Here is a 57,671-nt window from a genome sequence, read left to right as displayed (position 1 = left end):
TGGGCCTGCTACTGTCGCTTCTATTAAGAAAAATAAAGCTGTTTACCTGATGGCTGTCGGTGGCGCTGCCTATTTAGTGTCGAAAGCGATTAAAACTTCCCGTGTTGTCGCTTTTGCCGATTTAGGTATGGAAGCTATTTATGAGTTTGATGTAAAGGATATGCCGGTCACTGTCGCAGTTGATTCAGATGGTGTGAATGCCCATGAGACGGGTCCAGCTATCTGGAAAGTTAAACTGAACTAATTTACAAAGCTGCAAGATAAACTTGGCTTAGGCACCTTGCCTAAGCCTTGCTATTTGGATAATGTGCTTCTTGATTATCAAAAGTACGATTAGTTATTACAGACCAAAACTGAGGATTGTTAGGGAAATCGATAAGCTTTTTAGCGGGTTATTTTTCCGATTTTCTTTATAAGCAAGAAGTGACTTAGTGTGACTAAGTCGCTTATAAATTAAACTCAAATCAACAAAGACGATAATAATAATGAAAAAATCTGCACTCATACTTGCGCTAGCAGGCGCAGGGGTAGTAAGTACTGTACAAGCTTCTAAAACTGAGGACTTTACGGTTCAACACTTAGTCAAAATCAATAAGCTTCACTCTGCAACACTCTCCAATGATGGTAATAAATTAGCTTATGCTGTCAAAAAATTTGATAGTGAAGGAGAGGCCAGCTCTGATCTCTATATTCAAGATCTGACCAACCCAGACAGTAAAGCCAAACAGCTTACTTCAGCGGCAGGCACTGAGCACAATCTCGCTTTCTCGGCTGATGATAAAACCCTCTATTTTTTAGCGGGTCGTGATGGCTCAAGCCAGCTTTACTCTCTATCACTCTCTGGTGGCGAAGCTATTCAGATCTCTGATCTTCCACTGGATATTGAAGGCTTTAAACTCTCGCAGGACAGTAAGCAAGTTGTACTAAACATGCGTGTCTTCCCTGAGTGCAAGGATCTTACATGCTCAAAAGATAAGTTTGAGGCCGAAGCGGAGCGTAAATCAACGGGACGTGAATATAAGCAGTTAATGGTCAGACATTGGGACACCTGGAGCGATCACTCTCGCAGTCATCTGTTTGTTGCCAACCTTAATGGTGAGAAGATCTCGACCGCTGTTGATGTCACCGCAGGCTTAGACACCGAAACACCACCAAAGCCATTTTCAGGTATGGAGGAGGTGACCTTTACGCCAGATGGTAAGCATGTGGTTTACAGCGCAAAAGCGCCGAGTAAAGATCAAGCGTGGATCACTAATTATGATCTATGGCAGGTACCTGTGACTGGCGGTAAGACGGTTAATTTAACTGAGGCGAATAAGGCGTGGGATTCACACCCAACTTACTCAGCCGATGGACGCTACTTAGCCTACTTGGCAATGACAAAACCAGGTTTTGAAGCCGACCGTTACCGCATCATGTTACGTGACACTGTGACAGGTCAGGAGAAAGAGGTTGCTCCACTGTGGGACAGAAGCCCTAGCTCACTCTCTTTTGGCAAAGATAATCGTACCTTGTACGTGACTGCACAAGATGTCGGTCAAGTCAGCATTTTTGAGGTGAATACGCAGTTTGGTGACGTAAAAACAGTCTTTAATGATGGCAGCAACAGCATCGTTGGCATCAATAATGACAAGATCATCTTCAATCATAAAAGTTTGGTTCAGCCTGGAGACCTCCACTCTATCAGTTTTGATGGGCAGGGCCTTAAACGTCTTACCGATATCAATAAAGAGAACCTAGCTAAGATAAAGTTTGGTGAGTTCGAACAGTTTAGCTTTAAGGGCTGGAATAACGAAGAGGTTCACGGTTACTGGATTAAGCCGACCGATTATAAAGCGGGCAAGAAATACCCGATAGCGTTTCTCGTTCACGGTGGACCCCAAGGCTCGTTTGGTAACTCATTTAGCAGCCGCTGGAATGCACAGCTATGGGCTGGCGCTGGTTATGGCGTGGTGATGATCGATTTTCATGGTTCTACCGGATATGGCCAAGCGTTTACTGATTCAATCTCAAAAGATTGGGGAGGAAAGCCACTTGAAGATCTTCAAAAAGGCTTAGCGGCAGTCACTAAACAGCAGAAATGGTTAGACGGTGATCGCGCTTGTGCCTTAGGCGGTTCCTATGGTGGCTATATGATGAACTGGTTCCAGGGTAACTGGAGTGATGGTTTTAACTGTCTAGTTAATCACGCAGGCCTATTTGATATGCGCTCTATGTACTATGTGACTGAGGAGCTATGGTTCCCTGAGTACGAGTTTGGTGGCACCTACGAAGATAACAAAGCGCTATATGAAAAGTTCAACCCAGTTAACTACGTAGAGAACTGGAAAACGCCTATGCTAGTTATCCATGGTGAGAAAGATTTCCGTGTTCCTTACGGGCAAGGCTTGGCGGCGTTTAGCTTTATGCAGCGCAAAGGCATTCCGTCTGAGCTACTTATCTATCCAGAGGAGAACCATTGGATCTTAAACCCTGATAATCTTGAGCAGTGGTATGCTAATGTTCTGGGCTGGATGGATCGCTGGACTGAAAACAAATAAGCATAATTAGCTTTAAGCTAAAGGTCAGCTAAATGCTGGCCTTTTTTGTGGGTAAATGTCATCTTTCTAGATTAACTGCGCGTAACGCATGCAATACAAGGAATAAACAATGAGGCTTATACACCTCTTTAAAAAGGAACTTGCCCACGAGGCCCGCGATTGGGTCCGTGATGAGTTGGTATCGGATGCTCAGGCGAGTGCCATTTTAGCCCGCTATGGTGAATCATTAGATGAAGATCCCAATAAAAACTCCTTCGGTTACTACCTGTTAATGTCACTTGGTGCACTGTTTCTAGGCTTGGCACTGATCTTAATCGTATCCCATAACTGGGAGGAGATCCCAAGAGTCATACGCACCTCTGGGTTACTGTTATTGACTCTGAGCTGTGGTGGTATTGGCAGTAAACTTTTTCTGTCAGGACGAGAGCAGGCTGGTAAAATTTGGCTGTTTTTTGGCGGGCTCAGTTACGGCACCAGTATCATGTTAATCGCTCAAATATACCACTTAGGCGAACACTTTCCTGATGGTATTTTCTGGTGGGCTGCGGGTATTTTACCCTTAGTCATTTTCACTCAGAGTCGACTATTAGCCTTGCTCTCTTTCACATTAGCCACTACTTGGGCTATGGTGGAAACAGGGGAGGATTTTTTCCCCGCACTCTATCCTATATTTGCAGTGGTGACTCTCTGGTTAACCCTGTTCAAAAAAACATCTCGGTTATTGTTTGTTGGGAGCATTGCCGCTCTGGTTACTTGGGTTAATTTAGCATTAGCTTGGGCGATGGGAGGAGCTGGTTACTTTGAACCTTTTAAGGAGCAACTGCCTCTCTCCATTGCGATAGGTATATTGCTTAACGGGCTGGCCTGGTGGCTAATGAGAGCTAAAGAGCATGATTGGCAGGAGTATGGGCTAGTGACTCATATCTGGCTGCTAAGAGGCTCCATTATCACACTGCTAGTTCTGAGCTTTGAGGGAGTATGGCAAGATTACCCGATGGGATTTGACTGGCTCTCTCTGTCAGGTATTGCCACTCTACTTCTTTTTGGTTGTCTATCTTGGGGATTATCGAGAAAAAGTGGTTTATATGCCTCAACACCAGCCATCTTAATGACGCTCTATTTTGTCTTCTGTTTCTCCTTAGTTGGAGCGTTCGATAATATGGAGATTATCACCGCAATCGCAACAAACTTAATGTTAGTGGTTATGGGGATCCTATTGATCCGTAGAGGGATAGATCAAACACAAACCCACTATTTTTATACTGGTGTGGTTACTCTCTTGTTGACGGCTTTTTTCCGTTATTTCGATCTTATCGGTGACTATATAGGTGGGGCGATTCTCTTTATGGTTGCAGCAGCTATCTTAATGGCTGCAGCTAAGTATTGGAAGTATCACCTAAAGTTAGTCATGCAAGCAGATGAAACACAAGCTAAGGAGGGTGAGTAATGGAAAGTTTAGTGACGCCATTATCAAGAAAAGGCAGCCCAAGTAAAAAGTTTGTCCAGATTGGCTTGTTTTTGACTATTTTCTTTCAACTTTCAGTGCTATGCGTAGAGTATTTAGGTGCAGTTTGGCCAATTTGGACTGGTAAGGCTGTAGTATTAAAAACTCAGCCTGTGGATCCCAGAAGTTTGTTTCGAGGTAACTATGTACGGCTTAATTATGATATCAGCAGGGTTGAGCGTGAAGATGCCGAAGCCTTTAAGTTAGGCAGTGTGGTTTATCTTACTCTTGAGGAGAACTCTGGTTTGTGGCAAGCCAAAGAGGTAACACGTGAGATGCCCAGTGAAGGGGACTTTATTCGCGGTCGCGTTCGGAGTCACTATGGTGAAGTGCTCAGCATCGATTACGGCATTGAAGCCTTCTTTATGCCGAAAGAGAAAGCATTGGCGGTAGAAAAAGAGATGCAAGGTACGGGCACAGCCCAAGTCGAGGTCTATATCTCTTCATCTGGTAAAGCCAGAGCTGTGGGTTTTATATGTATTGCAAAAACATGTGGTGAGTTTGTCGACGATTGAGGAGGTAAAGTGAGGCGAGTGATTATTTTTGGAAATTCAGGCTCAGGGAAATCAACCTTAGCTAAAAAATTATGTGAGAGTGAAGGATTAGCTCATCTGGATCTCGATACCTTGGCTTGGCAACCTATGGGCGATAACCAAGCTCCGCTGCGCATGCCTCTGGATGAATCAAAGCAAGCATTAGACCTGTTTGTTGCCGAGAATGACTCTTGGGTCATCGAAGGCTGTTACATCGATTTGGTCGCCTTAGTCAGTGATAAAGCGACAGAGCTGATATTTATGGACTTAGATGCGGCCAAATGTATCGCTAATGCGAGATCTCGCCCTTGGGAGCCCCATAAATATGAGAGTAAAGATGCGCAAGATGCCAACTTAGCCATGTTACTTGAGTGGATAAGTCAGTATTATCATAGAGAGGATGAGTTTTCTCACCTAAGCCATAACGCTTTTTTTGACCGTTATACCAGCAAGAAAACCCGACTAATAGAAAATGTATAGTCCGGGTTGATTAGCGGTTACGCTAATTATTTTCCAACCAATAAGAAGTACCTTAGATGCAATACCAATGGATTCTATTCGATGCCGATGAAACCCTGTTTCATTTCGATGCATTCGCGGGCCTAAAACTGATGTTTAACCGTTTCGATATCGATTTTACATTAACTGATTTTGAGATCTATCAAAGGGTCAATAAACCACTTTGGGTGGATTATCAAGATGGGGTGATTAGCGCAGCCGAGCTACAGACAAAAAGGTTTATTGAGTGGGGGGAGAAGATAGGCGTGACAGCTCAGCACCTCAACAGTGAATTTCTAAAGGCGATGGCGGAGATATGTGATCTGTTGCCGGGAGCAAAAGCCTTAATTGATGGGTTAGTTGGCAAAGCGAACTTAGGGATTATTACCAACGGTTTTACAGAGCTGCAAACAGTACGTCTAGAGAAAACTGGATTACTACACGCATTCGATCAAGTGGTGATCTCTGAAGAGGTGGGGATTGCGAAACCTGATGTGGCTATCTTCGAGCATGCGCTAACACGGATGAATAATCCAGAGCGAAGCCAAGTACTTATGGTTGGGGATAACCCGCATTCAGACATTCTAGGTGGCCTAAATGCAGGATTAGATACTTGCTGGCTCAATGCAACAGAGCAAGAGAGGCCAGATGGGATCACGCCCCATTATGAAGTTAAATCTCTGACAGAGCTGCATAGGTTACTATTAAGTTAATTAGCCTTCCTAAGAAGGCTGCATAGACTACTGACCCTCTTTAGTTTTACCTGTTTGATAACTCGGTCTATACCTATTTAATAGCTTATCGCCAAATTGATACAAGGTGAGGCCGAGCAACACACAAATTGCGCCTAAGACTAATGCCAAGGTGATGATCTCACCATTAAGTTTAGCCCCTAGCATCATGGCAAAAACTGGCGTGATGAGCGTGACTAAGGCAACGGTACTGGCGCTGAGGTTTTGCAAAATATAGAAATAAGCGATAAACCCTATTAAAGAGCCAAAGACACCAAGATAAAGAATGGCATAGAGAGATCTCTCACTCCAACTGTTAATGTGTAGCGTGCCATCAAACAGTATCCAAGCCAGTGCGAATATAGGTGTTGATATCATCAAGGCTCCCACTGTGCTGGCGATGGGGTGAATATTGATCTTAACGGTCTTGATTAATACTCCGCTTAAGCTAAAGAGAGATACTGCGGTTAACACCAAAGCTAACCCTATCCAGCTATCAGAAGTTAACGATATTTTTGAGGAGCAGACTATCCCTAATCCAATAAAAGCGACTACCAGAGAGATGGAGCGCATAGGACCAAATTTAGGCTCATTGAGGATCTTCTGGGCTAGCAGGCCTGAGAGTAACGGTGAGAGCCCAAAAATTAATGACATGGTGCCTGAAGCTAAGTATTTGGCTGCAAAGTAACTCAATAGCATTCCGCCCACAATACCGATGGATGAGGCGCCATAGAGTTTCAACGCAGCTTTAGACAGAGGTAAACGAATTCTGGCGATAAGAAGAATAAAGCTACCAAGCAGCAAAGCGATGATCATTCGCAGCAACACGGCCATGCTTGGGTGAACAGACTCACTGCTCCAGACTATCCCCAATGGCGTCGTGGACCAAATGATCACAACGGCTAGAAATGCAACGGGCACCATTTTTGACAAGCCAGATGAGGCGATAGTGTTATCTTGCTCTTTTAGTGATGCAGGCTCTGACATGTTGATCTCGCTCCTCGTTATAATGTAGAGATATAGTGCTTGAGGGCGATGCGAGAAGAGGGGATAGACAACCGCATTGCTGACTCATGCGGTTTAAAATGGTGATATTTACAGGGTTATGACTTCCATTTTATCCGCGGCAGGTTTTGCCATACAGTATCGACGAGTAGTCGAACCATATTGGTTTGCAGTGGACAATTTTGAGCAAAAATGGAGTTCATCTGTTGAATATTAGCCGTTTAAAATATGAACTTCATATACTCTAGGTTGAAGTGGTGTGTGTCAATACTATGATTTAATTTATTGAGATATTTAACTTATTGAAAAATAAAAAACCGGAATATTGCTATTCCGGTTTTGTTTTGTCCTTGTGGCAGTTTTTAGCCAAACTGGTTCATTGTGTTGTCTTTACCTGAAGCTTTAAGCGCTTGATCTCCAGAGAAGTACTCCTTGTGATCATCACCCATATCAGAACCTGCCATGTTTTGGTGCTTAACACAGGCGATACCTTGACGGATCTCCTTACGTTGAACATTCGCAACGTAACCTAGCATGCCTTGATCGCCGAAGTACTCTTTAGCTAAGTTATCGGTAGACAGTGCAGCCGTGTGGTATGTCGGCAGTGTGATTAGGTGATGGAAAATACCCGCCTCACGTGCAGCATCGGCTTGGAAAGTACGGATCTTCTCGTCAGCTTGAACAGCCAGCTCAGTATTATCGTAATCGATGCTCATCAAATCATCACGGTTATAGGCTGATACATCTTGGCCTGCTTCACTCATTGCATCGAAGATCTGCTGACGGAAGTTTAGCGTCCAGTTGAACGATGGAGAGTTGTTGTACACAAGCTTAGCATTCGGGATCACTTCACGAATAGCGTTAACCATACCGCCAATTTGAGCGACGTGAGGCTTCTCTGTTTCAATCCAAAGCAGATCCGCACCATTTTGTAAGCTAGTGATGCAATCTAATACACAGCGCTCTTCACCTGTACCCGCTCTGAACTTAAATAGGCCGTTTGGAAGACGTGATGGCTTAACTAACTTGTCACCGCGCTTAAAGACAACATCACCATTGTTAAGGTTATCAGTAGCCACCTCTTCAACTTCAAGGAAAGAGTTGTACTTGTCACCTAAATCACCTGGCTCAGCTGTTACTGCAATCTTTTGCGTAAGACCAGCACCTAATGAGTCGGTACGCGCAACAATAACACCATCATCGATACCAAGCTCAAGGAAGGCGTAACGAACTGCGTTGATTTTAGCTAAAAATTCAACATGTGGAACCGTCACTTTACCATCTTGGTGACCACACTGCTTAACATCAGAAACCTGATTTTCAAGCTGAATACAACATGCGCCAGCCTCAATCATCTGTTTAGCCATTAAATAGGTGGCTTCTTCGTTACCGAAACCCGCATCGATATCGGCAATAATAGGGACTACATGTGTCTCGAAGTTATCTATCTTAGCTTGTACTGCATCTTTCTCTGCGCCTTGAGCTTTATCAAGCTCGCGGAACAGGCCGCCCAGTTCACGGGCGTCAGCTTGGCGTAGGAAGGTATATAGCTCGGCGATTAAACTGGCAACCGATGTCTTCTCATGCATAGATTGATCAGGTAGTGGCCCAAACTCACTACGCAGTGCAGCTACCATCCAACCTGATAGGTAAAGATAACGGCGCTTAGTGGTTAATAGATGCTTCTTAATAGAGATCATCTTCTGCTGGCCGATAAAACCATGCCAGCAACCTAAAGACTGAGTGTATTGCGAGCTATCGGCATCGTAATTTGCCATATCTTCACGCATGATTTTAGCAGTGTACTTAGCTATGTCTAAACCCGTCTTAAACTGGTTCTGAGCTCGCATACGAGCTACTGACTCAGGATTAATTGCATTCCATGCGCTACCTTCTTTCTCTACTAATGTTGTAGCGCTGTCGATATCTGCTCTGTAATTTGACATGGTAAGTCCCTTCCAAACTAAAAATGTTTAACAATGATTGCTTCCGTTAAAAATAATAGTAATACTGGCCATAATTAGTCTAATTTATACTTATTATCTTCGGTATTTGTTTTATGAATATATCTAGAGTCGACCTTAATCTGTTGGTGTATTTTGATGTTTTGCTAAGAGAGCTAAATGTCACGCGAGCAGCAGATCAGTTAGGAATAAGTCAGCCAGCAATGAGTAATGGCCTTAAAAGGCTACGAGTCCTGTTTGATGACCCTCTACTTATTCGTACTAGTAAAGGGATGACACCCACAGAGCGTGCATCTGAACTAAAACCTGTGATCCGTGAGTTATTAGTAGGTTTAGAGAAAGCGGTAGAGCCGAAAGCTAAGTTTAATCCCCGCGAAAGTGAACAGGTGTTTCGTATGATGGCCTCAGATTATGCAGAGGCAACATTAATACCCTTATTAATCGCTAGGTTACGCAATGAAGCCCCTAAAGTGATTTTAGATATTATGACGCCCAGTGATGTTAACTTTCCTGATGTGGAGCAGGGACGGGTGGATATGGTGATTAACCGTTTCGATAGTATCCCACTCTCTTTTCATCAAAAAGTACTCTGGAAAGACAGTTTCAGCTGCTTAATTAATCGTAATCACGATGTATTGAAAAACTTCAACCTAGAAAACTACCTAAATGCTCACCATGTTTGGGTGAGTAAAACGGGTATGGGGATTGGCGTAGGGATGGATCCTGATGATGTTCAACGCCTGGGTTGGGTTGATGAAGCATTAGCTAAAATAGGGGCAAAACGCAGGATCACTGTATTTACTCGCCACTACCAGGCCGCAAGTTCACTGGCAGAGAGACAAGATCTGATCGCAACAGTGCCGAGTAAAATGGCCAGGTTACAACAAGATAACAGTAGAGTGTCGATTATACCTCCGCCTTTTGAGATCCCACCCATTGAGCTCACTATGGCTTGGAGTCCGCTACTACAACATAACCCCGCCCATAAGTGGATGCGTGAGTTAATCACAGAAACAGCCCGTATCATCGACCGTTTTTAAGTTAAGCAGGGGTTATGCTGTTGCAGCACTCTCTATAACAGAAGCCCGCCCATAAGTGGATGCGCGAGTTAATCACAGAAACAGCTCGCATTATCGACCGGTTTTAAGTTAAGTAGGGGTTATGCTGTTGCAGCACTCTCTATAACAGAAGCCCGCCCATAAGTGGATGCGTGAGTTAATCACCGAAACAGCCCGTATCATCGACCGTTTTTAAGTTTTAAGTTAAGCAGGGGTTATGCTGTTGCAGCACTCTCTATAACAGAAGCCCGCTCATAAGTGGATGCGTGAGTTAATCACAGAAACAGCCCGTATCATCGACCGTTTTTAAGTTTTTAAACTATTATTAGTCTTGTGAATGATAATCATAAATACGATAAATTTTAGTAATAGAACTAGGTGGGATAGACTGAGTGTAGAGATTTTATTTTAGCAGTCAGAGACTATATATCAGAAGGGAGTTTGGCTATGACATCACGAGTGCAGGTTGGCAGTTTACAGGTGGCACAAGTGCTATTTGATCTGGTCAATGACAAGATCCTTCCAGGAACGGAGATCACCGCAGAGCGCTTTTGGAGTCAGTTAGAAGCGATAGTGAGTGATCTTACACCTAAAAATAGAGCGCTACTTGAAAAGCGTGATGATCTACAAGCTAAGATAGATGAGTGGCATCTAAAGCAACACTCAAATCAGCAGCAGTTTGATCTTAATAGCTATAAAGAGTTTTTAACTGAAATAGGTTATCTAGTGGAAGTTGGTCCAGACTTTTCCATAGAGACAGAGAATGTTGATACTGAAATAGCAGAACAAGCTGGCCCTCAGTTAGTCGTGCCCGTTAAAAATGCCAGATTTGCCCTTAATGCTGCCAATGCTCGTTGGGGAAGTTTGTATGATGCGCTTTATGGCACTGATGCTATCAGTGAAGAGGGCGGGGCTGAACTAGGTTCAAGTTATAACCCTGTTCGTGGTGATAAAGTGATTGCATTTGCAAAGCAACACTTAGATCAATTAGCGCCACTTTCCATAGGTAGTCATAGTGAAGCCCGTCATTATCAAGTGGCTGGGGGCAAGTTACTTGTGACTTTACTCGATGGCTGCGATACCGGCCTGCAGGAGCCAGAAAAATTTGTCGGCTTCCAAGGTGACAAAATCTGCCCATCGGCTGTTCTGCTGAAAAATAATGGTCTGCATGTGGAGATCCAGATAGATAAAGATCATGTGATTGGCAAGCAAGACTCTGCCAATGTTAAAGATCTGCTGGTGGAAGCGGCAGTAACCACCATTATGGATTGTGAGGACTCAGTCGCTGCGGTCGATGCAGAGGATAAGTGTGAAGTGTATGAAAATTGGCTTGGGCTGATGCAAGGTAACCTTAATGCTGAACTACAAAAAGGGGGTAAAACTATTACCCGTGAGCTGAGTCAAGACAGAGATTACCAAGCACCTTCTGGGGGCAAATTGACCCTGCCAGGACGTAGCTTACTGTTTGTTCGTAATGTGGGTCATCTGATGACAAACAACGCGATACTAGACAAAGACGGCAAAGAGATCCCTGAGGGGATTTTAGATGGCATGGTGACAGTGCTTGCTGCCATACATGATCTTCAAGGACACAATAATGGTCGTTCAAATAGCCGTGCAGGCTCTGTTAATATTGTGAAACCTAAGATGCACGGGCCTGAAGAGGTTGCATTTACTTGTGAGCTGTTTACCCGTATTGAGGATGCACTTAAGTTGTCTCGAGACACCATTAAGCTTGGGATCATGGATGAGGAGCGTCGTACTACCGTGAACCTTAAAGAGTGTATCCGAGTTGCCAAAGATCGTGTGGTATTCATTAATACCGGTTTTCTAGATAGAACTGGCGATGAGATCCACACCTCTATGCTGGCAGGGCCTTTCGTGCCTAAATCTATGATGAAGCAGCAAGCTTGGATCAATGCTTATGAAGATTGGAATGTCGATATTGGCTTAGCGTGTGGCTTGCCTGGACGTGCTCAGATAGGTAAAGGGATGTGGGCCATGCCAGATGAGATGGCTAAAATGCTTGAGCAGAAGTTTGGGCATCCTAATGCCGGCGCTAACACAGCTTGGGTTCCGTCGCCCAATGGCGCTAGTTTGCACTCAATCCATTATCATAGAGTCAATGTGCTTGAGCGACAAAAAGCGCTAGCTCAAAGAGAGCGGGCAAGCTTGGATGATATATTAACGATCCCCTTACTTGAAAACCCAGCTTCGCTCACTCATGAGGAGATTGAGAAGGAGTTAGATAACAATGCTCAAGGCATTTTAGGCTATGTGGTGCGCTGGATAGATCAAGGTGTGGGCTGCTCTAAAGTGCCAGATATTAATAATGTAGGCTTGATGGAAGATAGGGCGACACTGCGGATCTCCTCCCAATATATAACTAACTGGCTTGAGCATAAGATCTGTACAAAGGAGCAAGTGGTTGAATCACTTAAGCGAATGGCTGTCGTGGTTGATGGGCAAAATAGTGCTGATAGTGAATACCAAGCCATGGCACCAAATTTTGATGGCATCGCCTTTAAAGCGGCTTGTGATCTGATTTTTAAAGGTAAAGAGCAGCCATCGGGCTATACAGAGCCTTTGCTGCACGCATACCGAATCGAAGCTAAAGCGGGCTAAGTTAGCGACTGTTGACATTGAGAGCTGTGACGTATGTCATGGCTCTTTTTTTTGTATTACTGTTATTCAATTTTATTGCGATAGAGTGTTTAATGCTCAAAGTAGTAAAAGTGCTGTGTTAAATCGTTAAGGAGCTGGCATGAGATTAAAGTGGGCCATAAAAAGGCATCGTGAGGTGGTTTACACAGGAACGCTTAATTTGATGCAGCTCTTTACTGGTATTACGTGCTGTAAACTTTAAAATTGGCAATACATTTAAGGGATTGAATTATGTTTATAAGTCATGGAGCCTGCCCTTGCACAAGGGTAAAGATAAGGTTAATGCTTCCAGAGCCAATAGAGCAATATAGCCCACGAGCCTGTGATTGTAATTTCTGTATTGCTAGAGAGATCGCTTACCTTTCAGATCCACGCGGTAGTTTAGATATTGATAGCACTGAACCTATAGAGATACAGCGACAGGGCTCAAATCAAGCAGGTTTTCTCACATGTGCAGCTTGCCACACTGTGATTGCTGTCAGCGTTAAGTTAGAAGGTAAGCTGATAGGTGCATTGAACTCAAGTCTACTCTCTAATCATCAGCAACTCCAAAGTGCTACTCAAGTCTCTCCTAAATTATTGTCACCCAAAGATAAGCTCGAGAGGTGGCAGTCAGTCTGGCTTAATATGACGATTAACGAATCTTCGGGTACTCATGGCTAAGCCGCGAGTGGTCGTTTTCTCTCATACTTACTATGGCTGATAATCACATTCAACTGCGTTAATTCCAACCTTCCCCCAAGGCTATCCCTAACACTAGGCCACTCCTAATGTGGCTTTTCTGGTTTAATCTTATCCTCTTTACATTTTTACAACATTAAGTATATTAAATATTGGATACATTATTTGTTGTGTGAGTGAGATATCCATTACTGCTGCAGTGTCATTGAGAATAGATACTGCGCCTAAAACCTGAGTATTACTAAAATAAGAGAGTATGTTGATATGATTAAAAAAATTAGCTTATCAATCAGTTTGGCTTTGATTGCTAGTGCCGCAAACGCAAAGCAGCCAGAGTTTGCTGCAGATCACTGTAAAGCAACTCAAATCAATGCCCAACATTATCAAAACTTTCCCAGTGCATTAGAGGAAGCGAACCTTCGTCATTCGAAAATTAAAATAGTTAAAGAATCTCGAATTCAGAGTAAGCTAAATGGGAAGAGTAGTGAGTCGAACAGCGATTATGTTATGGGGATCTCAGCTACACCAAGTTATATCATTCCTGTCGTTTTCCATGTTTATGGCACAGTCCATAACGGCCGCACAGTGAATGATGCTGTTATCATCGATGCGCTACATAGAACAAATGAAGACTTTCAAGGCCAGAGCGCTGATTTTTCCGATATTGACCCTGAGTTTGAAAATCTTAAAGATAGTTTGAATATCGAGTTCCGCCTAGCAAGCATAGATCCGTCAGGGGCTCCCACTTCGGGTATTGTGTATCACCCTGTCTCCTCTGGTGCGGGTAACTACTCAAGCTCCGATGTTAAAAATGATCATTGGGACAACTACAAATATATGAATGTGTATATTCAAAATGATCTTTATGCCGATGGTGTGACCAATAACTCTGGTGTTGCTTGGTATCCAGACACTGGCATGTCGGACGATGGTTTAGCTCGCGTTGCCTACAATGGGGCGTATTTAGGTAGTAACACAGATGAAAACTTTCGTTCGGTATTAACCCATGAGTTTGGTCATTTTCTCGATCTTATCCATACCTTTGAGGGAGGATGCAAGCGAGGAGCCGCCAAACGTTGTACATCAACTGGTGACAAAAACTGTGATACTCCACAGCAAAATAGCTGGCAGATGAACCCAGGTGATGGAGGCGTACTTAACTGTATGGGAGAAACTATCAATTGGCAGAATTTTATGGCTTACTCAGATCAATATGCTAACTACACTCAAGATCAGGTTACCCGTATGATCAATGGATTAAATAGCTCAGCTAGAAGCACACTATGGTCTGCCTCAAACCTAGTGGCAACTGGCAGTGAGTAGTTATAGCAATAAGTGTAAAAATTTAGATTGCAGTACCCATTAAAATGAAACTGCCGAGCTATTGCTCGGCAGTTTGTTAAATCACTCGCATGTTCATATCATTTATCACTGTATTTGTTGCCGTAGAAACTATCGAGTAGCACCTGTTTTAGCTCAGCAATAAGCGGATACCTTGGGTTAGCCCCAGTACATTGATCATCGAATGCATCTTCGGCTAACTCGTCAAGCTTGGCGAGGAAGTCGGCTTCGTTGACGCCAGCCTCTTGGATTGAAGCCGGAATGCCAATCGTCGCCTTGAGTTGATCAATTGCTTCGAGTAGTGCTTCGACTTTCTCTTCATCTGTATTTCCAGCCAAGTTTAAATGTTCTGCAATGTTAGCGTAACGACATAGTGCTTTAGGGCGATCGTATTGGCTAAAGGCAGCCTGCTTCGTTGGCATGTCAGTGGCATTAAAGCGGATAACATTGCTGATTAATAGCGCATTGGCAAGACCGTGGGCAAGGTGGAACTCGGCGCCGAGTTTATGGGCCATTGAGTGACAGATCCCCAAGAAGGCGTTTGCAAAGGCGATACCCGCTATCGTTGCGCCATTATGTACCTTCTCTCTAGCAACGGGCGCGGCTGCACCTAATGTGTAGGAGTCTGGTAGATACTTAAACAGCAGATCGAGTGCCTGAAGCGCTTGACCATCACTGAACTCGTTGGCCATCACACTCACATAAGCTTCAAGCGCATGGGTAACGGCATCGATTCCCCCGAAGGCTGTAAGAGACTTAGGCATATCCATGACTAAGTTTGGATCGACAATGGCGATATTTGGCGTGAGCTGATAATCGGCAATAGGGTATTTCATGCCTGTTTTCTCATCGGTCACCACCGCAAAAGGCGTGACCTCTGAGCCCGTACCTGAAGTGGTTGGTATCGCTACCATCTGCGCTTTGACGCCCAATTTAGGGAACTTGTAGATACGTTTACGGATATCCATAAAGCGCAGCGCCAGATCGGCAAAGTCCACAGCTGGGTGTTCATAGAGTACCCAGATTATCTTAGCTGCATCCATTGGTGAGCCACCACCTAGAGCGATGATCACATCTGGTTGGAAGCTTTGCGCCACTTTTGCACCTTGTTGAACAATAGCTAACGTGGGATCGGCTTCAACTTCGTAGAAAACTTCCGTTTCGAGGCCTTGAGCCTTAAGAATTTTAAGGGTCTCATCACAGTAGCCGTTATTGAACAGGTATTTATCTGTAACGATAAGGGCACGTTTCTTATCACTTAACTCTTCAAGTGCAATAGGCAGGCTACCGCGACGGAAATAGATAGATGAAGGAAGCTTATGCCACAACATGTTTTCAGCCCTCTTAGCGACCATTTTTTTATTGATAAGGTGGCTCGGTCCTACGTTTTCTGAGATAGAGTTACCACCCCATGAACCACAACCTAAGGTTAGCGATGGCGCGAGTTTGAAGTTATACAGATCGCCAATTCCGCCCTGTGAAGCGGGCGTATTGATCAGAATACGGGCTGTTTTCATCCGAAAACCAAACGCCATCACACGTTCAGTCTGGGTGTCTTGATCTGTATATAACCCAGATGTGTGACCGATACCGCCAAGGGTAACTAAGGCTTCTGCCTTATCTAGGGCATCTTCAAAATCACTGGCGCGATACATGGCAAGCAGTGGAGAGAGCTTTTCATGGGCAAAGGCTTCGGCATCAGAGATTTCTTCAGCTTCACCAATAAGTACTTTAGTCCATTTAGGCACTGTAATATCGGCCATGGCAGCGATGGTTACTGCACTTTGTCCTACTATATCAGCGTTTAGTCCACCATTTTTTAAGATGACATTCTGCATTGCAGCGGTTTCATCTGTGCTTAATATATAGCCGCCGTGGGTCGCAAAACGCTCCTTGACTGATTCATATATCTCATCAACAACAACGACAGCTTGCTCAGATGCACAAACAACACCGTTATCGAAGGTTTTTGACATTAAGATTGAACTGACGGCGCGTTTAATATCGGCGGTTTCATCGATAACTATGGGCGTATTGCCTGCGCCTACACCAATGGCTGGCTTGCCTGAGGAGTATGCGGCCTTAACCATGCCTGGTCCACCCGTTGCTAAGATAAGGTTTATCTTCTCGTGGGTCATTAATTGGTTTGATAGGGCAACACTTGGCTGATCAATCCAACCGATAATGTCTTTTGGAGCACCCGCCTCAATGGCTGCATTGAGTACTATTCGCGCTGCGGTAGTGGTTGACTCTTTGGCGCGCGGATGTGGAGAGAAGATAATACCGTTTCGAGTCTTGAGACTGATTAATGCTTTAAAGATAGCGGTGGAGGTTGGGTTAGTGGTTGGGACGATACCACAGATGATGCCGACAGGCTCGGCGATGGTGATTGTCCCAAAGGTGTGGTCTTCACTTAAGATCCCACAGGTCTTCTCATCTTTATACTTGTTGTAGATATACTCGGAAGCAAAGTGGTTTTTGATCACTTTATCCTCTATCACGCCCATGCCTGTTTCGTTAGCAGCCATCTTAGCGAGCGAGATCCGCGCATCGGCAGCAGCCAGTGCCGCGGCTCTGAATATCTTATCAACCTGTTCTTGACTGAAGCTGGCAAACTCGGCCTGGGCATCAGCGACTCTCTGGACAAGAAGGTCTAACTCTTGTTCGTTTGACACAGTCATAATGAGTATCCTCGAAAAAATTTAGGCAAAGTCATCTGATTAATTATTTTGGCTAAACATTCTCCATGAAGGAAAGTTACACCGAATGGGGCATGTTAACCGTGATCTTAGCCACATTTCCACCTGTAAATGTAATTAAATAACGTTGTTAATGCCTGTTTGCATATTAGATGGGCAGTTGTTGGTTTAAGACCACTTGCGTGGAATTTTAAAGGTTTGTGTGATGGTTTTGTTGCGCTTATTGAGACTGAATAGATAACCTGATACCTGTATTTGTTAACTAGATCCTTATTGGAAACTTTGCTTAAAAGCCATGATATTGCCGTTTACATTTATGCTGTTTTTGACTTAATCGTAGAATTTCTCTCTTTTTTGTTGTTTGTGGTCATCGGATAAATATAAATTATCTGAAAGTGTGAAATAGGCTAAAAAATCTCATTTTTCCACGGGGCATTCATAGGGTAAAGTAGCGCCTTTCGTAGTGTCGATACGATAACTTTTACTATTTAGTATTACTTTGAGGATATGGAATTGGATTTAACACTGTATGTTAAATTTTTTCTGGGATTAGTCGCTATCATAAACCCGGTCGGCTTGTTGCCGGTTTTTGTGAGTTTAACCAGTCACCAAACAGAGGTTGAGCGAAACCAAACGGGTAAAGTGGCCAACTTTGCGGTGGTGGTTATCTTGCTGGTGACTATTTTTGCTGGTCAACATATTCTGAATATGTTCAGTATCTCATTGTCTGCATTTCGCATTGCCGGTGGATCTTTGATTGCGATTATCGCGATGTCGATGCTTCAAGGAAAACTTGGTGAAGTTAAGCGCAATCAGGAGGAGGACAGGGAGGCGTCGGGTATGGAATCCGTTGCTGTTGTGCCATTGGCGCTTCCATTGATGGCAGGCCCTGGTGCGATCAGTTCGGTCATTGTCTCCGCTGCTGAAAACAATACCTTAATGAACCATATTGGCATGTCGGTAACTGTTATTTTATTTGGCTTAACCAGTTTCATCCTGTTTAGAATGGCGCCAGTGATCTTTAAGCTATTAGGTAAAACAGGGATTAACGTCATCACGCGTTTAATGGGTCTACTGATGCTCTCGATTGGTATTGAGGTTATAGCTGCAGGTTTTAAGGGACTGTTTCCAAGTTTAATGGGCTAGGTTCCAAACTTATTTATATTAACCGCACTGCACCACAGTGCGGTTTTGTTTTTTACCTTCACTATCTCAGTTTCCACTATTTCTCATCTGCTTCTATTCCAGCTTCGCTACGACTTTCACCTCAACATCTGCCTTAAAGAATGACAGGACTCCGACTAAAGAAGGAAAGAGGAGGGGGGTCAATCAGAATAAAATAGACCAAGTCATCCTCTATCTGTCAGGGATTGTGAATAAGAGGGCATTAACTGGAGGTCGATGTGAATCAAGCCATTAAAGAATCAGCTATAGCACCTGAGAGTTTGGTATCGGTGAGCTTGAATAGTGAAGAGGTGTGCGAGACACGTTTTGAGCAAAGATCCATACCTGTTTCCCCACTTCGCCAACAGATCTCCTTAGAGCTACATAATAGACCCTCACCCAAAGTGGGCATTCCCACTTGTGTGAGCCATCTTGCCATTCGAGTTAATTTGGAACAGCGTCAGAGAGAGTATCAACATCTAAGCGCTTTTTGTCATCGATACAGTGTCAATCCGCCTTGTATTGACGCTGGCTGTTTTTTTCAGGACTTTGGCGGTTTTGAGCTCAGATGGGAGCGGCATCTTGAGTTTTCTACCTATAGCTTTATTCGCAAAGGTCAAGGTAAGCAGCTGTTCGATGGTTACGGTACACAGAGAGTACCTCAAGATTGGTTTGATGAGCTGGTTGGCGAACTTATCTGCGCGATAAACCTCACTTTTACCAAGGATGAACTCTCCGAACGGGAGATATATCAGGCTTTTGAGGGGCAGCAGGTGATTGGCAGCCTTGTTGCTGACGGTCGTGCCCGAGTCTACTCCTCTTTTAGATTGCACAGTGATGGATTTAGCCGAACCATAATACAGAGCGAGAAACTTAACAGCTATCAGGCGGGAAGACTTATCCAGAGAACATTAGAGATAGAGACTTATCAGATGTTGGCACTGCTTAGTTTACCGATAGCGCGGGAGTTGTCACCAAAAGTGTCACAGATGGAGAGTGAGCTTGTTGCGTTAAATCAACAGATGGCCAATTTGTCACAACACGATGACAGTGAGATGTTAGATAAACTCTCTAACCTCGCTGGACAAACTGAGCAGCTGATTGCAGATATCAGCTATCGATTTAGCGCAACTAATGCCTATTACGCCCTTGTTTGTGCTCGCCTTGAGCAGTTAAAGGAGCAAGATATCACCGGAGTTGAACGTATTAATGAGTTTGTGACTCGAAGGTTGAACCCTGGGATCAGAACCTGCCAAGCCTTAACTCAAAGGTTGGAAGATCTTACTCGCCGTATTGCTAGAGCAAGCAGTTTGCTCAGAACCCGAGTTGATCTAAGTATTGAGCAGCAAAACCAGCAGCTACTACATGCAATAAATCAGAGAGGCAAGATTCAACTTAGATTGCAGCAGATGGTTGAAGGGGTATCAGTAGCCGCCATGGCGTATTATTTGATGGGACTTTTGGAGTATATTCTCAATGCACTCAATGCCAATGGATATCAGTTTAATAAGCTGATGTTAAAGGGAGTTGCAGTGCCTGTATTTCTATTCTTTGCATGGTGGCTACTTAGGTTCGCCATGGGTTATATCAGAAAAGAGCCTGAGCGGCCGCTATAGCCTGTTTGTTGTTTACATCTTCTATCGATAATGACCTTAGCGGGTCATTTTTTATGTAAAATTAATGGGTATTATCTCCTACTAAATGATGGGTCCCTTAGTGCTCATCCTGTTATCTCATTCCTGTTAATTTCTCTTCATGCTTTAGCCTTAGCACTTTCGATTGCTACTAAATAATAACTATTTCAAGCGATTGGGCAATATTAGTTATGGGTTAACTACTCATATCATAGCTGAACTAATAATGAAGAAGGTGTGAGATGATGAATACACAAGCTAAATTGAGTTTACTGAGTGTCGCTATCTGTATGACGACATTTAATGCGAATGCTGCATTAGAGATCTATGAAAATGATGGCATGTCTTTTAGTGCCGATGGCTTAGTCAATGCTTTCTATGCTAACAGCTCTATTGAGAAAACTGACGCAGAGGGGGCGACATCAGATCGTGACCAATCTCGCGTCAGAACGGGTTTCCTACCCAATAACATAGGCTTTAACTTCTCTAATCAACTCTCTGATATGAAGATCGGCATGCGCTCCTCCTTCTGGGTGTCGATAAGTGATGCTGATAACCATCGTGATGCATCTCCAGCAGATCTTGGTACAGGATCTTTAATCGATATTCGTCAGTTCTATGGCACTGTTAGTGGCGATTGGGGAGAGTTATTAGTCGGTAAGGATTTTGGTTTACTTAACCGAGCCAATATTTTAGGTGATGAACTTCTGTTGGGCTTTGGCCAAACTTCTGACTTCTTTGGTCTTGTCGATGGTGGGAATGTCTCATTTGGTAATATCAGCACAGGTTATACTTATCCCTTTCCTAAGTCGCAAATTACCTATCGCTCGCCGGATCTAAACGGGTTTAAAATTGCCGTTGGACTGATGGATCCCAACAAGGTCGCAGCGGACTCCTCTGAAGAGCTACCTCGAGCTGAAGCTGAGCTCATTTATAGCACAGAGATAGATAAGGTTAACTTGAAAGCTTGGGTCAGTGGCGCGACTCAGTCCAGTGAAGTGGATGATGTGAAGCAGAACCAATCGGGCGTGGGTTATGGTGCCAATGTTAAGTTTTCGGGCTTCTCCTTCACGGCATCTGGATTTCAAACTAAAGGGTTAGGGCACATTGCTGGACTCGATCATCTAGTGGGTGATGATTCAATAAAATCTGATGGTTATCTGCTGCAGGCCGCTTATACGCTCGATAGTAACCGATTTGTTTTAACCTATGGTGAGTCAGAAGTTGAGAACACTGACAGTATTCTTGATGCAAAACACTCCAATATCGGTATCGCTTATTTCAGAACCATACGCCCAGGATTGACTGCGGTTGTTGAATATAACCAGACCGAAGCGGATGTGGCTAACTCCTTAGTTGGCGAAGAGAACAATACACTCTCTATCGGCGCAGTGTTCACATTCTAGGCATCTATTTATCTAAAATTCTCCCTGGAGTGGGAGGTGTAATCACCTCCTGCTCCGCTCTTCTAAGTCACTTCTTACAGAGCGATCACATCTTAATACTGATGGGTATACGGCACTAAATAGGCCTCTGTCTACTACTAATGGATGAAGTTTGGCTATTGTATTCAGCGCTCAGTAGGTTAAATTGTGATATAGCTCAAATAATATAGAGGCAGTGTCATGTACAAGGTCTTGATCGCAGATGATCATCCACTATTTAGAGATGCAATCGTGCACATTTTTGGGAGTAAGTTTCCCGACAGCACCACTTATGAAACTGAAGATATTGCATCGACGTTAGCGTTTGCAAAAGAGCACGATGATATCGACCTTATTCTGCTCGATCTCAACATGCCTGGCATGTCCGGACTCAACGGCTTATTGGATTTAAGTAATGAGTGTCCCACAACGCCTGTTGTGGTTGTGTCAGCAGAAAATAAGAAGCAAGTTATTCTACAGACGATTGCATATGGCGCAGTAGGATTTATCGCTAAGTCTTCATCGAAAGAGACCATTGCAGAGGCGATAGAGACGGTTTTTGAGGGCAATATTTATCTGCCAGCCGATATCATTCGAACCCAGTCTAGCCCCAGTTCAAAGAAAGAGTATCAACTCCTGCCTGAGATGCTCTCATCTCTCACCCGTCGTCAACTTATGGTATTGAAATGCATGACCAAGGGGGAGGCAAACAAGCAGATCGCCTATAACTTAAATGTGTCGGAAACCACGGTTAAATCTCATGTCTCCTCAATTTTGAAAAAGTTAGGGGTGTCAAACCGTGTCCAGGCCGTTGTAGGCTGTAGTGATATCGATTTTAATCAATACCTTAAACGTTAATACTCTCAACTTTCTACAGCTTTATTTCAGCAGGTATAAGATAGATGTTTTTAACTTCATCGGTTTTACTGGCTTATTTAGCAGTAAGATCCCTCTTTTTTTCGCCTTAGTTTTAAGCTCCTCACTGTAGTTGGCGGTGATCATCAATATTGGGAGATCAGACTCTCGGTTTTGATTGATCTCGATGGCGACATCTAAACCATTAACATCATCATCTAAGTGATAATCGACAATCAAAATATCTGCGCTATCAGACTTGATACCCACTTTCTCTTTGAGACTTTCCAGACTGGTTGCAGTTACTACCTCACACAGCCATCCATTGAGCAGTTGAGACATGGCATCACATATACTGGCGTCGTTATCGATAAGCCAGATTTTGCGACCGGCAAGATCGGTATTGGCTAATACTCGGCTGAGCTTATCATCGGCTCTGTGATTGCTGCTCATCTCACCAATTGGGACCGTCACAGAGAATACTGAGCCTTTTCCCTGTGTTGAGCGAACTTGGATAGGGTGACCAAGCACCTTGGAGATCTTATCGACGATGGCTAAACCTAAGCCTAAACCATTACTGAAGGCCGTTTGTGATGACTTTAACCGTTTGAACTCTTCAAAAATTTCAGTCAGCTGGTTTTTAGCAATCCCGGCGCCATTATCCCATACCTGAATCACAATCGTGTCACCTTGGCGCCTACAACCTAGCAGTACCTTGCCTTTATCTGTATACCTAAAGGCGTTAGAGAGAAAGTTACGCAGTATTCGAGCCAGTAGAACGCTGTCAGTGTGCACTATGGCGTTAGATGAGACATGACGAAGCTCAACACCAAATTGGTCGGTTATTTGTTGATACTCATTAGCGAGATTATTAAGGAGCTCACCAAGGTTAAATGCACTTTTATCGGCTTTCACCACACCGGCATCGAGCTTAGAGATATCAACGAGTGTACTAATAAGGTTCTCCAGATCGTCCAAGGAGCTTGAGATGGAGCCTAATAGTGAAAATGACTTGATGTCTGAGACCTGCTCGGCGAGTGAGCTAGTAAAAAGCTGTGCGGCATTAAGGGGCTGTAACAGGTCATGGCTGACGGCAGCGAGAAACTTGGTCTTTGAGATATTGGCAATTTCCGCTTCACTTTTCGCTGCGGTTAAATTCAACTGAGCTTGACGTCGCTCCTCAACTTCAACTTGAAGTACATGGTTTAAATTTTGCAGTTGGGAGGTACGCTCTTTTACCCTAAGCTCCAGTTGGTCATGGGCTTTTTGCAGTGCTAAGGCGTTGTTTCTTCTTGCTGTAATGTCTCTTACTAGCACAAAGAACCCCAGCACTGCGCCTGTACTGTCTCTGTTTGGCACATAGGATTTAAGCAGGTGAGCGGGCTCGCCTGCGCTATTTAACTCCTCAATTTCAAAACTGACACTTTCCCCTTTTAAGGCGCGATCCACATAGGGTTGCAGCTGTATAAAGTCCCCATGGATACGGCTTTGCTCTAGTTCAAGACCATAGAGCTCGCCTTTTGCCCAGCCATACCAATCAACATAGACCTGATTAGTAAACTGAAATTTTAGATCTGAGCCCACATAGGCGATCATAGCAGGCACGTTATCTGTAATTAGCCTTAACCAACTCTCACTCTTCTTCAAAGACTCAGCGTATTTATGGCGAGTGGTGATATCGGTAAAGGTTTTAATCAGTTTGCCATTTTTTAAGCGATGATCTCGGATCTCAATCACAGAGCCATTAGAGAGGGTCTGAACATAGTGATCCTCTTGTGTATTTGATTTGGGCTCAAGCTCCAGTTCGGTGGAGCTTTGAAGATTAGTGAAGTAGGGCATAGAACGTAACTTCTGTGTAGAGAGTTTGCTCATCTCAACAAAGCGTTTGTTCCACACCTCGACTTGATCATGGCTGCTGATCAGTACAACCCCTTGGGAGAGATTATCGACTAGATTTTGCAGTAGTTTTGATTTTTGAGCCATCGCTTTTTCATAACGTTCACTCTCTGCGACTTTCAGTGCCGTAATGTCTGTGTATAGCATCACCCAGCCGCCTTCACGGGTTCGGCGTTCATTTAGTTGGAACCAGCGATTATCTGAGAGTTTATAGACGGGACTATTGTCGGCATCTCCTGGATAAGCCTGGGAGATAATACCGCGAGTTTTTGCGAGGGCTTTAAAGTCATTAAGGTTGACACCCTCCTCAATTTTAAGACCAGATTTTTGCCAGAAATTAACGAAGTGACTATTTTGCAGAATGATCCGACCATCGTTATCGAGCAGTACAAAGGCATCAGAGATACTCTCAATGGCATCAATAAAGCGTTGTTTAAATATATTGGCCTGATCGTTAGCTTGTTTTAGTGCTCGGTTACTGCGCTCGAGTTGCGCTAAGGTGTCATTGAGGGCTTGGGTCTTCTCCTTAACCTGCTCAGCGAGCTGCACTGAGTGCTCAAATGCGGCATAGGGCTCATCTTGATTTCCGCCTCCCTCCTCAACACGTTTCATCAAGACCTGATTTATCTTCTCTAACTTGCTGTTTTGAAGTTTAAGTCTAGCGACCTCTTCGGCTAAGCTTTGTTCACTCATTAAGCTCTCCAGAGATATAAACACCGGTAAAAGTTTGGTTTAGATGCATGCCATTGATGTGTTCGCCATAGGTATTAAAACCAAAAATGCGGTACTGCTCCTGTAACTGTTTTATCTCGTCATTAAGAGAGCGTTGCTCAATCTCAAGTCGCCTGAGAAAGCAGTCACAGGCAAGTACCAACTCAGGTTTATCAAACCTCTGTTCGAGTGTCTCTAATTTCCCCGACAGGGAAGTAATAATATTACTCATCTCGACAGCACTTAGAACGATGCCTGCATCCACAGCGCAATAAAAGGTGAGACTAAGATCGGTTTTATTCACTTTTTGTATGGAGCGAATATAGTAGTTGCCACCAATTTTGACCGCTAATGGGTGGAGTGAAAAAACTTCAGGATTGAGATCGCTGATATCGACCCCTAAGAAACGGGCATATTCCAGTGCCGCAGGCTCTGAGTTAAGCTCATAAACCGTACGACTCTTGGCATCAGCTGCGGTAACCACAAGTTTCTCTATCGAGGATTTAATGTGGTTGCAGTTGAACACTTCGAACTGACATAGTGTATTAACCATAATGACAATGGCTGCTTGCTGAACAAACTTTCCATGGTGATACACATGGGTATTGGCGAGGTTAATATCATCGCCTGCTGAGCCACCAAAGTGGGGGATACCGTTAGCGGCCGAGTTTAAGATACTGAGTAACTGCTCCTCTTTGGTTGACAGTCCATCAATCAAGGTCAACATAAAGGTGTTGTTTTTTATCTCGGTAAGCTGTTTTGAACCACAAGTTTCCAGTAGTCGGTTGACCTTAGTTTGCGCGGTGATCAAGCTGAAGGTCTCGATAGAATCGATTAACTCTGCGCTGACGGCAAAATAGTCTGGTGAGAACCAGATGGCGACGATAGAGTGCTGCTCGTAACCTTCGCAGGTTAGCTCTCCGGCCGTGGTGCAGCCAGCAAGCTCTACACTACCAAACTCTTTATTCATCGTTTTAGCCAATATGTCGAGTGGGTAGACCACTGAGCAGTAAAACAGCACAAAGCCATCTTGGGGCTGGCCAAGTTGTTCAAATATTTCCAGACTGGCCTGCTGTGGATTATCATCTCTGCTGACTGCATATTTTGTTTTTATTTTAGTCATTTTCTACCCTGTTACTGACTGACATCTTATTTTTGTTATCAAAGCTGTAATGTCATTTCTAGTGGTCAAAAGTGTCATTATCGAGTGATTAAGCGCTGTATCTCCCTTATAAAGCCGACTAAGGTTTTATCTGTTATTTGATTTAAATTGCTCTTAAGTTCCTTTTGTTTATCGATGTCAAAAGCAAGATGCAAGATCTGTAACTTTCGTTTAGCTAAGCTTAATGCACCTGTGATAAACGCCGTTTCCTCCGAAATACCTTTTAGCGAATTGCTGACAGTTTCCCCTCGAGAGCTCGCGTTAATATCGAACGCGCTATAGAGGATTAACTCTTTAGTGTCACTAAGGTATAAACTGGCGATGCTATAACACTCTCCGCTTAATCTTGGCTGCAGAAACAGCGATGAAGCTCCCAATACAAAGCTTGTCAGCCAAGCAGTTAACTGCTCATCGCTATCAATAGAGACAGAGCATAGCCAATGCTCCTCACTCTTGGCTTGGGACGCTTTTGTTACATTAACGTTAAATGCAGGCGAGTGCTCGTTTTCTTTTAATTGATTAAGCTTTAGGTAGAGAATATGGAGAGGTTGAGGGAGCTTACTCTGTTTACAATAACCGCTTACTGCAGAGCTCGTTTTAGATTCATAGTGTTTTAATTGCACCTGACAAATAGCTGATGGTATTGCTAAAGGTTCATGGACTGAGCTGAACACGGCTTTTAGGGCTGAGAGGTTATCGTGTATCTTTTTTCCATTAGTTTGAATATGAGCCAAACGGCTGCTTAAAGGGGGCTGTTTAAGCTGCTCAAGCAAGTCACACTGCTTAACTTTAAAATGAGTATTACGTAAGGTATGAAATTGAATAATGTTATTGATCTGCTCTGGATACCTAGGGTTACGCCTATCAGGGATTGTGGGCTCAAGGTTTTGAGTCGATAGATAGTGTAGAAGAGTTTCTTGAGTTTGCTGAATTTGATTGGGTCGGCTGATAACGCGTAGCGCAAACTGTTGCAGCTTATTAAAGTCTGTGGAGATGGCTAGTATTTTTGTACCAGCCTTATCGACTAAAGCCACTAGCTCATCGAACTGGGCAAGAATAAGGTTGAGATAGCCCGAATCTAGCCACCAAGTATAGATTTTTTCTGGAGACTCTTGGTATGTTTGAGCTTCTCCTTTCTCTGAAGACGTATGGGCGGAAGCATCTGATTTAGCAACTGAAGTACTTAAATCGGTTTTCGCACTTGGCTTTGATTGACCTAATCGTGTCAGGGCCTTGTCTAGAAGCCCATGTAGCTGGGCTATCTCATTGTTATCTGGTAATACGGTAAACAGCTCAATTTTACTTGCTTGATAATGTGTCTGGTGATATTCGATGATAGAGCCCAGTGTTAACTGCCCAAGTGTGTTACTGACTCCACCATAGCAGTGGATCCGCTGCGGGGCTGTATCGCCTCTGAGGATCTGCATCTGCTCAAGGTGATCTGGCTTGCGCTCACAACCCTTCAACTCTTGAAAGATAACCCCGCAATGGTTGCCATCATAAACCTCTTGAGTGAGATCATCTTGAGTGATCACAGGAGATAATATGCCATGGATTAGATACTCCAGAGCAAGCTCAAAATCATACCTGTTATCGCTAGTGCAGTGAAAGCAGGTGTACTCATCTAAGGTCGACGCGTTAATGCTAGCACTTGTCAGGGAGGTAAGCTGAAACAGGGTACTTAGATGGGGATAAGCCTTACTACGTCTAAAAACTAGATGCTCTAACGCATGGGTTAATCCGGAGTCGTCATGACTTGGGGTCTTGATAAAAAAAACTGCGATATATGCTGTACTTTTCTTTTTGGGCTCTGGTGTAGAGTGAGGCGCTGTTTGAGAGTTTAAGGAGGGAAGGCTTCCTTGCTGTTTTATATCCAGATGGAGAAGTCCTGAACTGTGTCGGTATCCAGTTGCTGCATATTCAGGAAAGTTTAACACCTCCTCTTGTTGAAAATGGCTGCTCATAACTTAACTAAAGCGATATCCGCGACTCGTTTACGGTGCTTGATGGCACTCTTTGGGGCGCTTGCCTGTTCGATGGCCTGAGTGATGAGGTGGTGATCTTCAGATTTGCTGCAAACGGGATCGGTTTGGTTCATATCGCCGGTCAACATAAATGCTTGGCAGCGGCACCCTCCAAAGTCTTTCTCCTTTTCATCACAATCCTTACAGGGTTTAGGCATCCAACTATCTCCCCTGAAATGGTTAAAAGAGAAATCGTTTTGCCAGATCTCTGTGACGGTTTTATCCACTACATTAGGAAAGGTGAGCGGAAGTATCTTGGCGCTGTGACAAGGTAGCGCGCTGCCATCTGGGGTTATGGTAAGAAATGTACTTCCCCAACCATTCATACAAGCCTTTGGGCGATCCTCATAATAGTCAGGAGTGACAAAGATAAACTGTGGTCCTTTATTATCTTGTTGCACGCGAAATTGATTGACGGTTTCCTCGGCTTTACGAAGCTGGGTTTGAGAGGGAAGCAAGTGATCGCGATTATCATATGCCCAACCGTAATATTGCGCCGTCGCCAACTCAACATAATCGGCATTTAGCTGACAACTTAAGGCTAATATTTGCGGGATCTGCGCGATATTTTGTTTAGAGATCACAAAGTTTAACACCATAGGGTAGCCTTCAGATTTTACAATCTCGGCCATCTTTCGCTTCTGCTCGAACGCTTTCCCCCGCCCAGCTATTGCATCATTGAGCTGAGGATCTGCCGCTTGAAAGCTTATTTGGATATGATCCAGTCCCGCTAGTTTTAACTGCTTGATCCGTTTCTCGGTCAGTCCAATCCCTGAGGTGATTAGGTTGGTATAAAAGCCCAGCTTGCGACCATGCTCGACTAAAATCTCAAGATCTTTTCGAAGCAGAGGCTCCCCCCCAGAGAATCCCAGCTGAACAGAACCAAGCTCTCTTGCCTGACTGAGCACATCAAGCCATGTCTCTGTGGTTAACTCATCCTCTCTTTTGCCTAAGTCCGTAGGGTTAGAGCAGTAAGCACAATGCAGCGGGCACTCGTAGGTTAGCTCCGCTAAAAGCCAGAGTGGTGGTCCAATACTGGTATTCTCAGACATAGCTTATCCATCTTTTCTCTTGTGCAACCTGTAAAAACTCTTCGATGTCACGGCTAATGTCCCCAGCCTGAGGAAACTTGTGTTGCAGTTGCTTATGTATCTCATCAACAGAGGCGCTTCCGTCAACAAGCTGCAATATCTCTGCTGCACTTTCGTTGAGTTTGACCATGCCTTCAGGGTAGAGAAGGACAAAACAGCCTTGGGCTTTTTCAAACTGTAATCTAAACAGCGGATTCATCTTTGGTACTGTCAGTGTCATCAGAAGATCCCTTTATGGTAGACAGGCGTATCAACAAGCTGTGAATAGGGGGCACGCTCATACTGATAGGCTAATGTCATTGCATCTAACATGGACCAAAGAATATCGAGTTTAAACTGCAAAATATTCAGTGCATGCTCCTGCTGCTCTCGAGTCGTAAAATGTGCCAAAGTGATCGCTAAGCCATGATTAACATCTCGCCTTGCTTGAGAGAGCCGCATCTGAAAGTAGCTTAACCCTTCCGATTTTATCCAAGGGTAGTTTTCTGGCCAGGTATTAAGGCGACTCTGGTGTATCTCTGGCGCAAACATCTCGGTAAGTGATGAGCAGGCCGCCTCTTGCCATGAGGCTCGTCTGGCAAAATTTACATAGGCGTCAACCGCGAATCGAACCCCTGGCAGGATATACTTTTCATCTAGCATATCTTGTCTGCTCAGTCCCACTGCTTCGCCTAGTTTTAGCCAAGCCTCGATACCACCTAAGGTGTTATCTTCAATCGAACCATCATGATCGACTATGCGTTGGATCCACATACGACGGGTTTTAATATCGCGACAGTTTGCCAGTATGGCCGCATCTTTAACGGGAATATTGATCTGATAATAGAAGCGGTTGGCAACCCAACCTCTGATCTGTTCAACGCTACACTCACCTTTATGCATCATCTTATGATAGGGATGGTGTATATGGTAAAGCGACCCTTTATCTTTGAGTTTTTGTTCGAATTCTTCTTTAGTCCAGGCTTGCATTGTTACCTCTATATCAATATTTCCATACCGTCGGTCGCGATTTCAACACCGTTATCAATCACATAACTGTGCTCTGCAGACTCTTCATTTAAAATAGGGTTTGTATTGTTAATATGGATCAGTACCTTGCGTTTAATATCAAATTTTTTCAGCAGTGCAACAGTGCCAAACTCACCATTTACTGGCATATGACCCATGTCTGAACCTAGCTTGTTACTAAAGCCTTTGGCTATCATCTCATCGTCTAACCAAAGCGTGCCATCGATTAAGGCACATTCGGCGTCAGCTAGCATGGTTTCTACAAGCGAGTTTGATTTGACGATACCAGGTGCATAAAAGAGATACTTGCCTGTATTGCTATCAAGAATTTTGAGGCCAATATTATTGCCGGGTACGATGTCATCACGATAGGGAGAGTAGGGCGGCGCATTCGATTCTAATGGTATGGGGTAAAACACTAAACCTGACACCTGTTCAACTGTAAAGGGAGTCTGGGGATCTGTCCCTATGGATCTATGTGTCAGTCCGCCATGCCAATGACTCAGTAGGTTAAAAAGCGGATAAGCTCCAGATAAATCTTCATGAACAACATCTGTGCAGTAAACAGGAAGAGGAAGTCCCTCCCTAAGGGTTAGTAGACCTGTGGTGTGATCGATTTGGCTATCAGAGAGTACTGCTGCTCTTATCTTACTGCCTCTTTGACCTTCATCGGGCCAAAGCTGTGGTGATTGATTGATCTGTTGACGTATATCAGGGGATGCATTGATCAGCACCCAGTTCTCACCGTCAGGGCTGACTGCAATAGAGGATTGGGTCCTTGCTTGGGCTTTTATGCGCCCACTACGCACTCCTTCACAATTATCGCAATGACAGTTCCATTGTGGGAACCCGCCACCCGCTGCTGAGCCAAGAATGAGTATCTGCATAGAGCAAGTGTCCTCTTTTATCGTTATTATTTTTATAAAAAAATCCCCACAACTTAAGGTTATGGGGATTTTTGTTTAACGGTTACTGATATAAAGAGTAACTTCAAAACCTAGACGCATATCTTCAAATTTTGGTTTGGTCCACATCGCTTGCTCCTCCACGGTTATTTTATGTATTACTGTATTCCAATATAAAAGCTGCTAAAAAAATAAAACATTATACTTTGGGCGGAAAAAAGGACGAAAACGCCCCTAAACTTCACTTTTTGTACAATAAATCACACCTTTATTATCACTTACTGGTTTTACTCTAGTAGGTTTACTGCCTTTTTGACCATATCTATCTACCACACATAGTTTAGGACTCTCTATGGTCACTAAGCATTCAAGACATTGAATGCATTCACTGTAATTGATAGATCCATTATTGTTAATCGCCTCTATGCCACACTTTTTACGCTGACACAGATGACAAGGTGCGCCGCACTCTTTTCGCCTAGTTAACCACTTAAACAGAGGGTAACGTCCCAGCAGAGCAAGACCTGCGCCCAGTGGACAGAGATAACGACAGTAGAACTTATGGAGCTTTAGACTAAGCAGAAGTAGCACGATGGCATAGAGTGTAAACGGCCAGTAACGAATAAAGTTCAAGGTAATACTGGTTTTAAATGGCTCCACCTCCGCCAGTTGCTCCGCGAGTGTGAGGGAGTAAAACGCTGTTGCGACTAATGTGAATAGGATTAGATATTTGAGCATTCGTCCATACATGTCAGCCTTGGGATTGACCTGTATCTGCTTGATGTTTAATTTTTGAGCCAGCAGAGCCATAAACTCCTGCAGGGCACCGAAGGGGCATAGCCAACCACAAAAGAGACCTCTTCCCCAGAGGAAGAGAGTCACAAACACAAATACCCACAGAATAAAGATAATGGGATCAAACAGGAAAACCTCCAACTGAAACCCATTAACGATAGAGAGCAGCAAGGTATAGATGTTTACCACTGAGAGTTGCCCTTGGCTATAGAAGCCGATAAAGCCGACCACGAATAGCAAAGCAAGGTTTCGAATTGAGTGGGTGAGCTTGGCATTAGAGGCAAGCGATTGCTGCTTTATGAAGATGAGTGTTAGCAGAAACAGATAGAGTATGGTCACCGCTATTTCTATCTGCCTACTCTGCCAAATGGTTAGCCAGAGTGGAGTTTGAGGTATTAAAGTGTCTGGCGATATCTGTTTTACAAATAGTTGTTCAGGTAGTTGAACTTGGTAGAGGAATTTGTGCTGTTTTTGGCTTAAAAAAGACTGGTTGTAGAACAGAGAGAGGCCTAATTCAAACTGACTGTGTAGCTCAAAGCCAGATTGAGACTTTATTCTAAACACCTTGATATCGCTGAACTCAGGCATATCTGTATTAAATAGAGGCTCGCTGAAACTGTAAAAATCGATATCGCGTAGATCCACTGGAAATCCATTTTGCACGGCGCTTAACCGATTAGAGACTGTTTGGGGGATAAATTCCTTATTGATAAATGAGTATTGGCCGCGATTTAATAACATCAAGGCGTATTCGCCTGGTTTTAGGCTCTCTAATAGGCGCTGGTATTCTCGCTCGCCTAGCAGGTTCTTCCCTATGATAGGAATATTTGCAACACCAAAATAGAGATCGATAAAATGCAACTCTCCTGCTAGCTCACTTTCCTCTGTCAGTTGCTCAATCTCATTAATGAGTTCACCGGGTAGAGCGTTGAGCTCTGTTTGGGATGATTGCCAGTGTTGAAGGTAACCTGACTCAAGTAATTCATCAAAGCCCATAGGGGAAAAATAATCTTGTTTTATGACATAGGGAGAGGCGGCAACAAATCCCTCAAGCTTAGCTCTAGCGACTTTAAGCGCCGAGGCTAAAATGGTGTCATTGATCACCATCACTGACACTGTTGCGCGAGTCACACCATCAAAATAGGTGGCTTGCTGAGAGGTTTTATCTTGGCTATTGATGATAAAGCGCTCTTTGACTGAATGCCCCTTGTATTGCTCTACGAAGCTGAACATGAATGACTCACCTAAGCCATGTAAAAATATCGGTTCATGATGTTTAATGACCTGAAGTCCTGTCATGACACCTTTGGTATCTAGGCCGATGAGTAGGTTAATAGACTCGCCAGAAAAGCCGATAAAATCAGTGAGCTCATCGGTTTCAAACACATAACCTAAGAGTTGATTGAGTTGATAGACAGGGGTGACTGGTAATTCTTTATCTTGCAAACCGATTCTGGTTGCTGTGGGAAAGAGGTGGATTATCTCTGTTGGGATCTCGGTGACATCACTATTAGCAAAGCTTATAGGAGGGATAAAAGGGAGCGTTAACATCAAAAGGAGGCTGAAGTTGGGAAAGTGACCGAGTCTTATCCACCTTAAAAGTGCCATGCTAACGCCCCGAAAGCTTTACTATTTTTGGCCCACACATTTTATGTGTGAGCCGTTTGCCTTGGTGTTGAAATAAAAGCGACTAGAAGAAACCGAGCGGGCTAGTACTGTAGCTCACGAGTAGGTTCTTGGTTTGCTGATAATGATCTAACATCATCTTATGGGTTTCACGACCAATACCGGACTTCTTGTAACCGCCGAATGCAGCATGAGCAGGATAAAGGTGGTAACAGTTTGTCCATACACGTCCTGCTTGTAGGCCTCGTCCCATTCGGTAGGCAAGGTTAGTATCACGCGTCCAGACACCGGCACCTAAGCCGTAAGCTGAATCGTTGGCGATGGCTAGCGCTTCTGCTTCATCTTTAAAGGTGGTTACCGCAATCACAGGGCCAAAGATCTCCTCCTGGAAGATCCTCATGGAGTTATCACCTTGAAGAATGGTCGGTTGTACATAGAAACCATTGCCAAGCGAGTCTTCTAAGCTTTCCTGATCGCCGCCAGTTAGTACTTTTGCCCCCTCCTGATTGCCTATTTTCAAGTAGCCCATGATCTTATCAAACTGTTCTTGGGATGCTTGAGCACCAACCATAGTGGTGGTATCGAGTGGGTTGCCACGTATGATCTCTTTGGTTTTTTGTAGCACTTTAGCCATAAACTCGTCGAATATATCTTCTTGGACTAATGCGCGAGATGGGCAGGTACAGACCTCTCCTTGGTTAAAGAAGCCTAGTACAAAACCTTCGGCGCACTTATCAAGGTAATCATCTTCATGTTGAGTCACATCACCAAAATAGATGTTAGGTGACTTACCGCCTAACTCAACTGTTGAGGGGATTAAGTTCTCGGCTGCACATTTTAAGATGTGTCCACCGACTGCCGTAGAGCCAGTAAAGGCGATTTTAGCGATACGTGTGCTGGTGGCCAGCGCTTCACCGGCCTCTCTACCATAACCATTGACTACGTTCAGTACACCCGCAGGCAGTAGATCTTCGATTAACTCAATTAATAGCAGAATACTCGCTGGGGTTTGCTCAGCAGGTTTAAGTACAATGCAGTTACCTGCAGCTAATGCTGGAGCTAGTTTCCATGCCGCCATCAGTAGCGGAAAGTTCCAGGGGATAATTTGACCGACAACGCCAAGTGGCTCATGGAAGTGGTAAGCTACTGTGTCTTTGTCTATCTCTGACAGTGTGCCTTCTTGAGCACGAATACATCCTGCATAGTAGCGGAAATGATCTGAGCTTAAGGGCAGATCTGCGGCTAAGGTTTCACGTACGGCTTTACCGTTATCCCATGTCTCAGCGACGGCCAGAGCCTCTAGATTTTCGTCGATGCGATCGGCAATCTTTAATAAGATGTTTGAGCGCTCCTGTACTGAGGTGCTGCCCCATGCCTCTTTAGCGCTGTGAGCGGCGTCTAATGCGAGCTCTATATCTTGTGCGCATGAGCGAGGTATTTTACAAAACTCTTCACCGGTAACTGGGGTCGTATTACTAAAATAGACACCTTTTACTGGTGGTACCCACTTACCACCGATAAAGTTTTCATATTGCGCCTTAAAAGAAACTATTGAATTGTCGCTACCCGGATATGCATAAATCATATTTCACCTCGAATCTAGACCTGCCAGAGTTTGCCTCTTTTCCATGGTCTTGTTTTTGTTTGCTCTGGGGTAATCCAAAGCTTCTTGATGATTCATAGTAGTCCTGCGCTTCAAGACAAAACATGATCCCTTGGCACAAAAAAACTCATACTTTAGAAGGAAGTTAGTATGATGAATTGTTAAAACGCCATGATTTATAGCGATAAAACCTGACATTAACTAGGGGAATTGGGCATTGACTCTCGGCGTTGGCTCAAAAATAGAAAGGGCTGTCAGTGACAGCCCTTTTACAGGTATGACTTCTTATGGACAGCTTTTAGCTTTTAGGTAACTTAAAGGTCCAGACACTGCCACCTTGGTTTAGGTGCTTAATACGTTTGGCTACATCGCCCCCCCAAAGCGGTACCGCGCCGCCCCAACCAGAGAGGACGGAAAGATACTGCTCACCATCCATGTCCCAGGTCACAGGAGAGCCAACGATGCCTGAGCCAGTATTGAACTTGTATTTGAGCTCACCAGTCTTAGCATTAAAGGCTAGCAGATACCCCTCTGGATTTCCCATGAAGACGAGGTTACCGGCAGTGGTTAACACCCCGCCCCAAAGAGGAGAGTAGTTTTTGTAACGCCAAACCTCTTTACCAGTTTTAGGATCTATCGCTTTGAGTACACCAATATAATCATCATTGATCGCTTTAATCGTAAAGCCTGCACCTAAATAAGCCGCGCCCTTTTTATAGGCGGTTGGTTCATTCCAGATATCCATCTCCCACTCATTTGAGGGAACATAGAAGAGCTCTGTATCTTGGCTATAGGCCATCGGCATCCAGTTTTTTCCACCTAGGAAGGAGGGAGCTGCAACCACCGTTTTCCCTTGCTTGCCATCAGCAGAGTCCATAGGGTTGCCGGGGCGATTGTCGTCAACAAAGATAGGACGGCCGTTTTCATCTAAGCCTGAGGCCCAAGAGATCTTATCTGAGAAGGGAAAGCCGCGGATAAAGTCGCCATTTTCACGGTTGAGTACATAGAAAAATCCATTACGATCGGCCGTTGCTGCGGCTTTAATGGTTTTGCCTTTCTCTTTGTAATCAAATGGGATCAGCTCATTGACGCCATCATAATCCCAGCCATCATGCGGCGTGGTCTGAAAGTGCCAGACAATCTTTCCGGTATCGGGATCGATGGCTAAGCGTGATGCTGAGAAGTAGTTGTCACCTGGACGTAGGTGTGAGTTCCATGGCGCCGGGTTACCAGTACCGAAGAAGAGGAGATCCACATCGGCATCATAAGTACCACCCAGCCATGGTGCTGCGCCGCCAGATTTCCATAGATCCCCAGGCCATGTTTGACCCGGTTTGCCTCCTGAGATCCCATTATCGACCTTTTTGCCGTTTTTCCAGATATAACCCATATGGCCTTCAACTGTAGGGCGCTCCCACACGATTTGACCATTTTTAGCATCATAGGCTCTGACTTTACCGACAATACCGAACTCACCACCAGAGACACCGGTTATAATCTTGCCTTTGACGACAATCGGGGCTGCTGTGATTGAGTAACCGGCTTTGTAGTCTTCAACTTTCTTCTTCCATACGACTTTGCCAGTATCTTTATTTAGTGCAACGAGCTTAGCGTCTAAGGTGCCAAAAATTACAAGGTCATCATAGAGGGCTACACCACGGTTGATCACATCACAGCAGGGCATGATCCCATCGGGTAATCTAGCGTCATACTGCCACAACTCTTCGCCGGTTCTGGCGTCGATGGCGTATACACGTGAATAGGAGCCAGTAATATACATGACGCCATCTTTGATCATAGGTTGTGATTCTTGACCACGCTGTTTCTCACCCCCTAAGGAGAAAGCCCAAGCGGGTCGCATCTCTTTAACTGTACTGGTATTAATCTTAGTAAGAGGGCTATATCTTTGACCTTGTAGTCCCATTCCATAAGAGACAACATCATCTGTTGTCATCTGGTCGTTAGCGATATCCTTATTGGTTACATTAGCACTCGCAGTACCACAGAGCGCTAATGTAATACAAAGAGATAATGATAACTTATTATTTTTACATGTTTTTATCATTGTATTTCCTCACGGGATCGTGTCCAGTTAACCTTAGGTGTAGCGTGTTTTGTATTGTTAGTGACACGGCAAGGGAGTCACCTTTGCCTTAATTACTAACTAGCTCAGCTATCCTACGGAAGCTCTGAAACGAGCTGTTTGTGGTAGCTTAGGTATACAGCGTAAAACGTATCTATCTGCTCGCCTATTACACCCCATAGGGATTTGTATCATCACTTAGTAGGACAACTAAGGATGAGTTTTAGTGGGAAGATAGAGCTCGGGAGTTTGGTAGATGGTGTGATACTTGATAAATATTTTCTCCATCTCCCCCTGCTTGATCATGGTTTCAACGATATCGCCAATGGCATAGCCTAACTGCCTGTATTGACTCTTGATAGCCATGCCGATATCCCACTGTTGACGTCCCATCATAGGAAAAGCATTTTGCGCGAGTAGATATTTTTTGGTGTCAATCTCCTGCTGATAGTGGCTTATTTGGCTTCTCAGTCCCATGGCGGCATCCACTTCGCCTTTGCTCATGGCATCGATAGCTAAAGGGATGGATGAGAAGTGCTTGGCTCGCTCGCGCATTCGGCCACCAAAGGCTGAGGTCAGATAAAACTGGGGAATTGAGTCAACTTCGACACCGATATCATGGTATTGAAACACGGCAATGGTGGAGACGGACTCTATCTGTGTCGCGTTATAGATGATCTGCCATGACTCAGTATGGTAGGGGGCAAACATATGTACCTGTTCATGGACAAGTTCACCGATATCATCACGCATCAAGGAGTAGGCTTTGTCATAGGGGACTCGCAACATCAGATCTGCCACACTGCGTTTTAGAAAGTGGCCCTTCCAGAGGTTGTTTCTTAAATCGTCCTCTACATTCTCATCGGCTGTCATCCACCTCAAGCGTAGATCAACTCCCAACTCCTTAGCTATTTGATGAGCTAGATCAATATCTATCCCGTAAGCTGCGTTATCAACTTGATAGGAGAAGGGCGCAAAATCACGATAGACAGCCACAGTGATGTATTGGCTCTCTATAATGTCATCAAATGATCTAGCTACTAAGCTCGGGGCTGTGAGTACGCAAGTGAGTAGGCAAAGCCCTAGAGCCAGTGAGTTAATTCTCTTCACTGACAGACTCTAACCAGGTCCGGATAGCCCAAAGCGCTTCTTGAGTCAGATGTTCTGTCATCTTGGGCATGTAGACAGCGCCATTACGTACTGCGCCATTTTGAACTCGATATCCGTACCATTCATCGCCATCGAGATCGGGAGCCAGTTGTCTAAGATCCGGTGCGATTCCACCAGAGATCCCCTCTAAACCATGACAACGTGCGCAGTTTTGGTTATAGGCAGATGCGCCGATACGCAAAATATCACTCTGTTTATCGCCATTGTGATCTCGATATGGATTTTCCTCTAACCACTCTTCACCAAGTTGTGGCAGCGATGCTGTGTCAATGGATTGTGGCGTAACAGGCCCATGGGCGGAAACATTGAAAGCGCCGACAATAAACATACTTGCCAATAGAAACTCTCTTTTTACGCTAACTATTTTCATCTCAAATCCACCTTTATCATCGTAATTTCTGATCTCATGCATAAATACTAACCAGCAAATATGCCATTCCGAATTACACTTTGGCCCAATTCGCTCTCCTCCTTTAGTAGGAGAAATGATAGAGAAAACCTGTTCGTGTTAATAAAATTATTATTTTTCATTCGGTTACCTTGTTGCGTTCTTGTTGCACTAAGGTTTTGTAGTTCGAGGTTTCTTCTATATGCTGGTTAACAAGAGATAATCTTGGGAATAGGACAGGAGAGAGTTAGGGTGAGAAAAACCAATATTAGATTTAAGCGCTGCTGTTTTTTATCACTCTTTTATCTATCTCCGTTACTGGCGGCGAGTGATAGCAGTGTTATTGAGGTAAACATCAACTACTTAAAGCTGAATCAGGCTAAGACTCCGGCGCTTTCAAATGTGATTGAGGTGGCACGCGATAGCGGAGAGCGAGGTGCTGAGCTGGCGGTTAATGACTCAAATACCACAGGTAAGTTTCTTAAACAGCATTTTGAACTGAACTATGTAGAGTTTGATTCTGCCAAAGCCCTATTGGCACGCTTGTCAGCTGATGTTAACGCTGGTCAGTCATATTTTATTTTAGATGTGCCAGCTGAGCTTTTGATCAAAGCAGATGAGTGGGCTGAGGATAAGCAGTTACTGATCTTTAATGTTAATGAGCCATCGGATCTTCTCAGAGATAAACAGTGTTTAAGCTCAACCCTTCATACTGTTCCTAGTGATGCGATGAGATCCGATGCCATCGCTCAGTGGTTGCTCAGCCGACGTTTTAATAAGGTGCTACTGGTTAGCGGTAAAAATAAGCAAGATATAGCACTAAACCACTCTTTTAAACGTGCAGCTAAACGTTTTGGTATCAAAATATTGGGTGAGAAACAGTGGCATTTTGATACTGATTTAAGGCGAAGTGCGCAGCAGGAGATTCCACTGTTTACCCAAACTCGTGATGATTATGATGTGGTCTATGTCGCCGATAGAACTAAAGACTTTGCTGAGTACCTTCCCTTTAACACCTATTTACCACGCCCTGTTGTGGGCTCCGCTGGGTTGGAAGCATTAGCCTGGCATTTCACCATAGAGCAATGGGGGGCCGCCCAGTTACAAAATCGTTTTCGTGCACTGGCTGAGCGCAATATGAATGAGCTCGATTTTAGTGCCTACCTAGCGGTGAGAAGTGTTGCTGAGGCGGTTCATCAGCAAAAAACAGCAAGTCCCCTAAAGATTATTAACTACATGAAGTCAGATGATTTTCAATTGGCAGCCTATAAAGGCAGGAAGCTTAGCTATCGCCATTGGAGTGGTCAATTGAGGATGCCTATGGCCCTTGTTCAGCCCCATGGCGTGGTTTCGCTCTCTCCCCAAGCTGGGGTACTTCATCCAGTGACCGAACTTGATACCTTAGGGTTTGATCGTCAGGAGTCGCAATGTGTAGGTCAAAAGGAGTCAATATGAAGCTGCCAGTCATAGTTAATACACTGCTTGGAATAAGCTGTCTGTTCTCACTTTCGTTATCAGCTACAGAGCTGGCTTATGTCACCAATGAGAAAGATGATGATATCTCTGTGATTGATTTAGCAAGCCAGAAAGTGATTAAACGGATCCCTGTAGGTCAAAGACCGAGAGGAATAATCTTTAATCATGACAAATCTCTAGCTTATATCTGCGCCAGTGATTCAGATACGATCCAGATCTTAGACCTTGCAACTGAAGAGGTGATTGGTGAGCTTCCCTCTGGTGAAGACCCTGAGACCATTGCGCTGCACCCTGACGGGAAAACTATCTACACCTCCAATGAAGATGATGCGCTACTGACTGTTATTGATATTGCGACTCGTACAGTAAAAACTCAAATAGATGTCGGGGTCGAGCCAGAAGGGTTAGCGGTCAGTCCAGATGGCAAAATTGTGGTGGTTACCTCGGAAACCACCAACATGGTCCATTGGATCAATACCGAAACCTATGAGAATTTCGATAATACCTTAGTGGCAGCGCGCCCAAGATCTGCCATGTTTACTCAAGACAATAAGCACCTTTGGGTGAGCTCTGAAATTGGTGGTGAACTGGTGGTGATTGATGTTGCTACAAGGAAGATCGTAAAAACATTTACGTTTGAGATTAATGGGATCCATAGTGATAGGGTACAACCTGTAGGAATTGAGCTGAGCAGAGATGGCCGTTACGCCTTTGTGGCATTGGGTCCAGCAAATCATCTGGCTGTGATAGACAGAAACACGTTAACTATTGAAAAATACCTATTGGTAGGAAGGCGGGTATGGCAACTTGCCTTTAACCAAGATCAAAGTTTACTTTTGACGACCAATGGCGTCAGCGGAGATGTCTCTGTAGTCGATGTAGAAAACTTGAAAGTAACCAAATCGATAAAGGTGGGGCGTTATCCATGGGGAGTGATGATTAAGGAGATTCAATGAGTATCGTGGTGAGAGATCTCTCCTACGGATATGGCAATAAAGAGGTGCTTAAACAGCTAAGTTTCTCTTTAGGTACAGGCTTTAATCTACTACTGGGTCCTAATGGAGCTGGAAAGAGCACACTATTTTCGCTGTTAACTGGCTTGTTTAATCAAGGGCAGGGTGAGGTTGAGCTTTGTGGTTTGGATTTAGTGCAGCATAGAAGGGCGGCACTGGCGAAGCTTGGAGTAGTGTTTCAACAGAGCACGTTAGATCTCGACTTGAGCGTGAAACAAAATTTGATCTATCAAGGATCGCTACACGGGCTCTCTGCGATGGATTCCCTCAACCGTGTTACATCGATCCTTGAAAAGCTTGAGCTATCACAGCGACTAAATGAGCGTGTCAGGCAGTTAAATGGCGGCCACAGACGACGGCTAGAGATCACCCGAGCCTTGATGCATCGACCTAAAGTAATTCTCCTCGATGAACCCACCGTTGGTTTAGATACAGATAGTCGACTACTAATTATTGAACATGTTAGACAATTAGCAAAAGAGATGGATATCTGTGTCCTGTGGGCGACACACTTAATGGATGAAGCAAACTTTGATGATGAGCTTGTACTGCTAGACAGAGGTCAAATAAGAGCTTCAGGACAATGTCAGCAGCTCTATAAAAAGCATGAGGTTAACGATCTGTTTGAGCTATATCGGAAGTTGACTCAGCAAGTGGAGTTAATATGATGCCCTATTATTATTGCTTAGTCGGCATTATTAAGCGTGAATTCCTACGATTTTTACAGCAGCGTACCCGCTTACTAAGTGCGCTGATCCGTCCCTTACTTTGGCTAGTCGTGTTTGCGGCAGGTTTTCGGGCGGCCTTAGGGGTATCGATAATGGAACCCTATGGCACCTATATTACTTACCAGCAATATATCACCCCAGGCCTGTGTTGCATGATAGTCCTGTTTAATGGTATGCAGAGCTCACTCTCTATGGTGTATGACAGAGAGATGGGGAGCATGAAGCTGTTATTGATGAGTCCGCTGCCAAGGCCATTTTTATTGCTTTGTAAGCTGATAGCCACCGCGATCCTGTCACTCATTCAGGTTTGTATCTTCCTATTGATAGCCCAGTTTGTGGATGTTGATACCCCTGCTTGGGGTTATCTTACTGCGATACCAGCTATCTTTTTAATTGCGTTTTTTCTAGGGGCGCTGGGTTTACTGCTTTCAAACTTGATCAAACAGTTAGAGAATTTTGCTGGTGTAATGAACTTTGTCATTTTCCCTATGTTCTTTCTTTCAAGCGCGCTGTATCCATTGTGGAAGATGAAAGAAGCAAGTCTTTGGTTATATTGGATTTGTAACTATAATCCATTTAGCTATTGTGTGGAGTTATTAAGATTCGCCCTTTATCAAGAGTTAAATCTTAATGCTTTTTTAGTGGTTTCTCTGGCCACGCTTTTGGTTTCGGTATTGGCTATGTTTAGCTTCGCACCTAAGCGTACTCTCAGAGGGTAAGATGCGATTACTGTATCCAGATATTGAACCTTATGCCGATCATTTTCTCTCGATGCCTGCTAATAAAGGGGAGGTGGTACATCAGCTTTATGTGGAGGAGTGTGGTAACCCAGAGGGGGTACCGGTTGTGTTCCTCCACGGTGGCCCTGGTTCTGGGTGCCGGGCTTCACATCGATGTTATTTTAACCCAGAGTTTTATCGGATTATCTTGCTCGATCAACGGGGCTGTGGACGCTCAAAGCCCTACGCTTGTCTGGAAAACAACAACACAGACTATTTAATTGATGATCTTGAGCAGATAAGAGATAGGCTTAATATCGATAGGTGGGTAGTGTTTGGTGGCTCCTGGGGAGCAACGTTAGCCCTTGTTTATGCAGAACATTATCCAGAGCGTGTTCAGGCGATGATTCTACGTGGCGTGTTTTTAGGTCGGCAGCAAGATATTGATTGGGTCTATAGCGACGGTGGCGCCGCTAACGTGTTTCCAGAGGCTTGGAAACAGCTTATGTCAGTGTTAACAGATGATGAGCAACTTATGCCACTAAAGAGCTTGTATGCCTTACTTGTTGGTACTGATGATGTTCGCCGCTCACAGGCGTTGCAGGCGTTTAACCAGTGGGAGCAACAGATAGTGACCCTAAGGGAGGGGAGCTTTAGCCTTACTGAAGTACTTGCTGAAACCCTCTCAGAAGTGATGATTAGCGAGCCCTACGAAGGTGCCGCAGCTATTATCCAGCTCTATTACAGTCTGGAACTGTGCTTTATTGAACATAAACCTATATTGTCCAGTATTGATAAAATAAGACAGATCCCTACTCATATCGTTCATGGCCGCTATGACATGGTGTGTCCTCTCAAACAACCTTGGGCTCTGTCACAAGCTTGGCCAGAAGCAAGTCTCACAGTATTACCTTTAGCTGGACACTCAGCAGGAGAGGCGAGTATGGTCGATGCGCTGGTGAAGATAACAGATAGTGTTGGCAGTGATTTGAGTGGAAGTTCATTTTAATTGATATGTATTAAAAGATTGGTTTAGCAAACAAAAAGCGCGACTCAATGTGAGACGCGCTTTTTCTATTTGCTATTAAATAATAGATGGAGATTCATCCATACATTATATAATCTAAGTTGAGACCTTAAAACCTAAACTCTGCTCCTAGGAAGGCAAAACGACCGCGGCTACTGCCATAGCCACTATAGAAGTGACCACGACCGTCTAAGCTATAGTCACCTTGATTATCAAAGATATTATTTACACCGCCAAAGACTCGCAAGTCACCATCATTAGGTAGATCCATAGTGTAAGAAATTGATAAGTTATGAGTCGTATATGAGCCTAATTCGTTAAACGCAAGTTCTTCGGGATTTTCAATACATCCATCTGGACCTGCAGCGCAACGTTTATCGTTTTCCGTTATTGCATCTTGCCAATCTGACTCTGCTTGTTGGTTAACAGTGATAGGTCCTTTATAACGAGTGCTCCAACGAACTCGCAATTCCTCGAAAGACCAAGTTAACGATGCTGAACCTTGTGTATCATAGATATCATTATCGTAATAACCCTCATAATTTTCTGTTACTGCACCACTTGGTGATTGTACTGTTTTTGTCCAATCAAGGACATGGGTCCAATCTGTTTTAAAACTAAGGCGTCCAAGTTGCTCAAATTCATATACATATTCAAGAGCGAGATCGACACCACTCGTGCTAATTTCATCAACGTTATAATCGCGTTGCATTATTTCAATCAAGGCACCGTCTTCATCACGTTTTAGGTCATTACAGAAAGTGTTGCTACCACCACGTACATCCCACTCTAAATCAGAGGCATAACAATACTCCATGATATTTTGATTTGAGTAAGTAGACAGTGCATCTTCAATAGCAATATCGTAATAATCTACAGCTATACGCAAACCTTCAATAAATGAAGGCGCTACGCTAACCCCGAAAGTCACTGTGTTCGCTGTTTCTTCAAATAGATCTGGGTTACCTACACCCGGAGAGTAGTTGTTATCAGGTTCATCAAATTCTCCATCTAATGCAATTTGCTCTGCTATTGCAGCATCTTTACGACAATTAGCATGACCTTTATCGGTTGAAGTAGCCGTGGTTCCATAACAGATATCAGTAAATCTATCATAGTCACCGGCAGGTGGTGATAGTAAATTATCTATTGATGGTGCTCGTTGAGCTCGAGCCCAGTTTGCTCTAATGGCATAACCTTCCAAGATCTCCCAAACTACCCCAGTTTTATAACTGGAAACTAGGTCGACGCCTTCGGCGCTGTAATCTGCAAGTCGAGCTGATAATTCTGCTGTTAAGCTTTTAGCACCAGTGACATCACTAAGTAATGGTACTGCTATTTCACCAAAAATTTCAGCTACTTCCATATCACCTGAATATTGTGGTACATAGTTAAAACTGATGCCACCTTCAGTTGCCCCACCTCCAGTGACGACTTCTTGTGAATCTTTTCGGTATTCAAAACCAAACGCTGAAGCTACTGGTCCCGCAGGCATTTCAAATAGATCTCCTGCCATGTAACCAACAAATGAGAGCTGCTCAACTTCAGTATCAATGGTAGGGTTCACACGAATATAATCAGCGACTTCTGATGTTATAGAACCTTCACCGAATAGATTCATAGGTAAACAACCTGCTGCTCGCGCTGCTTCATCGGCACATTGTATGGTTACACCATCATCAGCATATTCAGCATCTAGAGCATAACTTGCTTTGATAACATCAATCTCATTTCCACGGATCTGCTCTTGGGTAAACTTACCGTAACCAACAGACACATCCCAATCCCAATCACCATCAAAAACGGTACCTTGTAAACCAGCCCATGAACGTATGGTTGTACGGGTATTATCAGTATATATTTGTCCCACTTCTGCAAACTGTCTATCCCACTTAATCGTGCTTCCACCACCAGCAGCAATTTCGGCGGGAACATAAGGGTTATCTCGACTAATACGACCCATATCAACTTGACCGAATTCGCCCGTTGCTGGGTCAAAAGTGATAACTAAATCACTCTCATCTTCACCTTCTGGAGATTTATTGTTAAATGACTTATTGATACTATGCTGAAACTGGCCATAAAAAGAGATGTCATCTGTTAACTCAAAGTCTACCTTTACAGCTGTGTTTAACCCTTCATCAGGAACTTTTAACATCACGTATTGGTCAGTGTCGATACCATACTTCTCTTCTACCCAGTCATCACGTAATGTTTGACCATCATACCAAAAGCCGCCGATACTACTTTTGCCTTCATGAAAAACACCACCAGGTATCGAATCACTTAAACTACGCCAATCAGCTTGTGTAATATCACGTATACACTCACCATCTTTAGGCTCATTAGCAGTCAGCATCTGATTACACATTCTTACATCATCGTAAGAATGTGATTCTTGCTGTTGAGCACGGGGTCGGTCGTTATAGGTTAGCCCGTATTGTTTGTCATAAGTCGAACTGAAATAAACATAACCTCTACTATCGGCAAATTCAGTACCGTAGTTTAAATCTAAGGTGAACTCTTTAGCGCCGCCTTCTGTACTTTCGCCGCCACGAGCCTTAAACGAGAAGCCTTCTTTATCTTGCTGCGTAATAATGTTAACCACACCTGCGATAGCATCTGATCCGTAAGCTGCCGATGCGCCACCCGTAATAACTTCAACACGTTTAACCATTCCCGTTGGGATTGTAGATAAACTGACTGCATTACTACTATGACTGTTCGATACGACTCGGCGGCCATCAATAAGTGTTAGAGTACGACTCGTACCTAAATTACGTAGGTCAATCGTGGAAAGGCCTGTAGCTGTGATATTGGATTGAGTATTAGTATTACTACTTCCTTCTGCTATTTGTGGAAGTTCTTCAACTAAGATCTCGGCTAGTGAGCCTAAGCCTGTGTCCTCAATAGCTTCATTGTTTAATGTGGCTAATGGTGTTGCAACGCTAAAACTATCTCGGCGTAGGCGTGAACCTGTAACGGTAATTTTTTCTTGGATCTCAGGCTCTTTTGCCTGTTCATCTGTAGTGGCTTCGAGTGCGGGTTTTGCTATCTCTTTGTCATCGACAGCATATACTTGCGGCGCTAAGCTAAGTGCGCCCCCCATGATGGCGGTTTGTATTGCTATGGTGATCAGCTTTTTATTCATCTCTCCATCCTTATATTTTTTGTTATCTGTTTTTCTGCCAACTGTGTCTCTGTTCAATGCTTATGGACAATTTATTCAGTTTGGTCATTAATCCCCGGTAAAAACAAAACACTCAACTCTGTAAGATTGAACAGATTAGGAGTACTACATAGCATCTAGATAAGATTGTTATGTAAACATCTATTGGGTGTAACAGCATGCTAACAATTGGGTTTCTCTAGTCAAATTGGAAAGATTATTTAAATTATTGATAAATAAAGGGTAGATATTAAATAGATGTAAAAATGAGGTAAAACCGAGCAGGTTGCTAGTGAGTGTAAATCATGGCTACTAAAACAGTTTATTAACTTTTACAGGAGTGGATATGATTCTTTGGATATAATTTGGTCGCTGAAGAGTTAATGAACTCTCTCAGTTAAAACGATAAACTGAGAGAGTTGGGTGATTATTTAGTCATATATATTGAGTGCTTAGTCAGGGTTTCTGTCAGCTAAGGCTATTTAGAGTTCATGACTCAGTTCTATCATAGAGCCAGGTTTAGGGTTGAACAGTTGTTGATGTAACCTAGCTGCAAACTCATCTGTCATGCCTGAGATATAGTCCGCAATGACTCTATGGCAGTTTAGTCCTTTGTTGTGGCTTTCTCGCCACCTTTCTTGAGTATGGGTTGGTAACAGACGCTCAGGATCAGACTCAAATGCTTCAAAAAGCTCCATTACTGTTTGTTGACCTTTATACTCTAACATCTGAATCTCGGGTTTTCTGATAACGAATTTATAGACAAACTGCTTTAGTACCTCTAACGCAGAATCAAACTCTTCATCTAGTGCAGCATTGAAACGTAATAGAGGTTCAGTAAATGCTAAATCCTCTTTTAGATCAATCGCGGTAACGAAACCATTGACCAAAGTGCCAATGGCATCTTTTCTCTGGTGATGATGGTGAGAGAAAAGTTTATCACCTATGGTGGCAAACTCCTCTCGGATCCAGCTATCTTTACTGCTTTTTAAGACTTCTGCTACATCGTTTTGCCATTGAAAGCTGCTTACAATTCCCATCACTATGGCATCCTCAAGATCGTGGACCGCGTAAGCGATATCGTCAGCCAGTTCCATAATCGAGCAATCTAAGGATTTATAACGCGTTCGCTTGTGTTTACCAGTTGCTGCTGCATGGGTTTGTAAAAATCGCTCTCTGTCAGAGTCAATCAAGGGCGCCAGTACCCAGTCTAAAATGGCTTTATCATCATCAAAGACACCTTTGACTGGTGGCCAGTCTGCGGGTCTAAGTTGACGAATGTTTTTAACTTCTGCCTGTTGACCATCATGATGGAGTGATGAGTAGAGCCCTGGATATTTAAGCACTCCCAGCAGCGTTCGACGACAGAGGTTCATACCAAAACATTCAGTATAGGGCTCAAGTCCCGTGAGGATCCTGAATGTCTGTCCGTTTCCCTCGAAGCCACCATGATTGCGCATCATATAGTTTAATGCGACCTCACCACCGTGTCCGAAGGGGGGATGGCCTATATCGTGCGCCAAACAGAGGGATTCAATCAGGCTCATTGAGTCAAACAGTGATAGGTGTTGAGGTTGCTTTAGTTTCAGTTGTGCTCGAATACCTGTACCAATTTGAGACACTTCAAGAGAGTGGGTTAGTCGGGTACGATAAAAGTCATTCATCCCGACGCCTAATACTTGAGTTTTTGCCTGTAATCTTCTGAATGCGGCCGAGTGCAGTATTCTAGCGCGATCTCTTTGAAAGGGGCTTCGATGATCATTACGCCTTTTCTTATCTTCATTAAGACGTCTTTCATGCCATGGGGATGCGATCATGTTTATCCTTACTCACTATGATTGACCTTTGAAATTTAGCTGCAAACTGATGGTAACCCGATTAAAGCAACCTATTGATATCATCTAAGCTTAGTTTGAAGCTTGGCACATAGCAGTCGACAAAATATTTAACTGCAGGATCGGGATTCTTATCTAATGATTCAATTAAACGTTTTCTTGCTGTGTTAAATTCATTATTTCCAGCTCTAAGCTCTTCGAGGCACTTTAGGAAGGCACAGATAGTATCGGCGGATTTTACCAATAATTTATATTCTGTATCAGCATGTTCACTTGAAAGGAGTGGTTGGTACTCTTGCTGAAACTCATCAGGAACCATCTCAAGTAGTCTATGTTCTGCAATTGCCTCAATTTTTTTGTATTCAGCCTCAATCTCTTTATTAAAATATTTCACTGGCGTGGGGAGGTCGCCAGTTAAGATCTCGCTGGCATCATGAAAGATAGCCACGGTTGCTGCTCTATCAGGGCTTAGTTTGGTTCCAAATTTTTGATTGCTAATAATGGCTAGGGCATGAGCAACCATAGCGACTTGTAGCGAATGTTCTTGGACGTTTTCACTGCGAACGTTGTACATAAGAGGCCAGCGTTGAATTAATTTCATTCTAGCAAGGTGGGCAAATAGGTGACTCATAGTGATGCAACTCTACTGAAACAAACTTATGGCGTTACATTAGCATAGGGTATCCCGTATAGAGCAAGTATTAATTACATGGCTAGCAGGGTGTTAGTCGCTAAAATTGTATAAATCTAGCTTGAGGACCTCTTGTACTATTCGCGTGCTTACTGGCGTATTAACAGCTTAGTGGCTAAAATTTGGGTTAAGTTTTCTTTCTCTTAAGTAACTATAAACTCAATTGCTACATAGGAAAATGGGATTCGTTCCTTCTGAAATTATCATTGGAGAAGATAGTGATCCATTCGCCAACCTACCAGTTTAGTCTTTTGGACCATATGTCCTGTAATACGGAAGTGAATATCCAGATCTTGGCACCGGATCAGGTTATCCGCCTTCAATCCCGTTTCATAGGTGTGGATCCCAAACGTATGATTATTCTTGAGCTAGGAGATGATTATCACTGGCAGAAGGCACAAAATTTTCTATTTATTGGCCAGGAGATTATCGTTCGAATTATCAGGAGTAATGAGCCTAAGGCTAATGTGTTAGCGTTTAAAAGTAAGATCCAGAAAGTGGAAAAGAATCTGGGATACTGGCTCCTAATTGATTATCCCAAAGAGTTACAAAAAGTCGCGTTGAGGCATCAATCTCGGATCCCTATTAGCCTTAGCTCTGTGATAGTTCCAGAGAAAGGTGAAACTGAGAAAAGCCAAAAGGTTAAGCCACTTGCCTTGGGAGCGTTAAAGGATATCTCAATAAAAGGGGGGGCTTTTGTTAGCTCAGGACTTAATACGATTATGTGTGAGGAGTCTTATCTGTTGAAGGTTGAACTCTCAACAGAACTGGACACTCAACTTGTGCCAATTACCATTAAGAACATCTTGCCTATTGAGCATGATGATGAAGCATTTCAGTACGGTTTTACAATCAACTGCTCTCAGGTAAAAGCTGAGTCTATTGTGCATAAACTGCTTATGTGCCATCTATTGAAGTAGTTCTTTAAAGGTAAAAAGCGACCTGCATAGGTCGCTTTCTTCTGTTGAAAGTGTTTCGAACACTAGTCGATAGGATTACTGCCTGTAACCATCCATAAAGTCGCCAAACTCGGTGAGTGCTTTTTCAAGATCTTCCTTATGAGGCAGGAAGACCACTCGAAGGTGATCGGGCTCAGGCCAATTAAAGGCGGTCCCATGAACCAAGAGTATCTTCTTCTCTTTTAGTAGATCCAGTACTAAGCGTTCATCATCACGTATATTAAATCGCTTATCTAACTTTGGAAACGCATACATGGCACCCTTAGGGCATTTAACGCTGATCCCTGGAATAGAGTTGAGCAGTTCAATACAAGTGTCTCGCTGGACTTTCAAACGCCCCTCATTGATCACTAGCTCATTGATACTCTGATAGCCACCGAGTGCAGTTTGAATGGCATGTTGGTTTGGCACATTTGCGCATAAACGCATAGAGGCCAGCATCTCTAAGCCCTCAATGTAACTTTTAGCTGCTTTAAGGTTTCCTGACAACATCATCCAACCGACACGAAAACCCGCTGCACGGTAAGATTTTGATAAACCATTAAAAGTGACCGTTAAAATATCATCAGAGAGGCTCGCTGCTGGCACATGCTGTGCTTCGTCATATAATATTTTGTCGTAGATCTCATCGGCAAACAGGATAAGGTGATGCTCTCTACAGATCTCGATCGCTTCAAGTAGCAGGGCTTTTGAATAAACAGCTCCTGTGGGGTTATTGGGGTTAATCAGTACAAGAGCACGGGTTCTTGGAGTGATTTTAGCTCGGATATCATCTAGATCAGGGAACCAATCGGCTTCTTCATCACAGCGGTAATGTTGTGCTTTACCGCCAGAAAGATTAACGGCTGCGGTCCATAGTGGGTAATCGGGTGAGGGGATCAAAACCTCATCGTCTGTATTGAGCAGCCCCTGCATCGCCATGACAATCAGCTCAGATACGCCATTGCCAATATAGACATCTTCAATATCAACTCCGAAGATACCTTGAGATTGATAATGCTGCACTATGGCCTTACGGGCAGAGAATAATCCTTTTGATTCACAATAGCCTTGAGCACTAGGTAAATTGAGGATAACATCACGTACAATCTCCTCTGGCGCTTCAAAACCGAAAGGTGCAGGGTTACCAATATTGAGTTTTAGGATACGATGGCCTTCATCTTCAAGGCGACGTGCTTCCTTATGTACTGGGCCTCGGATGTCATAACAGACTGAATCTAATTTATTTGATTTGATAATTGGACGCATCCACAACCTCTAAAATGCTAAGTCGGTTCCAGGTAAAATTCCAGCCGTACTTAGGTATTACTTATGTAGAGGGACAATAGCTAATTATGGGGTCATTGAGAAGTGTTTTACCGTGTTTATTACTGATTAACCCAACAATATTTTTAGATTATCTCTCTATAACTCAGCTGTTAATAAAAGTTTTGCAGGATAACGCGCTGTCATTGGTGGTTTTTATAGTCAAACGCTCTGCCTGGGTGTAAGGGGTATAAAAAAGCCAGTGAGATCCACTGGCTTTTAAACTGAATTTAATTTAATTCATTAAACACGCTTTTTGAATTCACCAGTGCGAGTATCGATCTCAATCATATCACCGGTTTTAACGAAATCAGCAACGCTCAAAGTCGCACCACCAGAAACAGTGGCTGGCTTCATTACTTTACCAGAAGTATCACCGCGAGCAGATGGCTCAGTGTAAGTCACTTCACGAACGATAGTGGTAGGTAGTTCAACAGAGATAGCTTTACCTTCGTAGAAAGTGACCTGACAAACCTCTTCCATGCCATCGACGATATAAGCCGATGCATCACCTAAGTTACCTGCTTCTACATCGTATTGGTTGTACTCAGCATCCATAAATACATACATAGGATCGGCGAAGTATGAGTAAGTACAATCAAGACGTTCCAGAATGATATCATCCATCTTGTCTTCACCTTTAAAGGTGGTTTCAGTACTTGAATCAAGTAAAACGTTCTTTAGCTTCATTTTTACAATAGCAGCGTTACGGCCAGAACGAGTTGTTTCAGTTTTTTGTACAACCCATGGGCTGCCATCTAACATGATCACGTTACCTGGACGGATTTCATGAGCAGTTTTCATTACACTATTTCCTATTTTTGGACTTTCTGTTTTAGAGCAGCATCTTAGCTATTTTTGACGAATTGAACCAGTCGAGAAGCAAGATCTGCATCATTTAATGCGTTAACAGGCCATTCTTGTGCATGTTGTAGTAACGGTCTATTAACTGAATCTAGGTGTTGCCACAGGGTTTTGACCCTGTTTTGTGCCCCTTGGTTAAAGGCTAAATTTAACGCTGACCAATGCCCGGCAATTTCAGGAGCAAGATTATCGCAGTAAACTTGCATAAAAGCTTCTAATTTTACGAGATGGTAATCATCTTCTTGAGGATATATGTGCCAAATGAAAGGTCTAGCCGCCCATTGTGCCCTTAAAAATGAATCCTCGCCTCTGACGATGTTAATATCACAGCTCCAGAGCAATTTATCAAACCCCTGCTGGTCTGTCATAGGTAAGATATGGATGGTCAGCTGCTTGTACTCATAGTGCTGTCCTGGTTTTATTAATTCGTATTCGATAGGGAGCAGATGAGATAGGCTATGTAAACTACGTCCCTTAGGGATAAGCAGGTGCACTTTTTTTTGCGTGTCTTGCCATAACTCACACAGCGCTGCTAACGCCTCAGTCTCGTAACTAAAAACACTGATGCACAGATCATTCTTATCGATAGCTTGTAGGCCTAGCTGCTCAAATAGCGCCAGTTTATTATCAGGTGTTGCTTGCCACTGCTCGCGCTCAGAAAACAGTGACTTTTCGCAGATAAGTCCACCTGTTTTATCGGTAAAGCCAGGGAAAAAGAAAAACTTTTTCAGACCACTTTTTTGTAATGAGGGAAGGGCATGACAGCCATCGACCCAAGCTTCAGCACTGAGGTATTCAAGGTTTAACCATAGCGGGGGCGTTGCTTTATTGTCCTTTTTCAGAGCTATCAAGGACTCAGTTACCTCAAAGGGAAGTTCACAGGCAAAGGCTTCTATAATGACACTGCCGGGGACGAAGGTGATATCTAATGGCGAACTCCACCGTAGTATATCAACACCGCAAAATTGTTGGCTGGTCTGTGATGGATCAAGTTCTGGTAAAATATGGGAAAAACTATGTAGATCATCGACCCAGAGTTTTATATTAAGCTCGTATTCATGGGCCAGTTGTTTAGCTAAGCGCCAGGTAACACCAATGTCACCGTAATTGTCGACGACGGCGCAGAAGATATCCCAATGTTTATTGTCAGTTTCAGTGCTCATTAAGGTCCAGTGCTTTATCTATTAACTAAATAGAGAGTCAATTTAAGTATTCAGACACAAAGTAAACTTATATCCTTGACCATCCATGGTCTAAAGCGTTCCATACGCTTACAGACATTCCCCATATCCCTATGGGTCAGTAGAGGGAATGTCTTCAAGATGTCTGGAGCATCTAAGACCGGGCACAAAGTAAATTTATATCCATCCATGGTAAATTTACATAAGTGTTCTGACCTCCATGGATGGAGGAAATGTCTTCAAGATGTCTGGAGTATCTAAGACCGGACACAAAGTAAATTTATATCCATCCATGGTAAATTTACATAAGTGTTCCGGACACAAAAAAGCGGCATTAAGCCGCTTTAAAGTGATTATCCGTGCTTCTAAAGAAGATTAATCTTCAAGTTCAGCTAGACACATCTCTTCATGGATCTGCTTAACCCAAGCATCAACACGCTCTTCGGTTAACTCTGGTTGACGATCTTCATCAATGCCTAAGCCCACAAAGTGCTTGTCATCGGCAAGGCCTTTAGATGCTTCAAAATCATAGCCTTCAGTTGGCCAGTGACCGATAACAATACCGCCACGGGCTTCAACGATCTCATTAACCATGCCCATAGCATCAAGGAAGTACTCGGCGTAGTCTTCTTGATCGCCGCAACCAAAAATGGCGACGAGTTTATCTTCAAAGTTGATCTGTTCAAGCTCTGGGAAAAAGTCATCCCAATCACACTGAGCTTCACCGTAATACCAGGTAGGGATACCAAAAAGAAGAAGATCATACTCTTGTATCTGTTCTTTTGTACTCTTCGCGATGTCTTTAACATCGATCATCTTTTTGCCCAGTTTCTTCTGGATCATCTTGGCGACGGCTTCAGTGTTACCTGTATCGCTACCGAAAAAAAGACCTACAGTTGCCATTGTCTTTCCTATATCTAATTAGCAGTGTTTGTTATCGTTATCAGAAGGGTTAAGAGTTAACCTGATTCTGCAATATCAATTCGATTAATTGGCTTCGACTAATTTTACTGGCCAAAGCCTTTTCATTCAAGGCGTCATACAAATCTTGTGACACCTTTAACTCTATTCGTTTTAATCCGTTAGCTTTATCACGTTGGATTTGATTTCGCTTATTGACCTTTAATTGCTGGTCTCTAGGTAGCGGATTACTTCTAGGACGACCACGTCGTTTCTCTGTTGCGAACAGATCAATTGTGGTTCTGTCTGATGTTTCTTTAGCCATTTAATCAATGTTTAACCAATGCCTGAGCCTTCCCAGAACATCTGTATTAATCCCTTTGCAATAAACCCGGCACAGCCGAGAAATAACACAAGCCAAACGATGTTACGGCCAAATTTAGGGACGTTGCCCTGTTTTAGCACATCTCGTATGGCCATACCGATAAAGAAAAAGATCGCTGCAAAAAATAGGTTTAGACCTAACGCTTCGATCTGTTCCATATACTGAGATAACATCTGCGCTCCTCAGGCCAAAAAGTGTCGAGGTATATAGTGCGAGAGCTAATGCTGGGTTCTGCACTATATGCCGAGATAACATTTCAAGCATCTTCAGGCTCAAAAAGTATCGTGATTTATAGTTGGGGGAGCTTATGCTCAGCGCCACCTACATACTCAGAGATAACAATTCAAGCTTCTTCTGGCTTAAAAGAGGCGCGAATATATCATAGATGACACGTGTCTGCTATATCCTAAAATGTCTAAAACTTGATTATTTACTTTCATTTTTTTGGATAAACTCAGACACGATCCGATTGAAAATGACGGGTTTTTGAGCATGTAGCCAGTGACCAGCTCCCTCAATCGTTTTAGCTTGTACGTTCGGAAATTGAGCCATTATGGCTGCTCTATGTGAAGCGGTAACATAATCAGAGTCACCGCCACGAATAAATAGACTAGGACCTGTGTAACGCTCTTTTGTTGGAGTCGCGTCGTTGTACCAAGCGATCATGTCTGGGTAACAATCGAGCAAGCCTGTCAGGTTCATCTTCCACTTAAAACCTGTTTCATCACGGGTGAGATTTTTTAGTAGGAACTGCGCCGTTCCGGCATCGATCCCCGATGCAGTGAGAGAGCTAAGTGCCTGAGCGCGGCTTTCAAGTTGGCTTAGCTCAACGTTTTGCAGTGCATCAAATACGTCACTATGACGGTTCTGATAGCTGACAGGGGCAATATCGGCAGCGATTAAACTGGCGATCCTGTCTGGGTATGAAAGCGCTGTAGCCATGGCTATTTTTCCGCCCATGGAGTGACCGACAAGGTGTGCTTTCTCTATTGAAAGCTCGTCCATCAACTCTATCATAGCCTTAGCTAATGCTGGGTAATTCATCGTAGGCCAATGGGGACTCATGCCATGATTTGGCACATCAATACGAATAACCTGATAGTGTGACTCTAGGCTATTACTTAAGTTTTTTAAGTTGTCTAAGTTGCCAAATAGGCCGTGGATTAAGATCACTGCGGGACCTTGACCTGTAGAGGTGTAGTTCATGTAAACCTATTAAAGCGTAAGGAGGTCAGATATTGTGCCTTATCTCAGTCATTGACATCAAGATTGAAAGTCGCCAATCCTCTTTACTGTTTTCATTTTAGACAAACAGTGCCTTTTCTTCTATCTAATGAGCAAGTATTTCAAAATTGAGAGAAAGGGTCTTTATTATAAGGCTAAAGATAGCATACACTTGTGAAACGATCTGATGACAAAAAAAATGATCGAGTGACTATTTCTTTCCATAAAGTGAGTTTATGGTTTGGGGCAAACATTTCTAGTAAGGAAGATGAACGCATGAAATATATAGAGGTTGATGAAGAGTTATATCGCCTTATTGCCAGTAAGACAGAAAGGATCGGCGAGAGTGCTTCTGAAATCTTACGTCGACTCCTTGGTTTGGAAGTGGAAGCATCGGCAACGCAAGAGAAAGATGAGCCAGAGGTGATTAGCCAACCCGGTTTAGAAGAGACGGCAGAAGTTGAAGATAAGCCAAGATTTATCGACCTTCATTCAAGCATCAATAAAGAGGAGTTAGCGGCGGCAAAAGGCGCTGTTGGACGTTTCCTATTTATCCTTGAAGCAGTCTATCTGGCTTCACCTGAGCAGTTTGCACAAGTACTTAAGATTAAAGGTCGTGACAGGCTCTATTTTGCTACATCAAAACAATCCCTGTTAAAAGCCAGTAAATCAGCGAATCCAAAAGAGATCGGTCAAAGTGGTTACTGGGTAACGACAAATAACAACACTGCTAAAAAGCGTACGATTTTGACCGAGGTTTTGCACCAATACGGCACTGTAGAGGCGCAAATAGAGTCAATCACTCGTAATATTTAAGCGGTATTTAATAGAAAGTTTAGAGCGTTATCTTAAGTCAAGAATAAAGGGGACAGTGTTGGCCATTCATGAACGTGCAGGACAGGTAGCTTTACAAAAGGATTTGGTGAACATTCCAAAGTTGATGAGTCACTATTATCGGTTAACGCCAGATAGTAAGCTGGATGCTCAAAAAGTCACTTTTGGCACATCAGGGCACAGGGGCTGCGCGTTAACGCGAAGTTTTAATGAGCAACACATTCTTGCGATAGCGCAAGCTGTAGTAGATCACCGTACAGATGCTGGGATAACAGGAGCCCTCTATCTAGGCATAGATACTCACGCGTTATCTCAAGCTGCATTTATTACGGCGATCGAAGTCTTGGTGGCTAATGGTGTGCAGGTCATTGTTCATAAAGATGATGGCTTTACACCGACCCCAGTTGTCTCCCATGGGATCATTACGGCGAATAAACACAGTGAAACACTTGCTGATGGGTTAATCATTACACCATCACACAACCCACCACAAGATGGCGGTATTAAGTATAACCCCCCTCACGGTGGTCCAGCAGAAGGTGAGATCACCCAGTGGATTGAAGATAGAGCCAATCACTATCTTGCACAGAATTTAGCAGGGGTT

General features: G+C 43.7%; 48 protein-coding genes (2 of these 48 cut by a window edge). 22 read left to right on the top strand and 26 right to left on the bottom strand.

The window, feature by feature from the left end; all coding sequences use genetic code 11:
- From K0625_RS13625 to yjjG, 6 genes are all read left to right on the top strand, one after another.
- A protein-coding gene (locus K0625_RS13625; protein ID WP_220110195.1) for a fumarate hydratase crosses the window boundary here: on the top strand, window positions 1–244 show its final stretch. It extends 1,271 nt beyond the left edge of the window; 244 of the gene's 1,515 nt are visible here — the last part of the coding sequence; the start codon falls outside the window, past its left edge; the stop codon is at window positions 242–244.
- A 241-nt stretch (window positions 245–485) separates the two neighbouring features.
- Window positions 486–2,540 (top strand): dipeptidyl-peptidase 5, encoded by a 2,055-nt coding sequence (locus K0625_RS13620; protein WP_220110194.1) that lies wholly within the window; start codon window positions 486–488, stop codon window positions 2,538–2,540.
- Window positions 2,541–2,649: 109 nt separating this feature from the next.
- Window positions 2,650–3,987 carry a DUF2157 domain-containing protein gene (locus K0625_RS13615; protein ID WP_220110193.1) on the top strand — a complete coding sequence of 446 codons (1,338 nt, stop codon included), beginning with the start codon at window positions 2,650–2,652 and terminating at the stop codon, window positions 3,985–3,987.
- Entirely contained in the window at window positions 3,987–4,559 is a 573-nt protein-coding gene (locus tag K0625_RS13610; RefSeq protein ID WP_220110192.1) for a GDYXXLXY domain-containing protein, read from the top strand. The genes K0625_RS13615 and K0625_RS13610 overlap by 1 nt, the downstream gene beginning before the upstream one ends.
- 9 nt (window positions 4,560–4,568) lie before the next feature.
- A complete protein-coding gene (locus K0625_RS13605; protein WP_220110191.1) occupies window positions 4,569–5,057 on the top strand; it encodes a P-loop NTPase family protein in 489 nt (162 codons plus the stop codon).
- Between the two features lie 56 nt (window positions 5,058–5,113).
- Window positions 5,114–5,788 (top strand): pyrimidine 5'-nucleotidase, encoded by a 675-nt coding sequence (gene yjjG / locus K0625_RS13600; RefSeq protein ID WP_220110190.1) that lies wholly within the window; start codon window positions 5,114–5,116, stop codon window positions 5,786–5,788.
- Between the two features lie 27 nt (window positions 5,789–5,815).
- Here the strand turns inward: yjjG and K0625_RS13595 are convergent, their stop codons facing one another.
- Both K0625_RS13595 and K0625_RS13590 read right to left on the bottom strand, forming a co-directional pair.
- Entirely contained in the window at window positions 5,816–6,793 is a 978-nt protein-coding gene (locus K0625_RS13595) for a DMT family transporter (RefSeq protein WP_220110189.1), read from the bottom strand.
- 380 nt (window positions 6,794–7,173) lie between these two features.
- Window positions 7,174–8,757 (bottom strand): isocitrate lyase, encoded by a 1,584-nt coding sequence (locus K0625_RS13590; RefSeq protein WP_220110188.1) that lies wholly within the window; start codon window positions 8,755–8,757, stop codon window positions 7,174–7,176.
- 113 nt (window positions 8,758–8,870) lie between these two features.
- On the opposite strand from K0625_RS13590, the gene K0625_RS13585 reads away from it, so the two are divergent.
- From K0625_RS13585 to K0625_RS13570, 4 genes are all read left to right on the top strand, one after another.
- On the top strand, window positions 8,871–9,815 hold the full coding sequence (locus K0625_RS13585) for a LysR family transcriptional regulator (RefSeq protein WP_220110187.1): 945 nt from the start codon (window positions 8,871–8,873) through the stop codon (window positions 9,813–9,815).
- A 465-nt stretch (window positions 9,816–10,280) separates the two neighbouring features.
- A complete protein-coding gene (locus K0625_RS13580; protein WP_220110186.1) occupies window positions 10,281–12,458 on the top strand; it encodes a malate synthase G in 2,178 nt (725 codons plus the stop codon).
- 321 nt (window positions 12,459–12,779) lie between these two features.
- Window positions 12,780–13,160: a hypothetical protein gene (locus tag K0625_RS13575; RefSeq protein WP_220110185.1), complete on the top strand. Its 381-nt coding sequence runs from the start codon at window positions 12,780–12,782 to the stop codon at window positions 13,158–13,160.
- Window positions 13,161–13,442: 282 nt separating this feature from the next.
- Window positions 13,443–14,501, top strand: a complete 1,059-nt coding sequence (locus K0625_RS13570) for a M43 family zinc metalloprotease (RefSeq protein WP_220110184.1) — start codon at window positions 13,443–13,445, stop codon at window positions 14,499–14,501.
- A 98-nt stretch (window positions 14,502–14,599) separates the two neighbouring features.
- Here K0625_RS13570 and adhE read toward each other — a convergent pair whose 3' ends face one another.
- The gene (adhE, locus tag K0625_RS13565) at window positions 14,600–17,200 is read right to left on the bottom strand and encodes a bifunctional acetaldehyde-CoA/alcohol dehydrogenase (protein WP_220110183.1); all 2,601 of its coding nucleotides are present in this window, start codon (window positions 17,198–17,200) and stop codon (window positions 14,600–14,602) included.
- Window positions 17,201–17,731: 531 nt separating this feature from the next.
- Between adhE and K0625_RS13560 the strand changes: the two genes are divergently transcribed.
- From K0625_RS13560 to K0625_RS13545, 4 genes are all read left to right on the top strand, one after another.
- Window positions 17,732–18,364, top strand: a complete 633-nt coding sequence (locus K0625_RS13560) for a YchE family NAAT transporter (protein WP_041418120.1) — start codon at window positions 17,732–17,734, stop codon at window positions 18,362–18,364.
- A 257-nt stretch (window positions 18,365–18,621) separates the two neighbouring features.
- Window positions 18,622–19,998: a DUF3422 family protein gene (locus tag K0625_RS13555; protein ID WP_333473852.1), complete on the top strand. Its 1,377-nt coding sequence runs from the start codon at window positions 18,622–18,624 to the stop codon at window positions 19,996–19,998.
- A 263-nt stretch (window positions 19,999–20,261) separates the two neighbouring features.
- The gene (locus tag K0625_RS13550; protein ID WP_220110263.1) at window positions 20,262–21,422 is read left to right on the top strand and encodes a porin; all 1,161 of its coding nucleotides are present in this window, start codon (window positions 20,262–20,264) and stop codon (window positions 21,420–21,422) included.
- Between the two features lie 219 nt (window positions 21,423–21,641).
- The gene (locus K0625_RS13545) at window positions 21,642–22,298 is read left to right on the top strand and encodes a response regulator transcription factor (RefSeq protein WP_064791437.1); all 657 of its coding nucleotides are present in this window, start codon (window positions 21,642–21,644) and stop codon (window positions 22,296–22,298) included.
- Window positions 22,299–22,319: 21 nt separating this feature from the next.
- Here the strand turns inward: K0625_RS13545 and K0625_RS13540 are convergent, their stop codons facing one another.
- The 13 genes from K0625_RS13540 to pedF all read right to left on the bottom strand — a co-directional run bounded on the left by K0625_RS13540 (window position 22,320) and on the right by pedF (window position 38,697).
- Window positions 22,320–24,884, bottom strand: coding sequence for a PAS domain-containing hybrid sensor histidine kinase/response regulator (locus K0625_RS13540; protein WP_220110182.1), 2,565 nt, complete (start codon window positions 24,882–24,884; stop codon window positions 22,320–22,322).
- Entirely contained in the window at window positions 24,877–26,025 is a 1,149-nt protein-coding gene (nosP, locus tag K0625_RS13535) for a nitric oxide-sensing protein NosP (protein ID WP_220110181.1), read from the bottom strand. Before nosP ends, K0625_RS13540 begins: the two co-directional genes overlap by 8 nt.
- A gap of 77 nt (window positions 26,026–26,102) precedes the next feature.
- A complete protein-coding gene (locus tag K0625_RS13530) occupies window positions 26,103–28,028 on the bottom strand; it encodes an insulinase family protein (RefSeq protein WP_220110180.1) in 1,926 nt (641 codons plus the stop codon).
- Window positions 28,025–29,140, bottom strand: coding sequence for a pyrroloquinoline quinone biosynthesis protein PqqE (gene pqqE / locus K0625_RS13525; protein WP_220110179.1), 1,116 nt, complete (start codon window positions 29,138–29,140; stop codon window positions 28,025–28,027). The genes K0625_RS13530 and pqqE overlap by 4 nt, the downstream gene beginning before the upstream one ends.
- Complete coding sequence (gene pqqD, locus K0625_RS13520; protein ID WP_220110178.1) at window positions 29,133–29,399, bottom strand: pyrroloquinoline quinone biosynthesis peptide chaperone PqqD; 267 nt, start codon at window positions 29,397–29,399, stop codon at window positions 29,133–29,135. Before pqqD ends, pqqE begins: the two co-directional genes overlap by 8 nt.
- The gene (gene pqqC / locus K0625_RS13515; protein WP_220110177.1) at window positions 29,399–30,148 is read right to left on the bottom strand and encodes a pyrroloquinoline-quinone synthase PqqC; all 750 of its coding nucleotides are present in this window, start codon (window positions 30,146–30,148) and stop codon (window positions 29,399–29,401) included. Before pqqC ends, pqqD begins: the two co-directional genes overlap by 1 nt.
- 8 nt (window positions 30,149–30,156) lie before the next feature.
- Complete coding sequence (gene pqqB, locus K0625_RS13510; RefSeq protein ID WP_220110176.1) at window positions 30,157–31,074, bottom strand: pyrroloquinoline quinone biosynthesis protein PqqB; 918 nt, start codon at window positions 31,072–31,074, stop codon at window positions 30,157–30,159.
- Between the two features lie 75 nt (window positions 31,075–31,149).
- Complete coding sequence (pqqA, locus tag K0625_RS13505; protein ID WP_082930703.1) at window positions 31,150–31,221, bottom strand: pyrroloquinoline quinone precursor peptide PqqA; 72 nt, start codon at window positions 31,219–31,221, stop codon at window positions 31,150–31,152.
- Window positions 31,222–31,326: 105 nt separating this feature from the next.
- Window positions 31,327–33,495, bottom strand: coding sequence for a 4Fe-4S binding protein (locus K0625_RS13500; RefSeq protein WP_438944504.1), 2,169 nt, complete (start codon window positions 33,493–33,495; stop codon window positions 31,327–31,329).
- Between the two features lie 82 nt (window positions 33,496–33,577).
- Entirely contained in the window at window positions 33,578–35,098 is a 1,521-nt protein-coding gene (gene exaC / locus K0625_RS13495; RefSeq protein ID WP_220110175.1) for an acetaldehyde dehydrogenase ExaC, read from the bottom strand.
- A gap of 316 nt (window positions 35,099–35,414) precedes the next feature.
- A complete protein-coding gene (locus K0625_RS13490) occupies window positions 35,415–37,181 on the bottom strand; it encodes a PQQ-dependent methanol/ethanol family dehydrogenase (protein WP_220110174.1) in 1,767 nt (588 codons plus the stop codon).
- A 228-nt stretch (window positions 37,182–37,409) separates the two neighbouring features.
- Window positions 37,410–38,309, bottom strand: a complete 900-nt coding sequence (locus K0625_RS13485) for a substrate-binding periplasmic protein (protein ID WP_220110173.1) — start codon at window positions 38,307–38,309, stop codon at window positions 37,410–37,412.
- Entirely contained in the window at window positions 38,296–38,697 is a 402-nt protein-coding gene (gene pedF / locus K0625_RS13480; protein WP_438944506.1) for a cytochrome c-550 PedF, read from the bottom strand. The genes K0625_RS13485 and pedF overlap by 14 nt, the downstream gene beginning before the upstream one ends.
- A gap of 312 nt (window positions 38,698–39,009) precedes the next feature.
- On the opposite strand from pedF, the gene K0625_RS13475 reads away from it, so the two are divergent.
- The 5 genes from K0625_RS13475 to pip are packed head-to-tail and all read left to right on the top strand — an operon-like array spanning window position 39,010 to window position 43,702.
- On the top strand, window positions 39,010–40,212 hold the full coding sequence (locus K0625_RS13475; protein ID WP_220110171.1) for an ABC transporter substrate-binding protein: 1,203 nt from the start codon (window positions 39,010–39,012) through the stop codon (window positions 40,210–40,212).
- On the top strand, window positions 40,209–41,189 hold the full coding sequence (locus tag K0625_RS13470; protein ID WP_220110170.1) for a PQQ-dependent catabolism-associated beta-propeller protein: 981 nt from the start codon (window positions 40,209–40,211) through the stop codon (window positions 41,187–41,189). The genes K0625_RS13475 and K0625_RS13470 overlap by 4 nt, the downstream gene beginning before the upstream one ends.
- Entirely contained in the window at window positions 41,186–41,914 is a 729-nt protein-coding gene (locus K0625_RS13465; RefSeq protein ID WP_232847090.1) for an ATP-binding cassette domain-containing protein, read from the top strand. Before K0625_RS13470 ends, K0625_RS13465 begins: the two co-directional genes overlap by 4 nt.
- On the top strand, window positions 41,911–42,693 hold the full coding sequence (locus tag K0625_RS13460) for an ABC transporter permease (RefSeq protein WP_220110169.1): 783 nt from the start codon (window positions 41,911–41,913) through the stop codon (window positions 42,691–42,693). Before K0625_RS13465 ends, K0625_RS13460 begins: the two co-directional genes overlap by 4 nt.
- 1 nt (window position 42,694) lies before the next feature.
- Window positions 42,695–43,702, top strand: a complete 1,008-nt coding sequence (gene pip, locus K0625_RS13455; protein ID WP_220110168.1) for a prolyl aminopeptidase — start codon at window positions 42,695–42,697, stop codon at window positions 43,700–43,702.
- Between the two features lie 127 nt (window positions 43,703–43,829).
- On the opposite strand, the gene K0625_RS13450 is transcribed toward pip, so the two are convergent.
- The 3 genes from K0625_RS13450 to yfbR form a co-directional block, all read right to left on the bottom strand.
- A complete protein-coding gene (locus K0625_RS13450) occupies window positions 43,830–46,871 on the bottom strand; it encodes a TonB-dependent receptor domain-containing protein (protein ID WP_220110167.1) in 3,042 nt (1,013 codons plus the stop codon).
- 500 nt (window positions 46,872–47,371) lie between these two features.
- The gene (locus K0625_RS13445; RefSeq protein WP_220110166.1) at window positions 47,372–48,706 is read right to left on the bottom strand and encodes an anti-phage deoxyguanosine triphosphatase; all 1,335 of its coding nucleotides are present in this window, start codon (window positions 48,704–48,706) and stop codon (window positions 47,372–47,374) included.
- Between the two features lie 61 nt (window positions 48,707–48,767).
- Window positions 48,768–49,355, bottom strand: a complete 588-nt coding sequence (gene yfbR, locus K0625_RS13440; RefSeq protein WP_220110165.1) for a 5'-deoxynucleotidase — start codon at window positions 49,353–49,355, stop codon at window positions 48,768–48,770.
- Window positions 49,356–49,633: 278 nt separating this feature from the next.
- Between yfbR and K0625_RS13435 the strand changes: the two genes are divergently transcribed.
- On the top strand, window positions 49,634–50,335 hold the full coding sequence (locus tag K0625_RS13435; RefSeq protein WP_220110164.1) for a flagellar brake domain-containing protein: 702 nt from the start codon (window positions 49,634–49,636) through the stop codon (window positions 50,333–50,335).
- Window positions 50,336–50,410: 75 nt separating this feature from the next.
- Here K0625_RS13435 and K0625_RS13430 read toward each other — a convergent pair whose 3' ends face one another.
- From K0625_RS13430 to K0625_RS13400, 7 genes are all read right to left on the bottom strand, one after another.
- Window positions 50,411–51,622, bottom strand: a complete 1,212-nt coding sequence (locus K0625_RS13430; RefSeq protein WP_220110163.1) for a pyridoxal phosphate-dependent aminotransferase — start codon at window positions 51,620–51,622, stop codon at window positions 50,411–50,413.
- A gap of 300 nt (window positions 51,623–51,922) precedes the next feature.
- Window positions 51,923–52,483 carry an elongation factor P gene (efp, locus tag K0625_RS13425; RefSeq protein WP_012324892.1) on the bottom strand — a complete coding sequence of 187 codons (561 nt, stop codon included), beginning with the start codon at window positions 52,481–52,483 and terminating at the stop codon, window positions 51,923–51,925.
- A gap of 44 nt (window positions 52,484–52,527) precedes the next feature.
- Entirely contained in the window at window positions 52,528–53,706 is a 1,179-nt protein-coding gene (gene earP, locus K0625_RS13420) for an elongation factor P maturation arginine rhamnosyltransferase EarP (protein WP_220110162.1), read from the bottom strand.
- A 393-nt stretch (window positions 53,707–54,099) separates the two neighbouring features.
- The gene (gene fldA / locus K0625_RS13415; RefSeq protein WP_220110161.1) at window positions 54,100–54,627 is read right to left on the bottom strand and encodes a flavodoxin FldA; all 528 of its coding nucleotides are present in this window, start codon (window positions 54,625–54,627) and stop codon (window positions 54,100–54,102) included.
- Between the two features lie 49 nt (window positions 54,628–54,676).
- Window positions 54,677–54,949, bottom strand: coding sequence for a LexA regulated protein (gene ybfE / locus K0625_RS13410; RefSeq protein WP_012324895.1), 273 nt, complete (start codon window positions 54,947–54,949; stop codon window positions 54,677–54,679).
- Between the two features lie 11 nt (window positions 54,950–54,960).
- On the bottom strand, window positions 54,961–55,182 hold the full coding sequence (locus tag K0625_RS13405; RefSeq protein WP_012324896.1) for a DUF2788 domain-containing protein: 222 nt from the start codon (window positions 55,180–55,182) through the stop codon (window positions 54,961–54,963).
- Between the two features lie 253 nt (window positions 55,183–55,435).
- Window positions 55,436–56,215, bottom strand: coding sequence for an alpha/beta fold hydrolase (locus tag K0625_RS13400; protein ID WP_220110160.1), 780 nt, complete (start codon window positions 56,213–56,215; stop codon window positions 55,436–55,438).
- A 294-nt stretch (window positions 56,216–56,509) separates the two neighbouring features.
- Here K0625_RS13400 and seqA point away from each other — a divergent pair, with 294 nt between their 5' ends.
- Together seqA and pgm are read left to right on the top strand one after the other, a co-directional pair.
- The gene (gene seqA / locus K0625_RS13395; protein ID WP_220110159.1) at window positions 56,510–57,049 is read left to right on the top strand and encodes a replication initiation negative regulator SeqA; all 540 of its coding nucleotides are present in this window, start codon (window positions 56,510–56,512) and stop codon (window positions 57,047–57,049) included.
- A 58-nt stretch (window positions 57,050–57,107) separates the two neighbouring features.
- Window positions 57,108–57,671 carry the 5' end (the start) of a phosphoglucomutase (alpha-D-glucose-1,6-bisphosphate-dependent) gene (gene pgm / locus K0625_RS13390; protein WP_220110158.1) on the top strand. Its footprint extends 1,089 nt past the window's final position, so only the first 564 of its 1,653 coding nucleotides appear in the window; the start codon lies at window positions 57,108–57,110; its stop codon lies off the right edge, out of view.

Source organism: Shewanella nanhaiensis (assembly GCF_019457885.1).
Taxonomy (GTDB): Bacteria; Pseudomonadota; Gammaproteobacteria; order Enterobacterales; family Shewanellaceae; genus Shewanella; species Shewanella nanhaiensis.
The sequence above is the reverse complement of the archived record's forward strand: the minus strand, read 5'-3'. Positions and strand labels throughout refer to the sequence as shown.

Excerpts from the sequence above, each read along its gene's own strand:
- K0625_RS13620 (WP_220110194.1), top strand. The coding sequence starts at position 486 with ATGAAAAAATCTGCACTCATACTTGCGCTAGCAGGCGCAGGGGTAGTA.
- K0625_RS13615 (WP_220110193.1), top strand. The coding sequence starts at position 2,650 with ATGAGGCTTATACACCTCTTTAAAAAGGAACTTGCCCACGAGGCCCGC.
- K0625_RS13610 (WP_220110192.1), top strand. The coding sequence starts at position 3,987 with ATGGAAAGTTTAGTGACGCCATTATCAAGAAAAGGCAGCCCAAGTAAA.
- yjjG (WP_220110190.1), top strand. The coding sequence starts at position 5,114 with ATGCAATACCAATGGATTCTATTCGATGCCGATGAAACCCTGTTTCAT.
- K0625_RS13595 (WP_220110189.1), bottom strand. The coding sequence starts at position 6,793 with ATGTCAGAGCCTGCATCACTAAAAGAGCAAGATAACACTATCGCCTCA.
- K0625_RS13590 (WP_220110188.1), bottom strand. The coding sequence starts at position 8,757 with ATGTCAAATTACAGAGCAGATATCGACAGCGCTACAACATTAGTAGAG.
- K0625_RS13585 (WP_220110187.1), top strand. The coding sequence starts at position 8,871 with ATGAATATATCTAGAGTCGACCTTAATCTGTTGGTGTATTTTGATGTT.
- K0625_RS13580 (WP_220110186.1), top strand. The coding sequence starts at position 10,281 with ATGACATCACGAGTGCAGGTTGGCAGTTTACAGGTGGCACAAGTGCTA.
- K0625_RS13575 (WP_220110185.1), top strand. The coding sequence starts at position 12,780 with ATGCTTCCAGAGCCAATAGAGCAATATAGCCCACGAGCCTGTGATTGT.
- K0625_RS13570 (WP_220110184.1), top strand. The coding sequence starts at position 13,443 with ATGATTAAAAAAATTAGCTTATCAATCAGTTTGGCTTTGATTGCTAGT.
- adhE (WP_220110183.1), bottom strand. The coding sequence starts at position 17,200 with ATGACTGTGTCAAACGAACAAGAGTTAGACCTTCTTGTCCAGAGAGTC.
- K0625_RS13550 (WP_220110263.1), top strand. The coding sequence starts at position 20,262 with ATGAATACACAAGCTAAATTGAGTTTACTGAGTGTCGCTATCTGTATG.
- K0625_RS13545 (WP_064791437.1), top strand. The coding sequence starts at position 21,642 with ATGTACAAGGTCTTGATCGCAGATGATCATCCACTATTTAGAGATGCA.
- K0625_RS13540 (WP_220110182.1), bottom strand. The coding sequence starts at position 24,884 with ATGAGTGAACAAAGCTTAGCCGAAGAGGTCGCTAGACTTAAACTTCAA.
- nosP (WP_220110181.1), bottom strand. The coding sequence starts at position 26,025 with ATGACTAAAATAAAAACAAAATATGCAGTCAGCAGAGATGATAATCCA.
- K0625_RS13530 (WP_220110180.1), bottom strand. The coding sequence starts at position 28,028 with ATGAGCAGCCATTTTCAACAAGAGGAGGTGTTAAACTTTCCTGAATAT.
- pqqE (WP_220110179.1), bottom strand. The coding sequence starts at position 29,140 with ATGTCTGAGAATACCAGTATTGGACCACCACTCTGGCTTTTAGCGGAG.
- pqqD (WP_220110178.1), bottom strand. The coding sequence starts at position 29,399 with ATGACACTGACAGTACCAAAGATGAATCCGCTGTTTAGATTACAGTTT.
- pqqC (WP_220110177.1), bottom strand. The coding sequence starts at position 30,148 with ATGCAAGCCTGGACTAAAGAAGAATTCGAACAAAAACTCAAAGATAAA.
- pqqB (WP_220110176.1), bottom strand. The coding sequence starts at position 31,074 with ATGCAGATACTCATTCTTGGCTCAGCAGCGGGTGGCGGGTTCCCACAA.
- K0625_RS13500 (WP_438944504.1), bottom strand. The coding sequence starts at position 33,495 with ATGGCACTTTTAAGGTGGATAAGACTCGGTCACTTTCCCAACTTCAGC.
- exaC (WP_220110175.1), bottom strand. The coding sequence starts at position 35,098 with ATGATTTATGCATATCCGGGTAGCGACAATTCAATAGTTTCTTTTAAG.
- K0625_RS13490 (WP_220110174.1), bottom strand. The coding sequence starts at position 37,181 with ATGATAAAAACATGTAAAAATAATAAGTTATCATTATCTCTTTGTATT.
- pedF (WP_438944506.1), bottom strand. The coding sequence starts at position 38,697 with ATGTTTATTGTCGGCGCTTTCAATGTTTCCGCCCATGGGCCTGTTACG.
- K0625_RS13470 (WP_220110170.1), top strand. The coding sequence starts at position 40,209 with ATGAAGCTGCCAGTCATAGTTAATACACTGCTTGGAATAAGCTGTCTG.
- K0625_RS13465 (WP_232847090.1), top strand. The coding sequence starts at position 41,186 with ATGAGTATCGTGGTGAGAGATCTCTCCTACGGATATGGCAATAAAGAG.
- K0625_RS13460 (WP_220110169.1), top strand. The coding sequence starts at position 41,911 with ATGATGCCCTATTATTATTGCTTAGTCGGCATTATTAAGCGTGAATTC.
- pip (WP_220110168.1), top strand. The coding sequence starts at position 42,695 with ATGCGATTACTGTATCCAGATATTGAACCTTATGCCGATCATTTTCTC.
- K0625_RS13450 (WP_220110167.1), bottom strand. The coding sequence starts at position 46,871 with ATGAATAAAAAGCTGATCACCATAGCAATACAAACCGCCATCATGGGG.
- K0625_RS13445 (WP_220110166.1), bottom strand. The coding sequence starts at position 48,706 with ATGATCGCATCCCCATGGCATGAAAGACGTCTTAATGAAGATAAGAAA.
- yfbR (WP_220110165.1), bottom strand. The coding sequence starts at position 49,355 with ATGAGTCACCTATTTGCCCACCTTGCTAGAATGAAATTAATTCAACGC.
- K0625_RS13430 (WP_220110163.1), bottom strand. The coding sequence starts at position 51,622 with ATGCGTCCAATTATCAAATCAAATAAATTAGATTCAGTCTGTTATGAC.
- efp (WP_012324892.1), bottom strand. The coding sequence starts at position 52,483 with ATGAAAACTGCTCATGAAATCCGTCCAGGTAACGTGATCATGTTAGAT.
- earP (WP_220110162.1), bottom strand. The coding sequence starts at position 53,706 with ATGAGCACTGAAACTGACAATAAACATTGGGATATCTTCTGCGCCGTC.
- fldA (WP_220110161.1), bottom strand. The coding sequence starts at position 54,627 with ATGGCAACTGTAGGTCTTTTTTTCGGTAGCGATACAGGTAACACTGAA.
- ybfE (WP_012324895.1), bottom strand. The coding sequence starts at position 54,949 with ATGGCTAAAGAAACATCAGACAGAACCACAATTGATCTGTTCGCAACA.
- K0625_RS13405 (WP_012324896.1), bottom strand. The coding sequence starts at position 55,182 with ATGTTATCTCAGTATATGGAACAGATCGAAGCGTTAGGTCTAAACCTA.
- K0625_RS13400 (WP_220110160.1), bottom strand. The coding sequence starts at position 56,215 with ATGAACTACACCTCTACAGGTCAAGGTCCCGCAGTGATCTTAATCCAC.
- seqA (WP_220110159.1), top strand. The coding sequence starts at position 56,510 with ATGAAATATATAGAGGTTGATGAAGAGTTATATCGCCTTATTGCCAGT.